47 protein-coding genes and 1 pseudogene (1 of these 48 running past the window's edge) are annotated in these 57,671 nt (G+C 70.6%); 23 read left to right on the top strand and 25 right to left on the bottom strand.

From position 1 onward, the window contains the following. Window positions 1-449: 449 nt before the first annotated feature. The 7 genes from AAFN86_RS00005 to AAFN86_RS00035 form a co-directional block, all read right to left on the bottom strand. Complete coding sequence (locus tag AAFN86_RS00005; protein ID WP_347541053.1) at window positions 450-1,367, bottom strand: IS5 family transposase; 918 nt, start codon at window positions 1,365-1,367, stop codon at window positions 450-452. A gap of 93 nt (window positions 1,368-1,460) precedes the next feature. Continuing rightward, window positions 1,461-1,871, bottom strand: a complete 411-nt coding sequence (locus AAFN86_RS00010; RefSeq protein ID WP_347541055.1) for a GtrA family protein — start codon at window positions 1,869-1,871, stop codon at window positions 1,461-1,463. Then, the gene (locus AAFN86_RS00015) at window positions 1,868-3,151 is read right to left on the bottom strand and encodes an NAD(P)/FAD-dependent oxidoreductase (RefSeq protein ID WP_347541057.1); all 1,284 of its coding nucleotides are present in this window, start codon (window positions 3,149-3,151) and stop codon (window positions 1,868-1,870) included. The genes AAFN86_RS00010 and AAFN86_RS00015 overlap by 4 nt, the downstream gene beginning before the upstream one ends. 1 nt (window position 3,152) lies before the next feature. After that, complete coding sequence (locus tag AAFN86_RS00020; protein ID WP_347541059.1) at window positions 3,153-4,082, bottom strand: NAD-dependent epimerase/dehydratase family protein; 930 nt, start codon at window positions 4,080-4,082, stop codon at window positions 3,153-3,155. Between the two features lie 2 nt (window positions 4,083-4,084). After that, window positions 4,085-4,831: an SDR family oxidoreductase gene (locus AAFN86_RS00025; protein ID WP_347541061.1), complete on the bottom strand. Its 747-nt coding sequence runs from the start codon at window positions 4,829-4,831 to the stop codon at window positions 4,085-4,087. After that, window positions 4,828-6,180, bottom strand: a complete 1,353-nt coding sequence (locus tag AAFN86_RS00030; protein WP_347541063.1) for an FAD-binding protein — start codon at window positions 6,178-6,180, stop codon at window positions 4,828-4,830. Before AAFN86_RS00030 ends, AAFN86_RS00025 begins: the two co-directional genes overlap by 4 nt. Further along, on the bottom strand, window positions 6,171-7,634 hold the full coding sequence (locus AAFN86_RS00035; protein WP_347541065.1) for a UbiA family prenyltransferase: 1,464 nt from the start codon (window positions 7,632-7,634) through the stop codon (window positions 6,171-6,173). Before AAFN86_RS00035 ends, AAFN86_RS00030 begins: the two co-directional genes overlap by 10 nt. Window positions 7,635-8,252: 618 nt before the next feature. Here AAFN86_RS00035 and AAFN86_RS00040 point away from each other — a divergent pair. The 3 genes and pseudogenes from AAFN86_RS00040 to AAFN86_RS00050 all read left to right on the top strand — a co-directional run bounded on the left by AAFN86_RS00040 (window position 8,253) and on the right by AAFN86_RS00050 (window position 11,047). Then, window positions 8,253-8,783: an IS3 family transposase gene (locus AAFN86_RS00040; protein ID WP_347541067.1), complete on the top strand. Its 531-nt coding sequence runs from the start codon at window positions 8,253-8,255 to the stop codon at window positions 8,781-8,783. A gap of 88 nt (window positions 8,784-8,871) precedes the next feature. Next, window positions 8,872-10,080, top strand: a pseudogene (locus AAFN86_RS00045) (IS3 family transposase). Window positions 10,081-10,093: 13 nt separating this feature from the next. Continuing rightward, window positions 10,094-11,047 carry an IS5 family transposase gene (locus AAFN86_RS00050; RefSeq protein WP_347541069.1) on the top strand — a complete coding sequence of 318 codons (954 nt, stop codon included), beginning with the start codon at window positions 10,094-10,096 and terminating at the stop codon, window positions 11,045-11,047. A 212-nt stretch (window positions 11,048-11,259) separates the two neighbouring features. Here AAFN86_RS00050 and AAFN86_RS00055 read toward each other — a convergent pair whose 3' ends face one another. Further along, window positions 11,260-12,852: a hypothetical protein gene (locus tag AAFN86_RS00055; protein WP_347541071.1), complete on the bottom strand. Its 1,593-nt coding sequence runs from the start codon at window positions 12,850-12,852 to the stop codon at window positions 11,260-11,262. Between the two features lie 215 nt (window positions 12,853-13,067). Here AAFN86_RS00055 and AAFN86_RS00060 point away from each other — a divergent pair, with 215 nt between their 5' ends. Then, window positions 13,068-13,424, top strand: coding sequence for a transposase (locus tag AAFN86_RS00060; protein ID WP_347541073.1), 357 nt, complete (start codon window positions 13,068-13,070; stop codon window positions 13,422-13,424). A gap of 889 nt (window positions 13,425-14,313) precedes the next feature. After that, entirely contained in the window at window positions 14,314-15,918 is a 1,605-nt protein-coding gene (locus tag AAFN86_RS00065; RefSeq protein WP_347541075.1) for a GMC family oxidoreductase N-terminal domain-containing protein, read from the top strand. A gap of 91 nt (window positions 15,919-16,009) precedes the next feature. Here AAFN86_RS00065 and AAFN86_RS00070 read toward each other — a convergent pair whose 3' ends face one another. Then, entirely contained in the window at window positions 16,010-16,963 is a 954-nt protein-coding gene (locus tag AAFN86_RS00070; protein ID WP_347541077.1) for a LysR substrate-binding domain-containing protein, read from the bottom strand. Between the two features lie 131 nt (window positions 16,964-17,094). Between AAFN86_RS00070 and AAFN86_RS00075 the strand changes: the two genes are divergently transcribed. After that, window positions 17,095-17,490, top strand: a complete 396-nt coding sequence (locus AAFN86_RS00075; RefSeq protein WP_347541079.1) for a hypothetical protein — start codon at window positions 17,095-17,097, stop codon at window positions 17,488-17,490. A 317-nt stretch (window positions 17,491-17,807) separates the two neighbouring features. Here AAFN86_RS00075 and AAFN86_RS00080 read toward each other — a convergent pair whose 3' ends face one another. The 7 genes from AAFN86_RS00080 to AAFN86_RS00110 are packed head-to-tail and all read right to left on the bottom strand — an operon-like array spanning window position 17,808 to window position 24,762. Beyond that, window positions 17,808-19,187: a bifunctional serine/threonine-protein kinase/universal stress protein gene (locus AAFN86_RS00080; protein ID WP_347541080.1), complete on the bottom strand. Its 1,380-nt coding sequence runs from the start codon at window positions 19,185-19,187 to the stop codon at window positions 17,808-17,810. Window positions 19,188-19,195: 8 nt separating this feature from the next. Beyond that, complete coding sequence (locus AAFN86_RS00085; protein WP_347541082.1) at window positions 19,196-19,939, bottom strand: metallophosphoesterase family protein; 744 nt, start codon at window positions 19,937-19,939, stop codon at window positions 19,196-19,198. 19 nt (window positions 19,940-19,958) lie between these two features. After that, window positions 19,959-21,833 (bottom strand): polysaccharide biosynthesis/export family protein, encoded by a 1,875-nt coding sequence (locus AAFN86_RS00090; RefSeq protein WP_347541084.1) that lies wholly within the window; start codon window positions 21,831-21,833, stop codon window positions 19,959-19,961. After that, the gene (locus tag AAFN86_RS00095) at window positions 21,823-23,016 is read right to left on the bottom strand and encodes a capsule biosynthesis protein (protein WP_347541086.1); all 1,194 of its coding nucleotides are present in this window, start codon (window positions 23,014-23,016) and stop codon (window positions 21,823-21,825) included. Before AAFN86_RS00095 ends, AAFN86_RS00090 begins: the two co-directional genes overlap by 11 nt. Further along, window positions 22,985-23,623, bottom strand: a complete 639-nt coding sequence (locus AAFN86_RS00100; RefSeq protein WP_347541088.1) for an ABC transporter ATP-binding protein — start codon at window positions 23,621-23,623, stop codon at window positions 22,985-22,987. Before AAFN86_RS00100 ends, AAFN86_RS00095 begins: the two co-directional genes overlap by 32 nt. 6 nt (window positions 23,624-23,629) lie before the next feature. Then, a complete protein-coding gene (locus tag AAFN86_RS00105; protein WP_347541090.1) occupies window positions 23,630-24,424 on the bottom strand; it encodes an ABC transporter permease in 795 nt (264 codons plus the stop codon). Then, window positions 24,421-24,762: a DVU3141 family protein gene (locus AAFN86_RS00110; RefSeq protein ID WP_347541091.1), complete on the bottom strand. Its 342-nt coding sequence runs from the start codon at window positions 24,760-24,762 to the stop codon at window positions 24,421-24,423. The genes AAFN86_RS00105 and AAFN86_RS00110 overlap by 4 nt, the downstream gene beginning before the upstream one ends. A gap of 220 nt (window positions 24,763-24,982) precedes the next feature. Here AAFN86_RS00110 and AAFN86_RS00115 point away from each other — a divergent pair, with 220 nt between their 5' ends. From AAFN86_RS00115 to AAFN86_RS00130, 4 genes are read left to right on the top strand one after another with little or no spacing between them, the layout of a single operon-like run. After that, the gene (locus AAFN86_RS00115) at window positions 24,983-26,851 is read left to right on the top strand and encodes a capsular biosynthesis protein (protein WP_347541093.1); all 1,869 of its coding nucleotides are present in this window, start codon (window positions 24,983-24,985) and stop codon (window positions 26,849-26,851) included. 19 nt (window positions 26,852-26,870) lie between these two features. Beyond that, complete coding sequence (locus tag AAFN86_RS00120; protein ID WP_347541095.1) at window positions 26,871-28,100, top strand: capsular biosynthesis protein; 1,230 nt, start codon at window positions 26,871-26,873, stop codon at window positions 28,098-28,100. A 3-nt stretch (window positions 28,101-28,103) separates the two neighbouring features. Next, window positions 28,104-29,063 carry an SDR family NAD(P)-dependent oxidoreductase gene (locus tag AAFN86_RS00125; protein WP_347541097.1) on the top strand — a complete coding sequence of 320 codons (960 nt, stop codon included), beginning with the start codon at window positions 28,104-28,106 and terminating at the stop codon, window positions 29,061-29,063. After that, window positions 29,060-30,472: an LTA synthase family protein gene (locus AAFN86_RS00130; protein WP_347541099.1), complete on the top strand. Its 1,413-nt coding sequence runs from the start codon at window positions 29,060-29,062 to the stop codon at window positions 30,470-30,472. Before AAFN86_RS00125 ends, AAFN86_RS00130 begins: the two co-directional genes overlap by 4 nt. A gap of 301 nt (window positions 30,473-30,773) precedes the next feature. Here AAFN86_RS00130 and AAFN86_RS00135 read toward each other — a convergent pair whose 3' ends face one another. The 4 genes from AAFN86_RS00135 to AAFN86_RS00150 all read right to left on the bottom strand — a co-directional run bounded on the left by AAFN86_RS00135 (window position 30,774) and on the right by AAFN86_RS00150 (window position 41,439). Beyond that, window positions 30,774-31,508, bottom strand: a complete 735-nt coding sequence (locus tag AAFN86_RS00135; protein WP_347541101.1) for a formyltransferase family protein — start codon at window positions 31,506-31,508, stop codon at window positions 30,774-30,776. Window positions 31,509-31,588: 80 nt separating this feature from the next. Beyond that, entirely contained in the window at window positions 31,589-32,902 is a 1,314-nt protein-coding gene (locus AAFN86_RS00140) for an aminotransferase class I/II-fold pyridoxal phosphate-dependent enzyme (RefSeq protein WP_347541103.1), read from the bottom strand. Between the two features lie 112 nt (window positions 32,903-33,014). After that, a complete protein-coding gene (locus AAFN86_RS00145) occupies window positions 33,015-40,250 on the bottom strand; it encodes an SDR family NAD(P)-dependent oxidoreductase (protein WP_347541105.1) in 7,236 nt (2,411 codons plus the stop codon). Between the two features lie 40 nt (window positions 40,251-40,290). Beyond that, the gene (locus AAFN86_RS00150) at window positions 40,291-41,439 is read right to left on the bottom strand and encodes a glycosyltransferase (RefSeq protein WP_347541107.1); all 1,149 of its coding nucleotides are present in this window, start codon (window positions 41,437-41,439) and stop codon (window positions 40,291-40,293) included. 419 nt (window positions 41,440-41,858) lie between these two features. Between AAFN86_RS00150 and AAFN86_RS00155 the strand changes: the two genes are divergently transcribed. The 12 genes from AAFN86_RS00155 to AAFN86_RS00210 all read left to right on the top strand — a co-directional run bounded on the left by AAFN86_RS00155 (window position 41,859) and on the right by AAFN86_RS00210 (window position 52,655). Then, on the top strand, window positions 41,859-42,287 hold the full coding sequence (locus AAFN86_RS00155; RefSeq protein WP_347541109.1) for a hotdog fold thioesterase: 429 nt from the start codon (window positions 41,859-41,861) through the stop codon (window positions 42,285-42,287). Between the two features lie 213 nt (window positions 42,288-42,500). Further along, complete coding sequence (locus AAFN86_RS00160) at window positions 42,501-42,659, top strand: hypothetical protein (RefSeq protein ID WP_347541110.1); 159 nt, start codon at window positions 42,501-42,503, stop codon at window positions 42,657-42,659. Window positions 42,660-42,662: 3 nt separating this feature from the next. Beyond that, window positions 42,663-43,205: an isochorismatase family protein gene (locus AAFN86_RS00165; RefSeq protein WP_347541112.1), complete on the top strand. Its 543-nt coding sequence runs from the start codon at window positions 42,663-42,665 to the stop codon at window positions 43,203-43,205. Further along, window positions 43,202-44,197: an asparaginase gene (locus tag AAFN86_RS00170; protein ID WP_347541114.1), complete on the top strand. Its 996-nt coding sequence runs from the start codon at window positions 43,202-43,204 to the stop codon at window positions 44,195-44,197. Before AAFN86_RS00165 ends, AAFN86_RS00170 begins: the two co-directional genes overlap by 4 nt. Before the next feature lie 100 nt (window positions 44,198-44,297). After that, entirely contained in the window at window positions 44,298-45,329 is a 1,032-nt protein-coding gene (locus AAFN86_RS00175; RefSeq protein WP_347541116.1) for an Ldh family oxidoreductase, read from the top strand. Next, window positions 45,329-45,946: a phosphohydrolase gene (locus AAFN86_RS00180; protein WP_347541118.1), complete on the top strand. Its 618-nt coding sequence runs from the start codon at window positions 45,329-45,331 to the stop codon at window positions 45,944-45,946. The genes AAFN86_RS00175 and AAFN86_RS00180 overlap by 1 nt, the downstream gene beginning before the upstream one ends. Window positions 45,947-46,335: 389 nt before the next feature. Continuing rightward, entirely contained in the window at window positions 46,336-47,349 is a 1,014-nt protein-coding gene (locus tag AAFN86_RS00185; protein ID WP_347541120.1) for an NAD-dependent epimerase/dehydratase family protein, read from the top strand. After that, window positions 47,346-48,314, top strand: a complete 969-nt coding sequence (locus AAFN86_RS00190; RefSeq protein WP_347541122.1) for a tripartite tricarboxylate transporter substrate binding protein — start codon at window positions 47,346-47,348, stop codon at window positions 48,312-48,314. The genes AAFN86_RS00185 and AAFN86_RS00190 overlap by 4 nt, the downstream gene beginning before the upstream one ends. Next, window positions 48,284-49,792 carry a long-chain fatty acid--CoA ligase gene (locus AAFN86_RS00195; protein ID WP_347541124.1) on the top strand — a complete coding sequence of 503 codons (1,509 nt, stop codon included), beginning with the start codon at window positions 48,284-48,286 and terminating at the stop codon, window positions 49,790-49,792. The genes AAFN86_RS00190 and AAFN86_RS00195 overlap by 31 nt, the downstream gene beginning before the upstream one ends. Window positions 49,793-50,062: 270 nt before the next feature. After that, complete coding sequence (locus AAFN86_RS00200; protein ID WP_347541126.1) at window positions 50,063-51,508, top strand: fatty acid--CoA ligase family protein; 1,446 nt, start codon at window positions 50,063-50,065, stop codon at window positions 51,506-51,508. After that, entirely contained in the window at window positions 51,505-51,774 is a 270-nt protein-coding gene (locus AAFN86_RS00205) for an acyl carrier protein (RefSeq protein ID WP_347541128.1), read from the top strand. Before AAFN86_RS00200 ends, AAFN86_RS00205 begins: the two co-directional genes overlap by 4 nt. Then, a complete protein-coding gene (locus AAFN86_RS00210; protein ID WP_347541130.1) occupies window positions 51,774-52,655 on the top strand; it encodes a hypothetical protein in 882 nt (293 codons plus the stop codon). Before AAFN86_RS00205 ends, AAFN86_RS00210 begins: the two co-directional genes overlap by 1 nt. Before the next feature lie 22 nt (window positions 52,656-52,677). Here the strand turns inward: AAFN86_RS00210 and AAFN86_RS00215 are convergent, their stop codons facing one another. From AAFN86_RS00215 to AAFN86_RS00235, 5 genes are all read right to left on the bottom strand, one after another. Then, on the bottom strand, window positions 52,678-53,535 hold the full coding sequence (locus AAFN86_RS00215) for a LysR substrate-binding domain-containing protein (RefSeq protein ID WP_347541132.1): 858 nt from the start codon (window positions 53,533-53,535) through the stop codon (window positions 52,678-52,680). Window positions 53,536-53,780: 245 nt separating this feature from the next. After that, window positions 53,781-54,563: a DUF2076 family protein gene (locus tag AAFN86_RS00220; protein WP_347541134.1), complete on the bottom strand. Its 783-nt coding sequence runs from the start codon at window positions 54,561-54,563 to the stop codon at window positions 53,781-53,783. 365 nt (window positions 54,564-54,928) lie between these two features. Beyond that, on the bottom strand, window positions 54,929-55,345 hold the full coding sequence (locus AAFN86_RS00225) for a CoA-binding protein (protein WP_347541136.1): 417 nt from the start codon (window positions 55,343-55,345) through the stop codon (window positions 54,929-54,931). Then, a complete protein-coding gene (locus tag AAFN86_RS00230; protein ID WP_347541138.1) occupies window positions 55,342-55,851 on the bottom strand; it encodes an N-acetyltransferase family protein in 510 nt (169 codons plus the stop codon). The genes AAFN86_RS00225 and AAFN86_RS00230 overlap by 4 nt, the downstream gene beginning before the upstream one ends. Next, the gene (locus AAFN86_RS00235) at window positions 55,852-56,601 is read right to left on the bottom strand and encodes an arylmalonate decarboxylase (RefSeq protein ID WP_347541140.1); all 750 of its coding nucleotides are present in this window, start codon (window positions 56,599-56,601) and stop codon (window positions 55,852-55,854) included. A 121-nt stretch (window positions 56,602-56,722) separates the two neighbouring features. Here AAFN86_RS00235 and AAFN86_RS00240 point away from each other — a divergent pair, with 121 nt between their 5' ends. Then, a protein-coding gene (locus tag AAFN86_RS00240; protein WP_347541142.1) for a tripartite tricarboxylate transporter substrate binding protein crosses the window boundary here: on the top strand, window positions 56,723-57,671 show its 5' portion. 26 nt of this gene lie beyond the right edge of the window; 949 of the gene's 975 nt are visible here — the first part of the coding sequence; the start codon lies at window positions 56,723-56,725; its stop codon lies beyond the right edge, outside the window.

A 57,671-nucleotide genomic window follows, 5' to 3' on the forward strand; every position in this document is an offset into this window, starting at 1 on the left:
GGCACGCAGCAGTTCCTCGGCGTCGGAACGCGCATCATCGGACCCGGCGCGATGCGCCTGGTCGTTCGATGAGCAGCCCCTCTCCGGCGGAGGGGTGACTCGTGGATTTTGGCGGTCGGCCATCCGCCGAATCTGCCGTCACGACCAATAGAAACGATTTCGTATCAAATAGATCTAACCAGTCGAGCTGCCGCATTCTATAGCCCCGCATCGGCGCGGGGGGCAGAATTGCTCCGGTGTCGCCATCCGGCTGGCTGCTCAAGCCGAACGGGGCCCATCTGGCGGGAATTGCCCCGCTCCCGATCGCGCTGCGGCCTTCGCCATCGGAATGACGAGTCGATCGCGCACACTTCCCTTGACAGACATCGCCGTCGTGACGGGCGAGTCGGAGCAGGCAGTCCCGGATTTGCGGGATGTTTGGCCTGCTGCCGGATCGATGGACACCGAGTTTAGCCTGCCTCGGCCAGTGCTTCGAATTCCATAGGGCTGAGATAGCCGATGGTCGAGTGTCGTCGCCTTGGGTGGTAGAAGCGCTCGATGTAGTCGAACACATCTGCGCGGGCTTGGTCGCGGGAGCGGTAGATGCGGCAGCGGACCCGCCGCACACGCGCGTTGTGGGCCTGCAGCCGCGCCAGCGCGGCCGGCCCGCCCCATGTGCCGGTTCCGACGACGGCGGGCACGCCGCCCTTGGCCTGGATCGCGTTGGCGGAGCGCGTGCCGCCGAAGGCACTGTCGCCGTACACCTCGCCCGGATCGTCGGGCAGCACCGCCGCGAGTTTGGCTGCGTCTTGGACGTTCGTCGTCGTGACCTCGACCCCGTGGACCAGCCCGGTGCCCTCGTCGGTGGCGACGTGCGCCTTGTAGTCGTGGGTGGGCTTGCGGCGGCGGTGACCGGCCCATCGCGTCTCGTCGTCGCGGCGAATGCTGGCAGACGGGATCAATGTCGCGTCCACCAGCGTGCCGCTGCGCACCGCGACGCCTTTGGCCCCGAGCTGACGCGTCACCGCCTCGAACAGCGCGCGGTCCAGCGCGTGCCGGACCAGTTCGCGCCGGAAGCGGACGAAGGCGGTGCGCTCCGGCGTCGGCTCGTGGGCGGCGAAGCCGCAGAACCGGCGGAAGCTGGCACGGTCGTCCAACGCCTCGGCCAGCCGCACGTTGGAGAGGTCGTGCCAAGTCGCCAACAGCAAGCCCCGGAACAGCGCCAGGGGCGGCCAGCCGGCCTCACCCTTCGCGGCGGCCGAGATGCCGGCCAGGTGGCGGTCGATCTCCCTCCAGTCGAGCAAGGCGGCGAGTTCGGACAGCGACGATGCCGAGCGCGGCTCCCGCCGTGCAATGAGGTCCTCCTGCCCAATCCGCCGCCGCGCCATCGCCACCTCCCGCCATGGACAGCAGGGAATCAGAGCGCATCGTGTCGCCTCAAGCACACCCGCGCACAGGTCTCATTAGACGTCTGGTCCGGGTCATTTCCTGCGGCGCGCGAAGCTGAAGCGGCGGTGGCCGATATAGCTGCTGCCGATCGGGCTCAGCACGCCGATGACATGCGCCGCAGTCTCGGCGTGGTAGGTGAAGCCGATGGCAGGAAAGATTAGCCGCGCCAAGCCCACGCTCACCAGCCAGACCTGGACCAGGGCCAAAAGGTTCACAAGCGCGAAGCGGGAGAACTCACTGGCCATGGTGCCGCCGCTGGCCGCAAAGACAAAGCGGTGGGCCAGGAAATAGGCCGTCACCATGCCGACGAGATAGGCGAACGCGATCGCGGCCTCGTAAGGCATGGCGAGCGAGAGCAGAATACGCGCGCCGATGTTCACCGCGGCGGCCGTGCCGCCCGTCAGCACGAAGCGCACGAACTCGTTGCTGAGGAGGGCCTTCACCGCGGGACAGCAGCGGCCATCATGCGCCCGAAGCGGATGCTTTCCGCCACGCCCCGGTCCTCGGGGTAGTAGTGCGAGGTATCGGCGATGAAGAGCCCCTCGATGGGCGAGCGGAAAGGCGGCAGGCGTTCGAGGAAGTTCGGCTCGCAGATCGGCTGGGCGTGGCGTAGGCGGCCCGCCTTGGAATCGATCAGGTCGCCCTCGGTGATCTCGGAGTTCACGCTGCGCACGGCTGCAAAGGCCTCGGCGATGAGCTGCTCGTCCGTCCAGGCCCATTTCGGATGGGTCACGGGCATGTAGTAGGGCACGTAGACGATGGTGTCGGCGGTCGGGCGCAGGTTGGAGAACTCGATGATCCCCGGCACCTCGATGGCGGGGTCCACGATGTTCACCCAGAAGTTCCGCGTGACAGACCGCATCAGCTTCAGGATAACGCAAACTACGCCGATGTTGCGCAGCCGCGTATAGGCCTCTCGGGTCGCCTCCGGCAGGTCAGGCACCAGGCGCGGGACCAGCGGCAGCGGCACGGTGGAGATCACCGCATCGGCGCGGAACTCCTGCCCGCCCGCGACTAGGCCGGTGACGCGGCCGTTCGCCACCGTCACGCGCTCGCCGGACATGCCCGTGTGGATGCGGCCGCCGCGCGCGCGGATGTCTCGTTCCAGCGCATCCACCAGCGTCTGCGAGCCGCCCTCGATATAGCCCAGCCGCTCCTCGAAGATGGATTTGCGCGAGCGGCCGATGCGCTTGACCCGCGTCGCGATCCAGGAGGCGGCGACCTCGTCGGCCATCTCGTGGAACTTCAGCTGCATGAGGCGCGACCACAGCTTCGCATAGACCTCGCGGCCCGAGCCGCCCTCGATCCATTGCCGCGTGGTGAGCTTCTCGATGCTCTCGAAGTTCCGCGCCCGCGTGGTCAGGAACATCTGCAGCCCGGTGCGAATCTTCGCGCTCCAGCTCAGATGCGGGAAGCGCAGCAGCGCGACGGGATCGCCCCAGGGATGGACCTTCCCGCCCATGAAATAGGCCATGCGCGTGTGGACCCAGCGCACGGAGTCGCCGATCCCCAACTCTTGCAGCAACTCGAAGGTCGCGTGATCGGAGAGGCAGCAGAAATGGTAAAAGCGCTCGATCGAGAGGCCCGAGAAATCGAAATGCGCGGCCATGCCGCCGAGCACCGAGCTCGCCTCGACGAGATCGACCTCGTGGCCAAGCCCCAGGGCGTGATGGGCGGCGGCCAGCCCCATGGGCCCGGCGCCGAGAACGAGGACACGTGTCACGTCAGAACTCCAGGACGGTGCCAGAATAGACCGGATGGGTGAAGGTCTCGCTCAGTGCCGTCTCCAGCAGAGTTTCCGTGACGCCGAACTGGTCGGGCCAGTCGGTGACCGGGAACGTCTCCGGGATCACCAGCGCCTCGAGCTGCGATGTGGTGAAGGGCGGGTTCCGGTCGAAGCGCGCATAGAGCCAGAGCAGCGCCCAGAAGGCGTGGTAGGGGATGTTCACGATCCGCGCGCGCGGCTTCACGATGCGGTGGATCATGTGGATCAGCTCGCCGTATTCCACAACCGTCCGGCCGGAGATGTCATAGGTGCCGGTCGTGTGGTTGGCGATGCAGCTGGCGATGATGGCCGCGAAGTCGCCGACATAGAGCGGCTGGCGCAGGAACTTCCCATTGCCGGGGATGGGGACGACCGGTGCGCGGTCCATGAAGCGGCGCAGCCAGCCGAGATGCTTGCGGTCGAACCAGCCGAACATCAGCGTGGGGCGCAGCGAGACGTGCGGAATCTCCACGCCGTCCATGTAGGCTTCCTGCCGGCGTTTGGTGTCGACGTAGAAATCCGAGGCCTGGCTGCGCACCACCGAGGAGGAGATCTGTACGAGGTAGCCCACGCCATGGGTCCGCGCCGCCTCCACGATGCGCATGGTGGCATCGACGTTGTTGCGCTCGAACTCCGCGCCGTCCAGGCCGCCGATCTGCGCCTGGTTGATCACCACCGTGTCGATGCCGGCGAAGGAATTGGCCCAATCCCCGGCCTCGGCGAGATCCGCCTCGATCACCTGGATCTCCGGGTGCAGTCGCCGCAGCATGGCGGTGTTGGCGGGGTGCTTGTCGATCGCGACCAACCGCAGCGAGGGATCGGCCTTCAGTCGTGCGATGAGGTTCTGACCGACGAGACCGGCCGCGCCGGTGATGAGGATTCCGTGCATGATCAGAGCTTCGACTTGTGGAAGATCGGCCGCGGCAGCGACGTCACGATGAGGAGGATGAAACGCCAGAACCAGGGCGTGTAGAGCACCGCCTTGCGGCGATCGATCGCGGCGACGACATCGCCCGCCACCTTCTCCGGCGTGGCCCAGAGCGGGCCGCCCTGCGGCAGATGCGCCGTCATGGGCGTCGAGACGAAGCCCGGGCGGATGTCGAGCACCGCCACGCCCGCCGCGTGCAGCCGGTGCCGCAGCCCTTCCAGGAAGCGCTGCAGTCCGCCCTTGGCGGCGCCGTAGACGTAGTTGCTCTGCCGCCCGCGATCGCCGGCGACGGAGGAGATGGCGGCAATCACGCCGGCGCGCTGCGCCTCGAAGTGATTGGCCAGCTCGCCCACCAGCAGGGCCGGGCTGTTGAAATTTAGCGCCAGCGCGGCGGCGGCAGTATCGGCCGAGGCTGCGCAGGCTGCCTGGTCGGGCAGCGAGCCATAGGCGACGAGCGCCACGTCCAGCCCACCGAAGGCCGACCAGGCCGCCTGCGCGACCTCCGATAGCCCGTCGAGCGCGGCGAAATCGGCCTGCTGCAGCTCCACCTGCGCCGCACCGCGGACCAGTAGGTCCGCCCGATCGCGCTCCAGCGCCGCCAAGTCGCGGCCGACGAGCACGACGCGCGCCTTGCGGTCGGCGTAGCGCCGCGCGACAGCCACGCCGATGGCGGAGTTGCCGCCCAGGATCGCGATGCGCGGGCCGCTCATCGCACCAGCCCCACGCGCCGAGCGAAGCCCGAGGAGAAGGCGGGATCGATCCATTCGGCAAAGGCGCCGGCGGCCGGGTAGCCGGCGGCGAAAGTCTCGGCGGCCATGACGCTGTCCTTGGCCGGGTAGAGTCGCCCCTGCGCCTCCACGGTGATCGCCTCCAGGCGGGCGAGGAGCCGCAGCGTGTCCAAGCCCTTGGCAGGAAAATCAAGGGCCAGAGTCGTGCCTTCCATCGGAAAGGAGAGCATTCCCGGCGAAGCAAGCCCGCCGAAGCCCTTCAGCACGACCAGCGGCGAGCCCTGCTCGCTGCGCGCGATCTCGCGCAGCAGCCCGGCCACGACGGCGGCCGCATCGGACGGGGGGACCACGCCCTGAAACTGGTGGAAACCGCGCGGCCCGTAGAGCCGGTTCCAGCCGCCGATCGCATCCAGCGGGTAGAGCACCTTCTCGTAGCCGCCGATCGTATGCGAGCGGCCGGAACTGCCCAGTCGCCGACGATACGCCGCGTTGAAGGCGCGTAGCGAGAGCCCGTTCACCATCGACAGGGGTGGTGTGAGGGCAAGGCTGCAGCGCGGCACCGTCGGAGGCGGCGCGGCCCCTTGCCCGGCCGCATGGCGCGAGCGTGAGAAGATCCCACGGCCCAGCGCCTCGCCGGTCGCCAGGCAATCCACCCAGGCGGCCGTGTAGTCCCATTCCGCCTCGGATTCGGCGGTCAGCGCGAAATAGCCCTCGAGCGAGCCGAAGGCGATGTCCTCCGCCTCCATGGCAAGGCCCTCGACGCGCATCATCGCCAGCCGCAGGCGCAGGATCAGCCCGGTCAGCCCCAGCCCGCCGATGGTGGCGGCGAATAAGTCGGCATTCTCGGTGGGCGAGCAGGTCAGTACGCGGCCGTCCGACCGCGCTAGCTCCAAGGAAAGCAAATGTCGCCCGAAGCTTCCCGTGCGGTGATGGTTCTTGCCGTGCACGTCGTTGGCGGCGGCGCCGCCCAGGGTGACGAAGCGCGTGCCCGGCGTCACCGGCAGGAACCAGCCACCGCCGCCCGCCTCGGGCCGCGCCAGCACGGCCAACACCTCGGCCAGGGTGACTCCGGCCTCGGCCTCCAGGATGCCGGTCGCGGGATCGAAGCTCACGAAGCGGTCGAGCCCGCGCGTCTCGATCAGCCCGGCACCCGGGTTCAGCGCCACGTCGCCATAGGAGCGACCGAGCCCATGGCCGAGCCGCGGGCCGCCAGGCGCGGCCGCGCAGACGGCGGCGGCGCGGACCGTGGAAGGCCGGCTCACCCGATGCTCGGCGCGCAGGTTCCGCCCCCAGCCGAGATGGTCCCGCGAGGTGACCGCGGTCACCCCCATGCAGCGACCAGCACGATCGCCGAGACGACGCCCAGCGATAGGGAGAAGCGGTCGGTCAGGGCAAAAGCCACCGGATCCTCGTTCATCTTGCCGTGCAAGGCGAGGTGCCAGACGCGCAACAGCCAGACCATGATGATCGGCACCATGATCCAAAGCAGCCCGGGCATGCTGTAGATTTCGCGCGGGTACTGATCCTGGATCAGATAGATAGTGAAGATCACAATGGCGCTGAAGCCCGCGGCCAGCCCCGCGCTCAGCAGCAACGGTAGGTCCTCCGCCGTGTAGCCGCGCGAATCGATGCCCGCCTCGCCCGCGGCCACTACTCGGTCGAGCTCGGAATAGCGCTTCACCATGGCGAGGCCCACGAAGAAGAGCATGGAGAAGGTCAGCAGCCAGAGCGAGACGCGCTCCTCCATCAGAACCGACCCCGCAAGCACACGCACGGTGAAGAGGCAGGCGAGCGTGATGATGTCCACGATCGGCATGCGCTTCAACGCTAAGCTGTAGAAGGTCGCGGTGACGAGATAGACGGCCAGCACCGCCGTCGCCAGCGGCGGCAGCAGCAGCAGCGAGAGCAGGAAGGCCGCCACCAGCATGCCAGCCGAGACAACGACGGCCTGCTGGGCCGTGATGAGCCCCGCAGCCAGCGGCCGGTTGCGCTTCACCGGATGCCGGCGGTCGGCCGAGAGGTCGAAGAGGTCGTTGGCCAGGTAGCTGGCCGAGGCGACCATGCCCATCAGCACGAAGAGCAGCACCGCCTCGAAGATGGCGGCCGGCGTGCCGTCGACCGGGAAGCCCAGCAGCGGCGCGACGAAGACTAGCAGGTTCTTGGACCAGTGGCTTAGCCGAAGCGCCCTGCGCCAGACTTCCCAGTCCACGGCCGCCGCGGGGAACTCCGCCTCAACGCGGCTGCCAGCGGGCAGCTTCGCGCGCAGCTTCGCCACATCGCCCACCAAGATCGAGGCCTCTGCACGCGCGAAGATGGGCACGTCCGCAGCCGCGTTGCCCACATAGCAGAAGCCGCCGGGAAACTCGGCGGCAATCGCATCAGCCTTGTTCGCGCCGGAGAGGTTGGTAACCCCATCCGAGCCGCGGACTACCTCGAAGAGGCCGGGCAGTTGGGCAGCGACCGCTTCGGCCACCGCTTGGTCCGCCGCAGTAAAGAGGCCAAGGCGGCGACCCCGCGCCTGCTCGGCACGCAGCCAGCCGAGCAGCGTCACATTGAAGGGTAACGTCTCGACGTCCAGTTCGGTCACCTCGGAGACTAGGCGCTTGAACGCACTCTTGCCCCGGCGGATCCCCCGCAGCGCGCTGACCATGCCCGCCGGATCACATTTCAGGAAGGAGCACAGCGACTCGTGCAGCGTGTCGATGCACAGGAGCGAACCATCGAGGTCGACGGCGATGGACAAAAGCTCTGTGTCCGTCGATAAACGCGGCAATTGGTCCACCATGGGCTCCCTGCCAGGCGAGGAGACCTCGCGTAGCATGAACAGACGACGGTGCGAGCCTGGGAGATGCAATTTAATGAATGGGATCCCATTTCACGATGATGCTCTCGGAATGGACGGAGCGGGGCGCCTTGAGCAGCCACCGCGGTGATGCCCGGTAGGGTTGAACTGAGCCCTGCAGCTCCCCAAACCCTGCATCGACCACGATGACTGACGACATGTTCATGCACCTGCCCCCAACTTTGGTCTGAAGTTGAAGTTGAAGTTGACCCGGTTTCGTGGACACCCCGAGGCTTGAGGCGGAGGTGTTCGAGATGCCGAGATTCCGAGGGCCCTACCCGCCGGAGTCCGGCGGCGGATGGTGGAATTGGTCCGATCGGGACGAACTGCGCAGGACCTTGCCCGTGAGTTCGAGCCGAATGCGCAATCCATCGCGTACTGGGTCCGATAGGCGGAGCGCCATGCTGGCCAGCGCCGCGACGGCGGTGCAACCAGCGCCGAGCGAGAAGAACTGAGCAAGCTCCGCCGTGAGAACCATCGGCTGCGCCAGGAGCGCGACATCTTGGCAAAGGCGGCGGCTTGGTTCGCGAAGGACAAGACCCCGTCCAGGTCTTCGAATGCATGAGCGCGCACCAGGCCGAAATCCCCGTCCGTGTCATGGCCCGCGTGCTGCGGGTTTCCGTTTCCGGGTTCTACGCTTGGCGCAGCCGGCCAGCCTCGGCCCATGCCCGGGCCGACGCCGTCCTACTGCGCCGGATCCGCAGGATCCACGTGGCCTCTCAGGGCACCTACGGCGCGCCGCGGGTGCATGCCCAGGAAACCGCGATCGCCCGCAAGCGCGTGGCGCGGCTGATGCGCCACGCCGGGCTGCGGGGTGTGTCGCGGCGTCGCTTCCCGACCGCGACGCGGCGCGAGCCGACGTACGCACCGGCCAACGATCTTGTCGGCCGGGTCTTCACCGTATTTGGGCCAAACCTGCTGTGGGTGGCCGACATCAACCTATGTGCCGACGGCGGCAGGCTTCCTGTTCCTCGCCGTTGTGCTCGATGCCTGGTCGCGCCGCATCGTCGGCTGGGCGATGGCCGCGGACCTGCGAACCCGCGTGACCCTCCACGCCCTCGACATGGCGATGACCACCAGGAGACCATCTGATGTCGTTCACCACTGGAGCGGCCCCTAATTCGACCGGACAGGCGGGATAGCCCCGGGGGGTCTAGGTTCAAGCCTAGGCAAACCGCCTATGTCGAAGCCCATCGAGCGCGTCGAGATCATCACCGGCATCCACCGCCGCCGGCGCTACAATGCCGAGGAGAAGGTCCGGCTGGTCGAGCAGACCATGCAGCCTGACACGACGGTCTACGCCGTCGCCCGGCTGCACGGCGTCTCGCCCAGTCTGCTGTTCCAGTGGAGGCGGCGCATGGCCGAGGGCGGGCAGGAGGCGGTCAGGGCCGACGAGGAGGTCGTGCCGATCAGCCGCGTCCGCGAGCTCGAACGCCTGCTCGGCCGCAAGACCATGGAGACCGAGATCCTGCGCGAGGCCCTGGAGCAGGCCCGCCCAAAAAATCACGCCTGGCGCTTGCCGTCGCCGCCACCGGCAGGTTCCCGGTGAAAGCCGTGGCCGACACGATCGGCGTCGCCAGGGCCAACCTGGCCGACCAGCTCCGCCGGCCCGAGCGACCGCGGCGCCGCTCCTATCGCCGCGCCGAGCACGAGGCCGTCCTGGCCGAGATCCGCGCCATCCCCGACGCCCGTCCGACCTACGGCTATCGCCACGTCACGGCGCTGCTCAACCGCGCCAGGTGCAACTCGGGCGAGCCCCCTTTCAATCACAAACGCATCTATCGCCTCATGCGCCAGGCTTCATTGCTGCTGCAGCCCCACACTGGCAGGCGCGCCATCCGCGCGCATGAGGGCACCGTCGTCGCCGCAGCCTCGAACCAGCGCTGGGCGTCGGACGGCTTCGAGATCCCCTGCTGGAACGGCGAGATCGTGCGCGTCGCCTTCGCCTTCGACCCCCACGACAGCGAGGTCATGGCCTGGGTCGGCACCTCTTGCGGCGGCATCAGCGGCGAGATGATCCCCGACATGATGCTCAACTGCGTCGGACGGCGTTTCGACGCCTTGTGGGCTCCGCAGCCCGTCCAGTGGTTCGCCGACAACGGCTCCGCCTACACCGCCGGCGAGACCATCGACATCGCCGTCGCGTTGAACCTCGTCGCCTGCTTCACACACGTCCGCAACCCCGAGACCAACGGCGTATGGGAGGCCTTCGTGAAGACCTTCAAGCGCGACGACGTCCGCGTGAACCCAAGGCCAGACGCCATCTCCGTCTTGCAGACGTTTGGCCGAATGGTTCGAGGACTACAACACCATCCATCCTCACAGGAGACCTCTGCGAAACGCCTTGCTGATGGCAGCGAGCGCTGATTCTGTTGTGCCGTTGGGGTGACGACGAGGCAGCGATGGGTCAAAGGCGGATCGGGCAGGCGAGCCTGGCGGAGGCGCTGCTGCCGGCGGGTGCTGGCTCCAATCGTCGGCTGGAGCGCATCGCCGGCCTGATGGACTGGGCGCCGATGGAGCGCGTGCTGGCGCCGCTGCGCGTGCTCACAGGCCGCCCCGGCTATCCGCCGCTGGCGCTGTTCCGCGCGCTGTTGCTGGCGCAGTGGTACCAGCTCTCCGATCCCGGTCTCGAGGAGGCGCTGGCGGACCGGCTGTCGTTCCGCCGCTTCTGCGGCTTCGGCCTGGACGACGGCACGCCTGATGAGACCACGCTGTGCCGTTTCCGCGCGGCATTGGCTGAGCGTGCCCTGGCCGAGGCGCTGTTCGCCGAGCTGAACTGCCAACTCGACGCGAAGGGTTTGGTGCTGAAGGCCGGCACGCTGATCGACGCGACATTGGTCGAGGCGGCGGTCGCCCGCCCGCCGCAGAGCGAGGGCGAGGTCTCGACCAAGGACCCGCAGGCCGGTTTCACGCGGCGCGGCCAGCGCAGCTTCTTCGGCTTCAAGGCGCATGTCGCGGTCGATCTCGGCTCGGACCTGATCCGCGATGCCGTGCTGACTGGTGCCGATGTCGGCGACAGTCTGGCCGCCGACGGGCTGGTGCAGGGCGACGAGGCGGCGGTGTTCATGGACAAGGCGTATGACAGCGCGCCGCGGCGCGAGGCGCTGGCCGAGGCCGGCATCGCAGACGGCATCATGCATCGCGGCCACGCGCGCCGCCCGCTCACCGCCTGGCAGCGCTGGATGAACCCGGCGCTGGCGCCGATCCGCGGCCAGGTCGAACGCGCCTTCGGCACGCTCAAGCGCAGCTATGGCTGGCGCCGCGTCCGCTACCGCGGCCTGCTGCGCAACGGCGCGCATCTGCACCTGCTCTGCACCGCCATGAACCTCCGTCGTGCCGAAAGGCTCCTCGCCTGACGGGCGACTTGTGCCTGCCGCACGATTGCCAGGTGCCAAAGCCGCCCGCCAGGGCCGCTTGCAGGCCTCCGCCGCGTCTCCATGAGCCCATCACGCCGGTTTCGCAGAGGTCTCCACAGCGGCTCGCGCATGCGCTCGCCGCGTGAGTTCATGGCTACGCAGTAAGCAACCCAGGCCGCATGTCCGGTCGAAATGGGGTGCACTCCAGGCGTTCAGGAAGGCAGACAATCGGCCCGATCAGTTTGGAACACACTGTAGTACTCTCCTTGCCAAAGCAGGCTGGCGCGGCCGGGCGCAACATCAGTGCCAGGCGGCAGGATAGCCAGCGTCCGACGGCATGGTGTGCCGACGGGCAATGGGGAATCACCGATAATCCAGTTCAATATCGCGTTTCGCTCTCGGTGCCGTACGTCCCAGTCCACATAGGGGTTCGAAAAAAATGTGTTGGCGACGAGCAGGGATTTGGCCGCAGCCATGACCAGAAATGGTGCAATATTAAAGTTCATTTCGGAACCTTCAAAATCGTTACCTGTAACCAATGGTGCATCCGGGAAAGCGACGTAGACAACATCCGACGGCGCGCCGACACGAATCCAGCGATAAAGATCCAGGCTGCGGCCAAAAGGATTAGCCTGACTGCCAATGGTCTCATTGCGCGCAACTACGTCGTAGGGCCTGAAAAAAAATAGCAACGCACCAAGTATAAAATAAATTGAGACAATCGTCTGCGCCCATCTACGTAATTTTCGCGCCTGAGCGAATGCTAGCGCAAGCACTAAAGGCGCCGCAATTTGAATGTACATGTGGTAATGATGCACAGGCACGCGAAGCGCCGCACAAGATCGTGCTGTAGGATTAAGGGCGGCGCATGCGTAGTGACGTACAAGTGCAAGTGCGCATATGAAAATCCAAGCGCCGAGGATGGCGGTGATTGTTCGATCAGGCCATGCCTTCCATACCCAAATCAGGAGTAGGCCAACCAGCAGGGGCATATTGAGGAGCAGCATGGGGACGAAGGCTTGGCGATTCGGACGGAGCAGGGGTTCCGTGTACTCACCAGGCGGGAAATGAATGATACCAGCGGGGTAGCTCAGGGCCAAAAGGGCAACATAGGGCGCCGCCACCACGACGAGGCAGACCCCGGCGACGGCCAGCCACGCGACCGTATTACTGTGAAGGCCGCGGGTAACGACAACCGTTATTCCGAGAATGCCTGTTAACAGCAGGCCGGGAACCGCGTGGGCCAGGAAGGTCGTGCCGATGGCGGCGCCTATTGCGCACGCAGACAACCAGCCACCCTGCGCCGCGCGCGCGTGGATGAGCCACACAGTTCCGAAGAAGAATGCCTGGGCAAGTATGGGGGTCAGCAGCCATGGCGAGTACCCGCCGCTAATCCAGGGAGGCGTGACGGCAGAGTTAAGCAAGACGAAAAGCGCGGTCCCGACAGCGGCGGGCCGCTGCCCCAGCATGGCACGCGCGAGGACGAAGAACATGACCACTGGGATTAGGCCAATCCAGACCCCAGCTCGAACCCAGAATACCAAAAGGTCATCGGGCTGGACGAGTTGGACCAGCGCCGCCAGTAGAGCCGGAACAAGGGGGGGATAATGACGCAGTTCGCCAGGATACGCTGGGTCGCCAAACCAGTTGCCATCCAAGATCGCCTGGGTCAGTCCGATGTCGCGCCAGGCATCGAGATCAGGTGGGTAGTGGACGCCACCCGTCATGATCAGGCCCTGAGCGGCGGAAAGCCCAAGAAGTAACAGCAGGAACAACCATGATCGATCGCGCATCAGGGTAGTCATGGGGGCACGAGTCCATTTCGTGTGTCGTCGAGGCGGTAAGGGAAACCGAACGTGGCACAATGCATTTTGAGCTGCATTCGGTTTCTCTGGTGACGTGAGCCCCGTTGAAGTTGAAGTTGACCCGGTTCTGTGGACACCCCGAAGCTTGAGGCGGAGATAGGGCCTGCCCCGCCTGAGTGGACACCTTTGATAGGCTGAAGAGCCAGGAGGTGACGATGGTAGAGGGCGTGAAACGGCGTCGGAGTTTTCCCGACGCGTTCAAATGGGAGGCGATTGCCGCGATGCGTGGCGGTCGTTCGCCATCGCAGGTGGCGGCCGAACTGGGCCTGCCGGATCGTCTGGTCCGCTCCTGGCTGCGTTGGGCTGAGGGGCGTTCGCCCGGAATGAGCGGCGCGCCGGCGCCGACCCTCCGACGAGAGCAGGCGGCGCCGGCGCGCCGCGTCGGGCCGAGCCCGGCCGACCAGGCCGCCGAGATCGCCCAGCTGCGCAAGGAACTCAAGCGCGTGAGGATGGGGCGCGACATCTTAAAGCGAGCTGCGCTCATCTTCGGTCAGGCGACGGGCCGGAGGTGAGCTTCATGTTCATCCGTGACCACGTCGCCAACTTTCCCATCCAGGTCATGTGCGAAGTGCTCGGCGTCAGCCGCAGCGGCTACTACGCCTGGGCAAGCCGGGACGGGAGCGCGCGGGCTGCTGCCGACCAAGTCCTGGCTGCCGAGATCCGGACCGCCCACGCGGCCAGCCGCGACCGCTATGGCAGCCCGCGCGTGCACGCCGAACTGCGCGCGCCCGCGGCCGTCGGGTTGGCCGCAAGCAGGTCGCCCGCCAGATGCGCGGCGTGGGCCTGGTGGCGCGCCGCAGGCGCCGCTTCCGGCGGACGACGGACAGAAGCCACGCCTTCCCGATCGCGCCCAACCTGCTCGGACGCAACTTCACGGCGGAGGCGCCGGATCGGGTCTGGCTCACTGAGGTGGACCCCGTATTTCGGACAGGTGGTTAAGCTCGGTTCGCCTGCGAGAAGGACGGACCCGGATGACGCGGCGTCTCAGCCCGCCGAGGAGCACAACTCCTACACCACGCCTCGGGGCACGATCCCCTCATGGCAGGCAACGCCTGCGCTTATGGCAGATCGACGTGTGTTCGGTATAAGTGGGTATGCCCCTCCAAACCACCCCACCAAGGGGCAGTGGCCCTTTGGAAACCATCACCTGGCACGGCGCATGATCGCCGGGACCAGTGCCCAAATCCTGTCTGGTGCGCGGCGCGACGAACCCGCCTGCCCGGCGCCAGGTCGAGGTTTCCAAAGGCCTTAAGCCTTTGGTGGGGGAGGTCCGGAGGGGGCAAAGCCCTCTCTGGTGCCACGGCCCCGCACATCCATCCCGGCGCCACTGACAGCGTCCTGGCCGTCTCGCCACCGCAGCCATTCGGCGCAAGACTGCGCCCTGACGCCGCGGGGGAACGCATGCAGGTCACTGACTACATCGTCATCGGCGCCGGTTCTGCCGGCGCGGTGGTGGCGAATCGGCTGTCCGCTGACCCGCGCAACACCGTCCTGCTGCTCGAAGCCGGCCCCGCCGGCCATCCCTGGACCCGCATTCCCGTCGGCTACGCGAAGATGCTGACCAATCCTGTGGTGAACTGGCTCTACAGCTCCGAACCGGAGGCCGGCACCCATGGCCGGCGCATCCCGGTGCCGCGTGGCCGCCTGCTCGGCGGGTCGAGTGCCATCAATGGCCTCGCCTTCGTCCGCGGCCAGGCACAGGACTTCGACAGTTGGGCGCAGATGGGCAACCGGGGCTGGTCCTATGCCGATGTGCTGCCCTTCTTCCGGCGCATGGAATGCTATGAAGGCGGCGGCGATGATGCCTTCCGCGGTCGCGAGGGCCCGCTGCGCGTCACCGACCCGCCGCCGACCGACCCGATCCTTGCCACCCTGATCAAGGCGGCGGGGGAGGTCGGCATCCCGCACAACCCCGACTACAACGGGGCCCGGCAGGATGGCATCGCCATGAGCCAGGCGACCATCGCGTCCCGCCGGCGGATGAGCACGGCGCATTGCTACCTGGACCCGATCCGCCGCCGGGCGAACCTGCGCATCGAGACGGGCGCGCTTGCCGAGGCGCTGCTGTTCGATGGGCGCCGCTGCACGGGCATCCGCTACACCGCATCGGGCGCGCTGCGGGAGGCACGTGCGGGCCGGGAGGTGATCGTCTGCGGCGGGTCAATCAACTCGCCGCAACTGCTGGAATTGTCGGGCATCGGCCAGCCGGACCGGCTGACCGCCCTCGGCATCGACATGCGCCACGCCTTGGCCGGTGTCGGCGAGAACCTGCGCGACCACTACGCGCCGCGCACGCGCTGGACCGTCGGCGCGAAGGGCTGGACCTTCAACGACCGCGGGCGGGGGCTTGGCCTGGTCGGCCAAGCGTTGCGCTACGCGCTGTCCGGGCGGGGCATGCTGGCGATGGTGGCCGCGCCGCTGCGCGCCTTCGTCCGGTCGCGCGAAGGGCTGGAGGCACCTGACCTGTTGCTCGGCTGGGTGCCGATGCTGACCGAGCCGGGGCCGAAGGGGCCGCGCATCGCGGCGCAATCCGGCATGACCTGCTACGCCCATCCGATGCGCCCGGAGAGCCGCGGGCACATCCATGTCACCTCGACCGATCCGCGCCGGGCGCCGGCGATCACCTTCAACTTCCTGTCCTCGCCGATCGACGCCGAGCTGACCGTGCGCGCCATCCGCATCGCCCGCACGATCATGGCCGCCCCCGCCATGGCGCCGTTGCAGGTGAGCGAGGTCGCCCCCGGCCCGGCGCGGCAATCCGATGACGAGATCATCGACTGGGTCCGCCAGGCCGGCGAAACCACGTACCACCCCGTGGGCACCTGCCGGATGGGACAGGATGCGCTGGCGGTGGTGGATGCGCGGCTGAAGGTCCATGGCATCGACGGGCTGCGCGTCGCGGATGCGTCGATCATGCCGACACTGACCTCGGGCAACACCAATGCGCCGTCGATCATGATCGGCGAGAAGGCGGCTGCGATGGTGCTGGAGGATGCCGCGGCCTGATCGCGGCCCGCCGGGCCGCGGACCAGGCACCGGGCCGCCCCGTCGTCGCGGAACCGCCCCTTCGCGGTGGGCCGACCGGGCGCGCCCCGCGCTATTTCGGGGAGGAGGCGTCCACCAGCAGCCCGGCCTCGACTGCCGCCGCCTGCATCTCCCGGTGCACCAGCGCGCGCAGCCAGGCATGGCCGGCATCGCGCCGCCGCCCTTCGTGCCAGACCAGCCAGATCGGGATGCGGATGGCCGGGCCCGGCACCTCGATGACGATCATGCGCAGATCGGTCCGGGCGATGTGCTCCATGGTCTTCGGCAGCACGCCCAGATAGTCGGTGCGCCCGACGACGAAGGGTACTTCCAGGTATTCGCTGACCGTCAGCCGGCTGTCGGCCATCAGGTCCCACAACTTGCCGCTCAGTGCCTTGGGCCGGCGTTCGAAGGCCCGGCGGTGACAGCGGACGAATTCCTCCTTGGCCAAATCCTTCCAGCCCATCCGTGGCGTGGCGCGGGGATGGTCGCCGCGGGCGACGATCACGAGGCTGTCGTCGAACAGCCGCCGATTGACGAAGCGGTCATCCTCCGCCGCTATCCAATCCACCGCGAGGTCGAGCAGCCCTTCGCGCATCAGCACCGGGGCGTCGTCGGCGAGCGTCCGGGTGTCGAAGCGCAGCCGCACGCCGGGGGCCGCCTGCAGCGCCGCGTCGCGGATGCGCAGCGCGAATTCCGGGCCGAGCGGATGCGGGATGGCGATCTCGAAGCGCCGGGTGCTGCTGGCCGGGTCGAAGCCGCGCGCCTCCTCGACCGACTGGCGCAGCGCGCCGAGCGCGACGTGGATTTCGGGGAAGATGCGGTTGGCAACCGGCGTCGGCGTCATGCCGGTCGGCGCGCGCAGGAACAATTCGTCCCGGCAGGCCTCCCGCAACCGGCCCAGCGCGTGGCTGGTCGCCGACTGGCTGAGCCCGAGCCGTGCCCCGGCGCGTGACACGGACCGGGTCTCGTACAGCGCCTCGAACACCAGCAGCAGGTTCAGGTCGATCCCGCGCATCGACGTCATCGGTCTTCCTTTGTGTCGCGACGCAGCATGAACAGCTTCGAAACCGGCAATGCAGGCCGTTCGTTCGGCTTCGCCGCGCGAGGCCGCTATTGGTCCGCACCCTTTCGGAAACGTTCTGGGACCAAACCACCGTGTTCTACAAGACCAGGATGCGCCGCCTGCTGCGCCGCATGATCGAGGACGCCGCACCGGCCGGCCTGCGCCCGGACCCGGCGACGGTCGTTGAACGCGCGCTGATGTACGAACGCGTCGCCATTGCCTTCGGCCTGACCTGGTACGGGTTGTCCGCCGCCCAGGGCGCGCTGGTCATCGTCCTGGGCGCATGCGCGCTGGGCGGGCTGGGCGTGGCCGAGGCCGAAAGGCTGGAAGCGGCCGCTCGCCGCTTCGCGCAGGACCGCGGGCTGGAGTCCTTCATGGGTGGCATTGCCAGGGACATCGCTCGGATCGAGCCCGTCGCGGCGCTGCACCGGGTGGGGCCGAGCCTCGATTCGCGCAGCGGGAGCGCGGAACTGCCGATCCCGGGGTGATGCGCCGCGCGGCGGCGGCGCCGCGACGCACAGCGGCGCTGCCCGCGAGGCAGGGCCGGCACCCTGGAGACCGCCTGGAGCACCCCGACCTGTCGCCACGCCGGTTCGAACCGGACGGGCCCGACCGAACGCAACCTGCCCGGCAGCCGATGCCGTTCGCGCAGGCTCGCGGACCCGGCACCAGCCCATTGTTCCAGCGAGCATCGTCGCCCGATCGCGATCTGCCCTGGATCAGGATCCGTTCGCCCTCGCTCACGCCCGCTGTTCTACGTCGTTGGATTCACGCCGCCGGCGATTCCCCCTGCGGCGATCACGCTTCAGCCGCCGCGGCTGACCCGCACCACGGTCACGTTGCAGGGGGCTTCCGCCGCGACCTTGCCGGACACCGAGCCGAGCAGCCGCCGCGACAGCGATCCCTCGCGGGCGCCGAGCACCACATGGTCCACCCGGTTGGCGCGTGCATAATCGATGATCGCGTCCGCGACATCGGCCGCTTCCAGCACATGGAAGGTCAGCCGCCCTTCGCCGAGGCCGATGCTCCGCGCCCAGTGCCGCAATTCAACGAGGCGCTGCACATGGCGATTGCGGCCCTGGTCGTCGAGCGTCGTATCCACTGTCAGCAAGGTCGTCTTCAGCACGTTCAGGCAGGCCACCCGCGCGCCGGGGCGGTTGCCGAGCAGGCGCATCACCTGGTCGCGCAGAGCCCCTTCCAGCAATTCGTCGCCCAGCGCGAAGTTGAGCGCGACGGCGATGATCGGGGCCGAATGGACCTGCCGGGCGGTGGCGAAGGCGCGCGGTTCGGCGGTTTCCGGCCGCAGCCGCCGACGCAGCACGGTCAGGAAGCCGTCGCGGCGCATCTTCTGCGCCCGGTCGGTCAGCGCCACCCTGTCTGGGTGGCGCAGGTCGAAGGCCAGTTGTGCTGCGGTCGGGTAGCGGCGGTCCGGCTTCACCTCCAGGCAGCGCAGGATCACCTCCTGCAGCCAGGGTGGGATCGCGGGGCGCTTTCGCCGCGGCGGCACCGGGTCGCGCCACAGCCGGCGCTTCACGCCGCGCAGATGCTGGGGTTCGCCGAAGGGCAGGTCGGCGGTGGCGTATTGGTACAGCACGGCGCCCAGGGCGAAGATGTCGCTGCGCGGGTCGTTGCGGATGCCCAGCGCCTGTTCCGGCGCCATGTAGGGCACGGTGCCGTAGGGCAGGCGGAACTCCTCCGCCATCAGGTCGGGCAGTTGTTCGTGATGGGCCAGGCCGAAATCGACCATCACCGCTTCGCCGGTCTCGCGGAACAGGATGTTGGCCGGCTTCACGTCCAGATGGACGACATGCTGGTGGTGCAGGTCGTCGAGCGCATCGGCGATCGCCGCGCCGATGCGCGCCACCTCGTCGGCCGGCATCGGCGCCTCCCGCAGCCGCGCGCTGAGCGGGGTGCCCTGGATGCGTTCCATGACGATGTAGGGATGTGCCTCGAACCCACCCATCGCGATGAAGCGCGGCACATGCGCACCGGACAGGCGCGGCATGATCATCTGCTCCATCTCGAAGGAGACGATCGCCGCAGGGTCCTCGCCCTCGCGCAGGCGGGGGACCTTCATCAGCATGGGCGGGTCATCCTCATGCCGCGTGACGCGGTAGAGCATGGCCATGCCGCCTTCATGCAGCGTTTCCGCCACCGTGAAGCCGTCGATCCCGCGCGCCAGCATGGCGGGGGCTACCGCCCGACGAACAGGCGTTCGGCGAGCCCGATGGGCAGGCCGGCCGCGCGGATCTTGTCCGCTGCGGTGACAACGTCATACGGCACGCGCAGCCAGGTTGCCTGCAGCGGCAGCGTGTCGATCATCACGTAGCAGGCCGACGGGTCGCCATCGCGCGGCTGGCCGACCGCGCCGGCCACCGCCAGCCAGGACCGCCCCCGCGCAAGCGGCACCGGCGCGCCGGCGACCGGGCCGAAGCCGGTCAGCTTGCCGGTGTCGCCCAGGCTGTACAGCGCGGGCTTGTGGACATGGCCGCAGAAGGTGGCGTGCGCGTCGGTCGCCTGCATGCTGCGCCGGGCGGCCTCGACATCGGTGACGTAGCGCCAGCGCGACGGCGCGGAGGCCTCGGCATGGACGTAGAGCCGGCCTTCCTCCTCGAAGGTCAGGGGCAGTCCGGCGATGAAGCCGCGGTGCGCCGGGGTGATCCGGCCGCGTGTCCATGTGATGGCCGCCGAGGCCATCTCGTTCATGCGCGACGGGCTATCGAGGATCACCGCCTCGTCATGGTTGCCGAGCAGGGCGATGGCGCCGCGCGCCACTTCCTCCATGGCGATGTCGAGCACGGCGACCGGATCGGCGCCGTAGCCGACCAGGTCGCCCAGCAGGACGAAGCGTTCCGCGCCGCGCGCCCGGGCGTTGTCGAGGCAGGCGCGGAACGCCTCGAGGTTGCCGTGGATGTCGGAAAGGATGGCGATCCGCATGCCCGGCCCGGTTCTTGTCCTAGTTGTTGATGAAGACGCGCGCGGCGAGGGCCACCTGGAACAGGGCGGTGATGAGGTCGCGCCCGAACAGCCAGACCTTGGGGTCGAGGTAGGGCAGCGCCACAAGTTCGTCGCCTGGCCGGGGGTCCTGGTAGGGATTGAGGATCGCCTGGCCGGAGGGCCGGCGGATCATCAGCGTGCTGCGCGATCCGCGCGGCGTCAGCCCGCCCGCGGCCTCGAGGAACTGGTCGATCGTCATGCCCGGCCGGTAGACCACGGCCTGGGGGAAGGTGACCTCGCCCTGCACCAGCACCGTGCTGGACATTTCGGGCACCACGATGATGTCGCCATTCTCGAGCCGCAGCGGCAGGCAGGACCCGTCCGCCCCCATCGCGACGACGCGGCCTTCTGGCTGCACCCGGCGCGCGCGGGAGATGTACTGGGTGATCAGGTTGGCTTCCTGGGTGCGCGCATCGGCCACCGAGGTGGTCGGTGCGGGGGCCAGGAACAGCTGCCGTTCCAGCCGGTCGAGCGCCTCGTCGATGGACCGCTTCTGCTGCAGCGCGAGGGCGGGGCGCAGCAGGAAGACGCCCTGGGTGTTGGCGAGGCCGGGTTCGACCGCGATGTGGTCGAGCATCTGGCAGAAGGTGATGTCGCGGTCGGCCACCAGCACCGACGGATACAGCCGGCTGCCTTCCACCGTGACGCGGATGGTGCGCGCGGCGACGTCGGCGACGAAGGTGACGGTGTCCTGGTCCTGCAGCGTCTGCTGCGCCAGTTCCGCGATCGGCATGTAGCGGGAGAAGGGCTGTGCGTTGCGTACGCCGCGCAGCACCGCATTGGTCGCCGCCGGCAGCGGGCGCGACAATTCGATCAGTTCGCGTCCGGTCAGGGCCGAGCGGCTCGTGCTCTCGAACAGGTAGTTGTTCCGCACCGCGCCATCCGCGCCGATCATCGCGCGCTGGCGGCCGACCACCAGCGTGTCGCCTTCCTGCAAACGCACATCGGGCAGGGTGCCCTGCAGCAGGAAGCGATACAGGTCGATGGTGACCACCGTGCGGCCGCCGCGGATCAACCCGATCTCGCGGAACGACCCGCGCCCCGGATCGATGCCGTTGGCCCGCACCAGGAAGTCGAGGATGCTGTCCGAGGCGGTACCGGCATAGCGGCCCGGCGAGCGCACGGGCCCGGTGACGAAGACGCCGATGCGCTGCGTCGAAAGCACCGAGGCATAGACCTGCACCTGGGAGGTGTAGACCTTGCGGACCTCGCCCTCGACCACCTGCTGCAGGTCGCCCACGCGCACGCCGGCTACGCGGATCGGCCCGATATTGGGCAGGAACAGGTTGCCCGCGGGATCGATCTGCCCGACCAGTTCGGAATCGACCGCGCCCCAGGCGCGGATCGAGACGCGGTCGCCCGGTGCGAGGATGTAGTTCGGGTTCGGCGCGTCGGAGGAGCTCTGCTGCTGCCCGGTGAACAGCGCGGCGCCGAACACCGTCGCGGCGGGGCCGGCCATGCGGTTCTGTTCGCCCAGGGGGGCGACCAGCGACGGTCCGCCTTCCGCCTGGGTGGGGCTGCCGATGCGTTCGGTGCCGCGCGTCTGGCCGGGAATGTCGGCCAGGCTGCGCTGGTCGAAGATCGGCGGCGGCTGGGCAGCCGGCGCGCCCGAGGGCGTGAGCACCGGATTCTGCGGCAGGGCACCCTGGCTTTGGCCCTGGCCCTGGGTCAGCAGCGGAAAGCCGGGCAATTGGCCCGGCATGCCGGGGACCACGCCCTGCGCGAGCGGCGTCCGCGACCCCAGGCTCTGCGCTGCCGCGGCACCGTCGGGGATCCCGCCTGCGACGATGGCCAGAACCAGCAGCGCGAGGACGCGCACCCGGTCAGACCGCATGTTCACGCATGCCCGCGACAAGAAGCCAGCCGATGCCGAAGGCCACCGAGAGGCCGAGGAAGACGCTGCCCACACTGATCAATTTCCGAGGATAAAGGGGATAGACGGCAAGGTTCGGCTCGACGACGCGGGAGAGGTACATCTGTTGGCGCTGCGCTTCCATCCGCGCCGTCTCCAGGCTGGCGGTGGCGGAGGCGAGCTGGCGGTCGGCGAATTCGCGTTCCAGCATCAGGCGCTCGAAGCCGGCCAGTTGCTGGGACAGCGCGCCGTCGCCCTGGGTGCGGCGGATCCGCTCGGCCGCGATCTGGCGCTCCAGCGCCTCGATCCGGTTGCGCGTGGTCTGCAGGGTGACGTTGTCGGGAAGCATGAAGGCCTGGCGTTCGCGCAGCTCGGCGCGGGCGGCGATCAGCGCGCTTTCCAGCTGACCCATGGTGGTGACGGCGGCCTGGACGGCGCCGGCGCTGTCCAGTTCCTGCTGCTGTTCGCGGAAGCTGGTCAGAGCGGCGCGGCTGTCGAGCACCCGGCGCTCGGCGATCGCCACCTCGCCGCGCGCGATGCGCAGCGCATCCTCGCGGGCGCGTTCGGACAGGCTGTTGATCAGCTGCTCGGACAGCGTCAGCAGCGTGTCGGCGATCGCCTTCGAATCCTCGGGCGTGAAACTGCGCACCCGCAGCGTGATGACGCCGGTGGAACTGTCGAAGGCGACCGAGACCATGCTGTTGAAGTATTTCGTCAGTCGTTCCGGGTCGTCGTTCCACAGCCGCGCGATCAGGTCGGCATCCTCGCGCGCCCAGATCCGCGACAAGTCCAGCCGTTGATGCGTGCGCGCCACCGCGTCGTGGGAGGTGAGGAAGTCACGCACGCTGTAGGCATCGCTCGACGGCGCCGTGCTGCCGGCGCCCACCGCGGCCGAGATCATGGTGCCGAGCGAGAGTTGCGGCGCATCGGCGCGGGAGCGGATGACGAAGCGCGCCTCGCTGACGTATTGCGAGCTGGCGTAGCCGTAGAAATAGGCGATCGCCAGCAGCGTCGGCGCCAGCACCCACCAGGTGAAGGGGTGGCGCAGGAAGCGCTTCAGCCGCGACTGGGGCCTCGGCAGCGGAACCGGTGCCGCCTCGCTCCATGTCGGCTCGACCTCGGGGGCCGGTGCCTCAAAGGCTGTTGTATGTGGCGAGAGCTTCATCGAGATCTTCGTAGGATGTGAGGGTGCCCTGATCCAGCACTGCCGCACGCGTGCAGAGCTGGCGGACAAGGGATGGCGAATGCGTCACGAGGATCAGACCCGACTGCTGCAGTCGGGCGCCGAAGGCACGGCCGAACTTGGTGTCGCCGACGGCCAGCGCCTCATCGACCAGCAGGCAGTCGAAGTCGACGGCGAGCGAAATCGCGAGGCCGAGCCGCGAGCGCATGCCGGCCGAATAGGTGTGGACCGGCATGTTCAGGTACTCGCCGAGTTCGGCGAAGGATTCGACGTAGTCCACCGTTTCCTGCACGGGGCGGTCGTAGATGCGCGCGATGAAGCGGGTGTTGTCCGCCCCCGACAGCGCCGACTGGAACCCCGCCGCCATCCCGATCGGCCAGGAGATCGACATGGAGGAGCGGATGGTGCCGCGCGTCGGGGCCTCCACCCGGCCCAGGATGCGCACCAGGGTCGACTTGCCGGTGCCGTTGCGGCCCAGGATGCCGGTGCGCTCGCCCTTGCGGAAGATGGCGTTCACGCCGCGCAGCACGTGCTTGCGGCCGACATTCATCGCATAGGATTTGTGGACGTCGATGAGTTCGAGCGCCATCGCGGCCTACTCCAGCCCGATCCGCTGGCGCGCTAGGCGCAATCCGGACAGGCCGAGGATGTGCGGCACCAGGATCCATCCGGCCACATAGGTCAGGTCGTAGGTGGCGCGGAACCGGTCGCCGAACTGGCCGTCGCGCAGCAGTTCGAACAGGTGGACCGTGGGCACCCACAGCACGATCTCCTGCATCCACTCCGGCAGCCATTCCACCATGAAGAACAGGCCGCTGAAGGGCAGCATGAGGTACGACATGGCGTGTACCAGACGGTCGATCCCCTCCCATTCGCTGGTCAGGGCGCCGACCACCAGGGCGACGCCCTGCGCCACCAGCACCATCAGCCCCAGGGCGCACAGCATCTTCATGGGCGAATCCGGCACTTCGCCATCCATGACGATGCCGACCAGGGTGAAGATCGTCATCACGCCGGTGCAGGCGATCCCCTCGATGATGTGGCGCGCATAGAACAGGTCGGGCAGCGTCACCTGCCGGTGGTACAGCAGCCCGCGATTGGCCGAGATCGTCGCGGAGGACCGGTTGATGATGCCGCGGAACGCGAAAAACATCACGTAGCCGATGGAGAAGAACTCGAAGGTGTTGCGCGCGCCGTCGCCGCTGCCGCGGAAGCTGTGGATCACCGCGATCATGCCGCCGAGCAGCAACGGCTCGAAGAACACCCACAGGTAGCCCAGCCGATGGCGCCCGAAGCGCGTGTGCATTTCGCGGATGATCAGCGCCCCGATGACGCGCAGCTGCTGCCTGGCGCAGTCGATCAGCAGCGGCCGGGGCGCGGATTCGCTCACGGCGTGCCTGTGCCACCGCGGATCAGGGGCCGCGCCTCGCGCCAGCCTGTCCCGGCGCTGCACAGCAGGCGGGAGGCCGAGCCGGTCCCTGTGCCCATCTGCACTTCCCGGCATTCGCGACCGCTGGCGGCGGCATAGGCGCGCACCAAGCGCAGCCGCACCGTCTGTCCGGTCGAAGGTAGCGTCACGGTCTCCTCGGCTCCCGGCCCGGCGCTGGCGGCGAAGGCGACCACCGGGTCCGAGATGGGCGCGGGCGGCCCCTCGGCACCCTGGGTCGCGGTCTGGCCCGTCTCGGCGCAACCTGCCAGCAGCAGGGCGGCACCGAGCAGGCCCGCCATCCAAACACGCCTGCCGCCATTCCAACCCAGGATCATTCGACAGGCACCTCGTCATTCGCCGCTGCAGCAATCTAGCGTTTTCCGTCGATCTACGCAAAAACAAGACTCTGCGGGGTATCTTACAGATACGAAGGACGAATCTCGTTAACGACGGGGTCCGATGGCGCGTAGGGTCACACAGACCTGCAACCGGAGAGTGTGGACTCTGCTCGCTGATCCGATGAACGCTAGCCCACGCCTGCGGGTGCCTGCCAGCCTCATTCGGCAATGGCCGCACCTGCCGGCCTTCTGGCCCTGCGAGGTGCTGGGGCCCGTTGCCGGAGATGGCGATCGGCTGTTGCTGCCTTGCCACATCCCGGTCCCGGCGGCCTGGGGTGGCGGGGTTTTCCGCGTCACCGCGGGGCCTTTCGCACCGCCCAGCCTCGCCGGCCGCACGCTGCCCGCCATCCTGTTCGGCGCCGAGGCGGCCGACCCGGTCGCCGAGGCGCTGGCGACGCCCGCCATCGATGCGCAACGCGCCGCCGGCCTGCGGGCGCTGTTGCGGCAGGCCCGCATCGGCAGCCCGCCGGGCCTGCCGGATCCCGGCCCTGCTGCCCTCGGCGTCGCGGCCGGGGAGGCAGTGATCGTGCTCGATCCCTGCGACCCCGACGCCACTGTCACGGCCCGCGCATTGTGGGCGGCTGCGCTGGCCGCCGCCGACCGGCGCCCCGTCATCGCCTGCCGCGCGCCCGAGGCGCCGGCGGCTGCCCGCCCTGTCCTGGCAGACACCAGGCCGGGCCGGTTCGACCCCTGGACCCTGATCGACGCAGCCGCCGTGCTGCATGCGATGCCGGGCCCGACAGCCCTGCTTGCCACCCTGGCCGGGGTGTCCGTGGTCACGCCCGGCGGGCCGGCGCCGGATGGCCTGGCGGCGTTGTCGTCCCTGGCCGCCGCGGCGCGCTGCGCCGACCCCGTTCGCGTCCGGCCCATCGCCATCGAGGAGGCAATCCCGCTGCTCGGCAGCTGGCGTGCGCAGGAGGTCGCCAATCGCCGCATCGCCGTCTGCCTCGGCATGTCCTTCTGGAAGCGGCGGCGGATGGGGGCTGCCCTGTCCAGCGCCGCCGGGCCCCCGGCCTTCGCCCGCACCACCCGTGCCGCGATCGCCGAGGCGAGCCGCCGCGACGGCGCCATCGCCGTCTGGTCCAGCCGTGCCCCGCCCGGGCTTGAAGCCGCCGCCCGCGCCGCCGGCGTGCCGCTGCTGTGGGTCGAGGACGGCTTCATCCGCTCGGCTGGGCTCGGCGCCGGATTTCTGCCGGCGGCCTCGCTGACCCTCGACAGTCGCCGGCCCTACTACGATCCGGCCGGGCCGAGCGATCTGGAGATCCTGCTGGCGACAACGGAGTTCCCGCCGCTGCTGCTCGATCGGGCGGCGGCGCTGCGCGCCGCGCTCGTCGCCCGTGGTGTCACCAAATACAACCTCGGCGGGGTTGCGCCGATCCTGCCGGCCACGCCGGGCCGCCGCCGCATCCTGGTGCCCGGCCAGGTCGAGGACGACCTTTCGGTGCTGCGCGGCGGGGCAGGGGCGGTGCGCAGCAATCTCGGCCTGCTGCAGGCGGTGCGCGCCGCGCATCCTGCCGCCTTCATCGCCTTCAAGCCGCATCCGGATGTCGAGGCCGGGTACCGGCGCGGCCGCGTGCCGCCGGACCAGGCCATGGCGCTCGCCGACCAGGTGCTGGACCACGCGCCCATGGCGCCGCTGCTGACCCAGGTGGATGAAGTCCACACCCTCACCTCCCTGACCGGGTTCGAGGCACTGTTGCGGGGCGTGCCGGTGACCTGCTGGGGCCAGCCCTTCTATGCGGGATGGGGCCTGACCGAGGACCACGCGCCGGTCGCGCGACGCGTGCGCCGGCTCACCCTCGATCAACTCGTGGCTGGTGCGCTGCTGGTCTATCCCCGCTATCAGGATCCGGTGAGCGCATGGCCGACCACGCCGGAGTCCCTGCTCGACCGCCTGTCGGATCCCGCCCCTTGGCGCGGCGGCATGTTGGCGCGGCTGCGCCGCTGGCAGGGTGCGGGCATGGCGCGGCTGATGCGGGGGCGCGGATGAGGCGGAGGTGCGGCGATTGATGGGCCGGCGCTCCTTCCTGTTCCTCCAGGGGCTGGCGACGCACCTGTTCGTTCGCTTGGGCGATGCGCTGGCAGCGCGCGGCCACGCCGTGCACCGCGTCAACTTCAACCCGGGCGACCGGCTGTTCTGGAAGCGCCCCACCGCCACCGATTTCACCGGCACCGACGACGAATGGCCGGGTGCGCTCGAAGTGCTGATTGCCATTCATGGCGTGACCGACATCGTCATGTTCAGCGACTGTCGCCCGCGCCACATCGCCGCCGTCTCGGTGGCCAGGCGGCTTGGCCTGCGGCCCTGGATCTTCGAGGAAGCCTATCTCCGGCCGGGCTACATCACGCTGGAACAGGATGGCGTGAACGCGCTGTCGCCGCTGCCGCGCGACCCGGCCCGCATCCGCACCATGGCGCAGGGCCTGCCGCCGGCGGCGCCCGAGACCTTGTCGGGCGGCTCGTTCCTCCGCCGCGCCAGCGACGACGTCCGCTACAATGTCCAGAATCTGCTGCTGCGCCATCGCTTCCCGCATTGGCGCACCCACAGGTCGTGGAACCCGTTCCATGAATATGCCGGCTGGCTGCTGCGCGGCGCGATGCGCCCGGCCCGCAGTAGGCGCGCGCGCCGACGCCTCGCGCGGCTGCAGGGCTGGCCGGGGCCGGTCTTCGTTCTGCCGCTTCAACTGGAGGGCGACTACCAGTTGCGGCTGCATTCGCCCTTCGCCAGCCTGGGCGATGCGATCACCACCGTCGTCGCTTCCTTCGCCGCCCATGCGCCGGGCGACGCGCTGCTGGCGGTGAAGGGCCACCCGCTCGACAACGGGCTGATCGGCTGGGGGCGTTTCGCGATGCGCCGCGCGGCCGAAGCCGGCGTGCCCGACCGGCTGTTGTGGCTGCCCGAACTGCCCTTCGGCCCGGTGCTCGCATCGGCGACCGGCGTGGTCACGGTCAACAGCACCGCCGGGCTGCAATCCCTGCGGGAGGGCAAGCCGGTCGTCGCCCTGGGTGCGGCGATCTACGACCTGCCGGGGTTGACCTTCCAGCACGGGCTCGACCGCTTCTGGACCGAGGCGAGCCCACCCGACCCCGCCCTGGTGGATGCGCTGCGCCGCGTGCTCGCCGCCCATTGCCTGATCCGCGGTGGTTTCTTCAGCGAGGACGGCATTTCCGAAGCGGTAGGGCACGCCGTCGCACGGCTTGAAGGCGCCGCCACAGCCAGCCGCATCGCGGCGGAATAGGGGATGGACGCGCCGGCCTGCGTGGTGATCTCGGGGGCGTCGCGCGGGCTTGGCGCGGCATTGGCCGAACGCTTCGCGGCGCCGGGCGTGGCGCTGCGGCTGCTTGCGCGCAGCGCCACGGGCCTCGCTGGCACCGCGGCGCGCTGCACCGCCCGGGGTGCCAGCGTCGAGACCGCGACGATCGATGTGCGCGACGGCGCGGCCATCGCCGGGCAACTGTGTGCGTGGGACGCGGTGCGGCCGGTCGATTGCGTCATCGCCAATGCCGGGATCGCCCGCGGCACCGCCCCCGATGGCAGCTGGGAAGGGCTGCTGGGTGCGACCGACCAGGTCGCAGTCAACCTGCTCGGCGCGATGCATCTGGTCGAGCCGCTGCTGCCCATGATGCGCGATCGCCGCGCCGGGCGGATCGCGCTGATTGCCTCCGTCGCTGCCTATCGCGGCCTTCCGGATGCGCCCGGCTATGCCGCCTTCAAGGCCGGGCTGCGCGCCTATGGCGAAGGGCTGCGCGCGGCCTTGGGCTCGCGTGGCGTGCGCGTGACGGTGGTGATGCCCGGCTTCTTCGACAGCGACATGGGGTCGCGCTGGAAAGGCCCGCGCCCCCTGGCCATCGGGCTGGAGGCGGCGGCGGATCGCACGCATCGCGCCATCCTGCGCGGTGCGCGGCGCGCTGCCTTCCCGTTGCCGCTCGCTGCCGTGCTGCGTGTGGTGGATGCGCTGCCGGCGGGCGTGTCGGACTGGGCGGTGCGGCGGATGAGGTTTCGCGTCGCGCCGGAAGGCGCGCCCGAAAGGACGCCGGAAGGCGCGCCCGAAAGGACGCCGGAAGGCGCGCCCGAAAGGACGCCGGAAGGCGCGCCCGAAAGGACGCTGGAAGGCGCGCCCGAAAGGATGCCGGAAGGCGCGCCCGAAAGGCCGCCCGAAGGCGCGCCGCGACTTGCACCCCGGGATGCGCCCGGCGCGTGACCGAAGCCCTGCATCTGTTCGCCGGCCTGGCGTTGCCTCTGCCCTTCTGGTTCTGGTTGCGCCGCGGTGCCGGGGCGCGACTGTCGGCCTGGGCGCTGCTCGACGCCGCGCCGCATAGCGCACTGTTCCTGCTGCTGCTGGCGCTGACGGCACGGCCGGTCATGGCCGGCGGCTTCGCGGCGGGGTTGTGCCTGTTCCTCGGCGTCGCAGACCGCGCCAAGCGCGCCGCCCTGGGGGAGCCGCTGGCCTTCACCGATGGCGGGCTGCTGTGGCAGGTGGTGGCGCATCCTCGTTTCTACCTGCCCTTCGTGCCGAAGGCTGTGATGCTGGGCGGGCTTGGTGCGGGCCTGCTGGCCTTTGTCCTGGTGCTGGCACTCGAACCACCGATCCCGTTGGGGCCGGCGAGCCGGGCGGCGCTGGTACTGGCCGCCGCCGCGCTGGCCGCGCTGCTGCTGCGACCACTGGCGCTGCTGCCCGGCACCGCCCCGGCGCGCGACCCATCGCGCGACGCCGCCCGCTTCGGGCCAGTCGCGACCTTTGCTCTGCACGCCCGCCTGGCGGCGACCGAGCGCCCCGCCCGCCGCGCCGCCCATCCCCCCATGCCCGCCACCGTGAAGCCCGATGCCACCCTGCCGCACCTGCTTCTGCTGCAACTCGAATCCTTCTGCGAACTTCGACGCCTCGGCATCCCCGCCGCCCTGCCGCAATGGGACGCACTCGGCGCGCAGTCCCTCGCGCGCGGGCCGCTCGCCGTGCCGGGCTTCGGCGCCAACACCATGCGCACCGAATTCGTCGTCCTCACCGGGCTCGCCGACGAGGCGCTCGGCCTTGACCGGCTCAATCCCTATTTCCGCTTCGCCCGCGCGCCGGTCGCCTCGCTGGCCTGGACGCTGCGCGGCGCGGGCTACAGCACGGCCTGCCTGCATCCCTTCGATGCGCGCTTCTTCGGCCGCGACCGCGTGCTGCCCGCCCTCGGCTTCCAGCGCTTCGACGCCGCGCCGGCCTTCGCCGAGGCGCCGCGCGAGGCTGGCCTGGTGACCGACGCGGCGATCGGCGACCGGCTTGCCGCCGAACTCGCGGCGGCGCACGGGCCGGCCTTTCTCTACGCCATCACCGTCGCGGGGCACGGCCCCTGGCCAGGACCCGACCCGGCTGCGACCTGGGCGGCACGGATGGTCGCGACGGACGCCATGCTCGGCACCCTTTTCGAGGCTGCGCGTCGCAGTCCGCGCCCGGTGGTCCTCGTCGCCTTCGGCGACCACCGGCCGGCGCTGCCCGCGGCGCGCGGCGGGACGGATACGGACTACCTCGTCTGGCGCAGCGACGCCGTCGGGCCGGGCACGGTGCAGGCGCTGGACGCGGCGGCGCTGCACCGGGTGGTCGGCAGGACGGTCCTGCGGGACGTGTGACGCTGCGCCATGCGCAGGCAGGACGGCGCGGTGGTGGGGCAGAGGTGCATGGCACCGCCCGGAACCTCGCCTTGCCCGTGGGCCATCGCTCCTGGGACTGCGCCGGAACAGCTGGCCCGCATGCCTGCGACGCGGACAAGGTCGGGGCACCGAGCACAGCCTCGGTCGCCGGGCAGCGCTGTGAATGTTCAACGCCAGGCGACACCCTGCAAACGCGGAGCGGCCTTCGGCGCGTTCGGCGACACCAACGCCAAGGTCGCGCGAGAGGGCCACGGCGTCATGCTGGTCCGGGCGAGGCCCGCTACAGCACCGTCCCGCCCAATCGCCGGGCCGCCCGGAAATCCGCCCACCCGCACAGCCTGATGCCGCGCTTGCCCGCCTTGGCCAGATCCTCGCGCCCCGGAAAGCCGCGATAGGGCAGCAGCGGCACTTCCACCCCCCGGTCGCGCCCGCCGGCGATCTCGTCGATCACCTGCAGCACCAGTTCTGCTCCTGCCAGGTGCAGCGCGCGCGCCGTGCCGGACACGGTCGAGCCGTCCGGCGGCGATATCGCCCGCTGCGCCAGGATTGCCCCGGCATCGATGCGCGGGGCCAGGCGATGCACCGTTACGCCGAATTCGTTGTTGCCATCCGCTGCGGCCCAGAAGCAGGGCATCGGCCCGCGATGCAGCGGCAGCAGGGACGGGTGCAGGTTGATCCCCCCCAGCCGGGCGATCGCGATCGTCTCGGGGGCCAGGATCTGGTCGAAATGGCAGGTGACGATCAGGTCGGGCCGCAGGGCTTCAAGCATGCCCTGCGTCGCCGCGCTGTTGACCGACCCGACGGTCGTCGCCGGCACGCCGCGTGCGAAGGCTGCCGCGCCCAGCGGGCCGACGGCGCCGCGTCGCCCCAGTCGCGGGGCGGCGAATTCCACGAACAGCCAGGGCAGGATGCGTGCGCCGGACCGCGCATGGTGTTGCCGCGTGCTGGCCCGCCTGCGGCGCCATGCATCCGACAGGCCCAGGAAGACGACATCGTGCCGCGTGCCGCGCAGCACGCGCGCGGCGGCCTCGCTGCTGGCGGTGCTTTCCAGCGTCAGCAGCGCGATGCGCAGCGGCGGGGGCGGCGCGACCTCGGTCAGCCTGCGATCTCCGCTGGCCGTGCGCCGGCCATGGCGGCGGCGACGGCGTCGATGGTGCTGCGGATCTGCGCCTCCGTGTGTTCGCAGGACAGGAAGAAGCGCAGTCTGGCCGAACTGTCCGGCACCGCCGGGAACAGGATCGGCTGGACGTTGATGCCGCGGTCGAACAGCGCCTGGGACAGCCGCGCGGCGCCGACCGACGATCCCACGATCACCGGCACGATGGCGAGCCCCGCCGAGGTGCCGGTATCGAGCCCAGCCTGCTTCGCGAGCCGTAGGAACAGCGTGGCGTTGGCCTGCAGCCGCGCGACGCGGTCCGGCTCATCGCGCAGGATTCGCAGTGAGGCCAACGCCGCGGCGGCCAGCGCGGGGGCCATGCCGACCGAATAGACGAAGCCGGGTGCGGAATGCTTCAGCCAGGCGACCAGGTCCGCATTGCCGGCGATGTACCCGCCGCAGCCCGACAGCGTCTTGGACAGCGTGCCCATCCAGATGTCGACCTCGCGTGCATCGACATTCCAGTGTTCGTGGATGCCGTGGCCGGTGGCGCCGACCACGCCCATGCCATGGGCCTCGTCCACCATCAACCAGGCATCGTGGCGGCGGGCCATCTCGATGAAGCGGGGCAGGTCGGGGATGTCGCCATCCATCGAGTAGTGGCCCTCGACGACGATCAGCGCGCGCCGCGCCCCGCGCCGGTTGGCGGCGAGCTCGCGCTCGGCCGCGCGCCAGTCGTTATGCGCGAAGGCGATGCGCTTCGCCCCCGACAACCGCGCGCCCTCGGCACAGGAATTGTGGATGGCAGCATCGTGCAGGATCAGGTCGCGAGGCCCCATCAGATGCCCCAGCACGGTGACATTGGTGGCATGCCCCGACACGAAGGCGAGCGCGGCATCGACGCCGTAATGGGTGGCGATCGCTTCCTCCAGCGCCGCATGAACCGGCCGTTCGCCCGAGACCATGCGCGATGCCGAGGCCGAGACGCCATGCCGGTCGATCGCTGCCTGGGCCGCGCGCATCACCCGTGGATCGCCGTTCAGGCCAAGGTAGTTGTAGGAGCCGTAGTTGATGACCTCGCGATTGCCGATGACGGTGGTCGCCGCGGCGATCCCTTCATGCGGGCGGAAGAACGGGTTTTCCAGCCCGAGCGCCCCGGCCGCCTCGCGGATCAGTTCCATGTCGCGCTGGCCGGGCAGTTCGCGGAAGGCGCGCGCCGCGCCGGGGGCGGGGCCCTTCTCCTCGCGCCGCTTCGACAGGCGCTGCAGCAGCGCAAGGCGCGCCGTGGCGGACAGGCCGAAGCCCTGGGTCATCGCCGCGCTGCCCCCGGCCGCCCCGTGGCCGGCGCCGCCGGCCGAGGCCCGTCCCCGGCAGCGCGGCATCCCTGGGTGGGCGGGATGCCGCGCCCGCGGTCATTCGCAGGCGTCACTTCACGCTCTCCGCCGCCGCGGGGGCGGGGGCGGGCTCATAGGCATCCATCAGCGACTGCACCGTCTGCTCATTCCTGTCCTCGAGCACCACGCCTGCGATGCGGCCTGCGAGAATCGCGATGGTAAGATCCTCGGTCACGGCGGCGAGTGGCACCTGTACGCCAAGCCGTCGCTCCAGCGCCATGCGCAACTCAAGGCCGCCCAGGCTGTCGAGACCGAGGCCGGCGACGGGCGCATCCGCTCCCACCGCCTCGATCGGCAGGCGCAGGATGCGGGCGATCTCCTCCTGCGCCAGGGCGACCAGGCGGCCGCGTGCCTGTTCGGGGGGCAGGGTGCGCAGTTCGGCGCGCAGGTCGGCCCCGTCGGCGCCGCCCTCACGCGCGCTGCGCACGGCGGCATAGCCGGGCTCCGCCAGGATCGGCAGCCCGGCGGACAGGGCGGCCCAGGTGACGCGGGCCAGATGCGCGACGGCGACGCCCGAGCCCAGCAGCACCGGCAGCGCGGCCAGCGCCTCCTGCGCGGGCATCGGCGCGACGCCGGTGCGCCGTTCCAGCGTCTCGGCGGTGGCGGCATCGCGCGCCAGCACGCCGGCATCGGCGATCGGTCCCCAGCCGACGGCCAGCGCCGGCCGCCCCGCCGCCACGCGGCGCCGCGCGATCGCCTCCAGCGCCAGGTTGGCCGCGACGTAGTTGGCCTGGCCCGGATTGCCGAAGGCGGTGGTCGCCGAGGAGAACAGCAGGAACAGGTGCAGCGGATCCTCGGCGGTCAGCCGGTCGAGATGTTCCGCCGCGATCATCTTGGGGGCCAGTGCGGCGGCGAAGCGGGCGGCATCCATCGTTGCCGCGGCGCCGTCGGCGAAGGCGGCCGCCGCATGCACCACGCCACGCAGCGGCGGACCGTCGCGCCGCAGCCGCGCCAGCAGCGCGCCGAGCGCGGCCGCATCGGAGGCGTCGCAGGCTTCGATCCGAGCCCGTGCACCAAGGGCGGCGAGCGTCCGCAGCGCGGCCTCGGCGCCCGGCGTGGTGCCGCCGCGGCGCGACACCAGCACCAGATGCGCCGCACCACCGGCCGCCAGCCATTTCGCGCATTCCAGCCCGAAGCCCTGCACGCCGCCGATGACCAGGTAGGTGCCATCGGCATCCGGCCGCCACGCCTCCGATGCGGCATCCCCATCATCGGCCGGCGGGCGGATCACCAGCTTGCCGATATGGGTCGAGGCCTGCAGCGTGCGGAAGGCGGTCTCGGTCTCCTCGGCTGCGAAGACGGCGTGCGGCAGCGCCAGCAGCGTGCCATCCGCGAGCCGTGCCGCGATGTCGGCGAGCAGCGCGGCGGCGAGGTCCGGCCTGGCGCGCGGCAGCGCATCCGCATCCACGGCGAAATACGACACGTTGCGCCGGAACGGGCGCAGCGGCGCACGGCGGTTCTCGACGAAGTCGCGCTTGCCGAGTTCGATGAACCGGCCGAACGGCGCGACCAGGCCGAGGCTGCGTTCCATGGCCTCGCCAGCCAGGGAATTCAGCACGACATCGACGCCATCCGGCCAGACCGCGCGCAGCCGGTCGGCGAAGCCCGCATCGCGGCTGTCGAGCACGAGGTCGGCGCCGGCCATGCGCAGGAAGGCGCGCTTTTCCTCGGACCCGGCGGTCGCCGCCACCAGCGCGCCGGCCGCCTGCGCGATCTGGATGGCGGCGAGCCCGACGCCGCCCGCCCCGCCATGGATCAGCACACGCTCGCCCGGGCGGATGCGCGCCAGGGTTTCCAGCGCGTAGGCCGCGGTGATGAAGGCGACCGGCACCGTCGCGGCGGCTTCGGGCGACAGGCCGGCGGGCAGGGGGGCCAGGGCTTCCGCCCGGGTGAGCGCCCACGTGCCGAAGGCGGACGGTGCGAAGCCGAACACCGCCTGGCCCGGCTTCAACGCGACGCCAGGGCCTGCCGCCTCGACCACGCCGGCGCATTCCATGCCGAGCGTCGGGCCGGCGAAGCCGTCCATCAGCGCGTCCTCGGGCAGCAGCCCCTGCGCCCACATCAGGTCGCGGAAGTTCAGCCCCGCCGCCCGGACCGACAACACCACCTCGCCAGGGCCGGGTGCCCCCAGCGGGGGCAAGGCCGCCCAGGCGAGGCTGCCGATCTGCCCCGGCTGGCCGATCATCAGCCGCCGCGCCCCGCCGCCTTGCGCCACCGGAAGGCCGGCGGACAGCACCGGCACCAGCCTGCCCTGCGCGGTCAGCGTCGCCTCCGGCGCATCGCCGGCCAGTTCGGCGGCGAGCCGTCGCGCCGCGGCATCGACCGGCAACCCGGCATCGAGGGTGATGCGGCGCGGCTTGAGGTCGGGCATCTCATTCGCCAGCACTCGGCCGAGCCCGGCCAGCGCCGCCGCCCGTGCCGCATCCCCGGCACCGACCAGCACGAAGCCGGCCGCGCTGCCCTGGGCGGCCTCGGCGAGCCGTGTCGCCGCGGCCAGTGTCCCCGCCGCATCGGTCTCCACCTTCGCCAGCGCCACCACCAGCGCGCCGTGCATCTCGCGTGGGCCGGGCGGCGCGGCCAGCGGGTGCTGCGCGACGTGATGGCCTTCCGTGCGCAGCGCCGCCTCCAGCGCGCAGGCCAGCGCCTCGCTGCCGGCCTCGGCGCAGACCAGCACGCGACGGGATGCCGGCGGGGTGGCAACGATGACCGACGGCGCGCGGGCCGCGATCAGCAAGGCCGGCCAGGGCGCCGCAGCCAGGCGCAGCGCGTCCGGTGCCTCGAACCCGGCCTGGGACAGCGCGGCGTGCCAGGCATCGGCATCCGGCAGCGCGCCATCGCCGCCATCCCACCAGGCCGTATCCTGGCCACAGGCGAAATCCCACAGCCTTCCGGGTGCGGGTTCGGCCAGCAGCAGCATCGCACCGGGCGCGCAGGCGGCCCGCAGCGCGCCGGCGAGCCTGGTGCCCGACCTTCCGCGCGCCGCGGCGGCCAGGCCGATGACGAGGTCCGCAGGGGCCACGGCGCCGGTTCCGACCAGCGGGTCCCAGCCGGACCAGGCGAAGGCGACGCCCTCGGCTTCGGGCGGAGCGGCCCCGGCGCGGGCTTCGCCAGCGGCATGGTATTCGACGCGCCGGCCGCTCGCCGCGAGGGCTGCCACCGCCCGTCGCGTCAGCGGCCCGCCGGCGCCAAGGTCGAGCACCCGCAGCGCCCGTTCCGCCGGCCATCCTGCCGCGAGGCTGGCGATTGCCGCTTCCATCACTGCCGCGATCTGGGCGAAGGCGCCGGCCTCGGCGGGCGGCGGCGCGGCGGGACGCGCTTCCCCGGCCAACGCCGAAGGCAGCGCTTCCGCCGCGCGCGCCAGCCAGGCCATGTCGAGGGCGAGGCGCGGCTGTTCCGCCAGCACCGCCCGCCAGATCTCCTGCGCCGGCGGCAGCGTCTGGTCCTCGGCGATCCGCCAGCCGCCGGGGGCTTCCTCGGCGATGCCGGCTTCCGCCAATGCCTGCCACAGCGCTCGGCGATAGGGCGTGGCGAGCGGCGACGCGCCGCGCAGCGCAGCGAGGGTCGCCGACGCCGCGAAGCCTTCCAGCAGCAGCGCGGCTTCCGTCATGTCGGCGGCCGCATCGGCGGCGCGCGCGGCTTCCAGCGCGGCCTCGGAATTGAAGCCCGCCGGGGCCGGCGGCCAGGGTGCGGCCGGCAGCGCATCCAGCCGGAAGGCGTGTTCGCCCGGTGCCGTCCGGCCGGGCAGGCGGATGCGTTGCAGCCAGATATCCTGGCCGGTCGCAACGATCGCCCCGGCCGCATCGCGCAGCACGAGATCGGCGGCGACGAAGCGTTCGCCGCGGCGGGTCAGCGCCACCTCGGCGGTCACCGGCACGGCGGCGCCGCGGCGGGCGGCGAGCCGGCCGATGCGCACCGGCACCAGCGACTGCCCCTCCGGCCGCACCAGCGCCGACAGCAACGCGATCAGCCCCTGCAACGCACCGTCGAGCAGCACCGGATGCAGGATGAAGCCCTCGGCCGGCGGCGCCGCCTCGGGCAGGGTCAGCGTGACGCGGGCACGGCCTTCGGCGTCATCGGCCAGCACCTCCGTCACCGGGCGGAAGGCCGGGCCATAGTCGAGGCCGCAGCGCGCGGCGAGCGACACGACCTTCGCGCCGGCGACGCTGCGCTGGCCAGGTGCGGGCGGTTCGTCGGCCGCAGGCAGGCGCGGCAGCGCGGCGATGCGCGCGCGGGCGGACACGCTCCAGGGTTCATCGGCGAGGCGCCGGCGGCTTTCCAGGACGAAGCCGCCTTCCTCCTCGGCGATGACACGGACTTCGCGGGTCCGGTCGGGCTCCAGCGACAGCGGGCGCAGGATGGCGAGGTCGGAGACCTCCAGCACCTCGGCGTCCGGGAAGCGCTGGGTGGCGGCGGCGAGCGCCATCTCGGCCATGCCGGCGGCCGGCAGCACCGCTTCCCCGAGCAGCCGATGATCGGCCAGCCAGGGTTGCAATTCGGTGTCGAGCCAGGCGGTCCAGGCGCGTGCATCCTCGCCTTGGCGGATGCCGAGCAGCGGATGGTCGCGCTGCGGCAGCACCAGCGCGGCGGTCTCGGTCGTGCGGGGGAACCAGGTGTGGCTGCGGGCGAAGGGCGTGCGCGGCAGGCCGGCGCGCTCGGCCGGTCCGGCGAAGGCGGCGCCGCCGCGCGGGTCGGCGCCGCGCGCTATGGCGCGGTCGGCGATGGTGGGGAAGGGGTCGCCCGGCGGGTCGCGCCGCGTCAGGCTGGCGAGCACGGCGGCGCCGTCAGTGTCCTCCCGCAAGCTTTCGCGCAGATAGGATTGCAGCACGGCGGTCGGGCCGATCTCGACGAACAGCCGCGCGCCGATCGCCGCGGCACCGCGCGCCGCGTCGCGGAAGCGCACCGGCTCGCGCAGGTTGCGCCACCAGTAGGACGCGCCGGCTTCATGCCCCGGCAGCACCGCGCCGGTCACCGAGGAGACCATCGGTATCGCACCCGCCTGCGGCGACAGCGTCGCGAGATCGGCCAGCAGCCCATCCCGCACCGGGTCCATCCCCGCGGCGTGGAAGGCGTAGTCGAGGTCGAGCGGGATGGCCGAGATCCGCGCCGGTTCGGCCGCCGCGCACAGCCGCGCGATGGCCTCGGCCGGGCCGGCCACGGTGATCGCCGCCGGGCCGTTGATCGCAGCGATCTCCAAGCCGGGACCGCAGGATTCCAGCAGCGACGCGGCGGCTTCCGCCGACGTGCCGATCGCCGCCATGCGCCCCATGCCGCGCGTCGCGTGCTGGTGGCGGCTGCGCGCCACGATCAGGCGTGCCGCCTGGTCGAGCGGCAGGATGCCGGCGCACCAGGCCGCCGCCACCTCGCCGACCGAATGGCCGAGCGCCACGGCGGGTCGGATGCCCTGCGCAGCCAGCGCGCCGACGACGGCGACCTGCACGGCGAACAGCAGCGGCTGTGCCACATCGGTGCCCGCCAGCATCGCCCCCGGCACGCCTCGGCGCAGCAGCGTCATCGGCGACCAGCCGAGCAGTGGGGCGAGCGCCGCATCGGTGTTCTTCATCGCGCTTCGGAAGGCGGCGCTGGTCCGCAGCGCCTCGCGCGCCATGGCTTCATGCTGCGCGCCATTGCCGGAGAAGACGAAGGCGAGGCTGCCGCGCACCGCCTGGCCCTGTTCGGCATCGCCGCGCTCGCCGGCCTGCCAGGCGGCGAGCGCCGCGCGCATCGCATCGCCATTGGCGCCACGCAGCACCAGCCGGTGCGGGCCGAGGTCGCGATGCCGCCCGGCGCCGCGGGCCAGCGCGGCCACGCGATCGGCATCGGCGCCGGCCAGGGTGGCATCCCACCGTGTGGCCAGCAGGCCGAGCGCGGCCTCCGATCGTGCGGACAGCACCAGCGGCGGCACCCCGCGCGGCGGCGCGGTCACCTTCCGGCGCGGCACTGGCGGGCGGCCCAGCAGCACGGTCGCGTTGGTGCCGCCAAAGCCGAAGGAATTGACGCCGACCACCGCATCGGTGCGCGGTGATGCGGGCGCCAGCGCGGTCGGCACGGTCAGGTTCAGGCCGTCGAAGTCGATTTCGGGATTGGGGTCGGTGAAGTGCAGGGAGGGCGGGACCGCGCCGTTCTCCAGCATCAGCATCGCCTTGAGCAGCCCGGCCATGCCGGAACCGGCTTCCAGATGCCCCATGTTGGTCTTCACCGAGCCCACCGGCAGCGGCGCCGAGCGATGCTGCGCGATGGTCGTGCCGATGGCCCAGGTCTCGGCCGGGTCGCCGACGCGGGTGCCGGTGCCATGCGCCTCGAAGGCCAGGAAGCGGTCGGGGGCGATGGCCGCACGCGCCAGCACGCGGGTCATCAGCACGGCCTGTGCAGCACGGTTCGGCAGCGACAACCCGATCGTGCGGCCCGCCGCATTGGTCCCGCTGCCCAGTAGCACGGCGCGGATGGGATCGCCGGCCGCGATCGCGTCCTCGATGCGCTTCAGCACCACCACGCCGGCACCCTCGGCGCGGACATAGCCATCGGCGGCAGCGTCGAAGGCACGGCAGCGCCCGGTCGGCGAGAGCATCCCCGCACGCGAGAAGCCGATGAAGGAATAGGGCGAGAGCAGCATGTTCACGCCGCCCACCACCGCTGCTTCCAACTCGGGATCGTCGGCCAGCGCCTGGCTGGCGAAGTGCAGCGCGACCAGGGAGGAGGAACAGGCGGTATCGACCGTCTGCGCCGGCCCCCGCAGGTCGAACACGTTGCCGATCCGGTTGGCCAGGATGGACAGCGCATTGCCGGTCATGAAGAAACGGTCGCCGGCGGACGGGTCTTCCAGCCGCAATTCGGCGTAGTCGGTCGAGGAGCCGCCAGCAAAGACGCCTATATTGCGCCCGGCGAGCGTCTCGGCCGGCCAGCCGGCATCCTCGAAGGCCTCGGCGGCGACCTCCAGCAGCAGGCGCTGCTGGGGGTCCATCTCGGCGGCTTCGCGGGGAGACAGGCCGAAGGCCGGCGCATCGAAGCCTGCCGCATCGCCGATGGTCCCGGCGGCGAAGGTATAGGACCGCCCGGCTTCGGATTTGCGTGGATGGCCCCAGCGCGCCTGGTCGAAGCGGTCCGCCGGCACCGTGGTGACGGCATCGCGCCCTTCGGCCAGCAGCGTCCAGAAGGCGTCGAGATCCGGCGCCCCGGGCAGCCGGCAGGCGGCGCCGACGATAGCGATCCCGCCCATCGGGCGGGCTGGCAGGCCCTTGCTTGTGCGGCGCGTGCGGTCGCGGGCGGTCATCCGCGCGGCCGGCCTGGCCGGTCAGCCCAGCACTGGCCCGTCATCGCAGGGCGGCCGGTTCGGCCGTCAGGGGTTCCGACACCGGGGCCGGCACGCCACCGCGCCGCGTGGCCGCTCCGGAAGCCAGGCCGCCATGGCGCGCCGCGACGCGGGCGAGCATGCCGTCCACGGCGTCGAAATGGTCATCCCAGGAGGGTGGCGACCAGCGGCGCATGCGCGCCAACTGCGCCGACCGCGCCCGGCTGTCCGGCGCGGCGTAGTCGAGCACCATGCGCCGCCAGCCCGACCCATCCAGCGGGTCGAGGTATTCCGGCACGTCGCCGCCGACCTCGCGCAGCGCCGGCAGGTCCGAACAGATCGCCGGCGCGCCGGCCGCCAGCGCCTCGGCCAGCGGCAGGCCGTAGCCCTCGGCGAAGGATGGGAACAGCAAGGCCCGGCTGCCCGCCAGCAGCGCCCCGACTGCCGGGTCGGACAGCGACCCGGCCTCGGTCACCAGCCCCTTCAGCAACGCGCAGCGTTCGAGCAGGTCGAGGACATTCTCGTTCTCCCATCCCCGGCGGCCGACCAGGACGAGGCGCGGCGCGGCCGGGCCCCATTTGGCGGCGAAGTCGCGCCACAGATGCAGCAGCAGGAGGTGGTTCTTGCGGGGCTCGATGGTGCCGATCGACACGAAATAGGGCTCGGTCGGCATCGCCGGCGCCGTCGCGGCGGGGGTGAACGCCTCGATGCCGAGCGGGGCGACGACGACATCCGGCGGATCGGCCTGACGGACCAGATGCGGCTGCAGCACGGTATCCGTCGCCGCCGAATTGACGATGATGCCGGTGGCCAGGGAGGCCACCGTCTCGAGCCGCCGCAGATGCTGCATGGCGACACCCGGGCGGGCGTATTCCGGATGCGTCGCGGGGATCAGGTCGTGCACCAGCGGGATGAAGGCCGCCCCGGCATCGCGCAGTTCGGCGATCGGCTCGGGCTTTTCCATCAGCCGGTGCGAGACGAGGAGGAACAGGCAGCGCCGCTCGCGCGCCATGACCTCGGACAGGCGGGCGCGCCCGCGCGAGACAAGAAGGCGCAGCAGGGCGATGCGGCCGAGTCGCAGGGCCGACTGGCGTGCCGATTCGGCCCCCGCGGCACCCGACCAGGCAATGGTCAGGGCGGCGGCGTAGTCGGTGACGAGGGAGCGTGGCACGGCCGCATAGCCGCCCCAGGGACCCCGCGCGCAAAAGGTAACCTCGGCCGGCGACGCTGCCAGCCATCTCGCCGCATAGGCGGCTTCGACACGGTCGATCCCCGATGGCGCCCGGCGGCGACCACAGGCGAGAAACCGGGACACGTCCAGAATTACGTGCACGGCACCACCATTCCCTGCCGGCCAAGGCTGCCGGCGCCCGATCTGCCCCACCATGGACGGGCATAGTGCCCGAAGACTCCACGGCACCCTTCTTGAGCGGAATGCGCGCGGCGACGAGACGTTTCGCCCACTGTAAATATTACCGCAACCTTAGTCCTTCCGTAAGGCGCAGCGTCAACTCCGAAAGCCGCAGACTGGCGGGTCGGGCGGCTTCGCGCCAGACTCGCCCCGAACATCTGTTGGAAGTGTGAAGGCCCATGAGCATTTGGCGCCGCGCGCCCGAACCCGCCGAGATGGAGGCGCGGTTCAAGGACAGCCTGCCCGGCCTGTTCGGCATCCGCATCATCGAGGTGGGCGCGGATTACATCCGTGCCGAGATGCCGGTCGATCAGCGCCACGCCCAGCCCTTCGGCATCCTGCATGGCGGCGCCTCGGTCGTGCTGGCCGAAACCATCGGTTCCATCGCCAGCAGCCTGACCCTGCCGGATGATCGCCGGGCCGTCGGGCTTGAAGTGAACGCCAACCACCTGCTCGGCGTGCCGGTCGGCCAGGTGGTGAGCGCGGTGTGCCGGCCGCTGCATCTCGGCCGCACCACCCAGGTCTGGCAGACCGAGATCCGCCGTGCCGACGGCCGGCTGGCCTGCGTGTCTCGCCTGACCACCGCGGTGATCGAGCGGCGCGACTGAAGACCGGTGGCCTTCGCGCCATGCGCTGCTGCGCTGGGCGTGGCTGCCGTCACATCCGCAGTTCGAGGCGTGGCCACGACCGAATCGGGCTGCGGCGGCCGCGCGGCGCGCACCGGCAGGGTGCGGTTGCCGTGCCCTTGCGGCACCGATAGCCTGCCGCGTGGAAACCCCAATCGTCGCCGGCCCTCCGCCTGACCCGAGGAGATCGCCCGCATGCATTCGCCTGCCATCCCGCCCGAGATCGTCGCGCGGGCGGTGGCCCGGCGCAGACGCACCCGCGCCGTCGAGGACCTGGATGCGCGCCGCACTGCCTTCTTGGTCGCCTACATGCGGAGGGGCTTCGTGGATCGGCCGACGAGCCATGCCTGCTGACCGATGACCGAACGCATCGTACCGGCCATCAACCACCACGCTGCAGCGCTGCGCGACGCGCGCGGTGGCGTGTTCCGGGGCCGGGACGCCCAGCACCAGCCCCGCAAGACGGATTCGATGGTGATGCAGCGGATCTCGACACCTGCCGCCCCCGCAACGCGCAATGCCGCGATGATCCAAGGCGCGCCCGGTCACGCCTCGTGGCCGGCGCTCGATGTGCGGGAGGCCGACGAGACGGTCCTCAAGCGCCGCTTCAGCGCCTTCATGCAAGGCTCCTCCCATCTGCCGCAGCGGCCATGCGCGCGGGGCCTCGATACGGTGCGGGTCGGCGGTACGGCGACCAGCCCGTGCTGCGAGAACAGCGCGCGCGACGCCATGATGCCCGACCTCCGCACCATCATCGTGGCGGAGTGCAACGCCGCGAACAGCGACGCGGCGCACAATGCGTCGCTCGCTTCCTCCTGGAACAACTTTGGAGACGTCATGACCACGGACCATGTGATCGACCGGTTGCGCGGCGGTGCCTTCGGAAAGGCCGCAGCGTGAGCAGCAAACCGAAAGTCGCCGTCATTGGCACGGGCGGCACCATCTCCTCGGTCGGGCGCGGGCCGCTCGACCTGATCGACTACTCCGCCGCCGGCCAGGTGCTCGACGTGAACGGGGTAATCGCGCGGGTGCCGGAGCTGGCGCTGGTCGCCGACATCATCCCGGTACCGTTCAAGGCGATTCCCTCCACCGCCATCGCCTGGGCGGAATGGAAGGAACTGCTGCTGATCTGCGACCGGCTGGTGGCCGAACACCCCGACCTCGCCGGCATCGCGGTGACGCATGGCACCGCCTCGCTCGAGGAGACGGCCTATTTCCTGTCGCTGACGCTCAAGATCCCGGTGCCGGTGGTGCTGGTGGGCGCGCAGCGGCCGGCCTCGGCCCTGGCCGGCGATGGGCCGATGAACCTGGTGAATGCTGTGCGCGTCGCCGCCGACCCGCGCGCGCGTGGCCTCGGCGCGCTGGTGCTGCTGAACGACGAGATCCAGGCGGCGCGGGAAGTGACCAAGACCTCCACCCTGCGGATGCAGACCTTCCGCACGCCCGATTTCGGCGTGCTCGGCCATGCCGATGCCGATGAGATCTGCTGGTACCGCCGCCCGCTGCGGCGGATGGCGCCAGACACAGAATTCGACGTGCGCGGGCTGGATGCGCTGCCGCGGGTGGACATCGCCTATACCTATGCCGGCGCCGATGGTGCGGCGATCGACGCCTTCGTCGCCGCCGGCGCGAAGGGCATCGTGACCGCCGGCTTCGCGCCCGGGTTCGTGACGCCGGCCATGGCCACGGCGATGGAAGCCGCGGTCGCCAAGGGTGTCGTGGTGGTGCTGTCGACCCGTGCAGGATCAGGCCGCGCCGGCAAGACCACACGCGGGCGCAATTCCGGCTTCATCACCGCCGACAATCTGACGCCGCAGAAGGCCCGCATCCTGCTGTCGCTGTCGCTCGCTTCGGGTGTGACGGATCACGAGCGCGTCTTCGCAATGTATTGACCGGACCTGTCGCGGCAGGCGAGTCTTCGCCAAGACGTGCACGCAAGGGTGGCAATATCATCATAGGCTCCGACCCTTCGCGCATGCCGGGAGACTTGGCGTGACCACCGCCGACGCCGTCCTACCAGCCACGGAACTTGAGGCGCTCGCCGTGCGGGCGCTCGTGGCCGGAGGCATGCGCCGCGACGACGCAGCGGAGGCGGCGCGCATCCTGGTCCTGGCCGACCTGTTCGGCATCCGCACCCATGGCGTGCAGCGCATCCCGGAATATCTCGGGCGCGTGAAGGCAGGCGGCATCGATCCGTTGGCGCGGCCGCGCATCGAACGGGTGGGCGGGGCGCTGATGCGCGTCGATGGCGCGAACGGGCTTGGCCCGCTGGTCGCATCGCGGGCCCTGCATGCGGCGATGCAGGCCGCGCACGGGTCGGGCATCGCGGCGGCCTTCGTGCGCGGGTCAAACCATCTCGGCGCGGTGATGCCGTATTGCTACATCGCCGCGCGACACGGCTTCGCCAGCATCATCGCGTCCAATGCCGCGGCCTCCATCGCGCCCATGGGCGGGCGCGGCGCGCGGGTCGGCAACAACCCGCTCGGCCTCGGCGTGCCGCGGCCAGGCGGCGATCCGGTCATCCTCGACATGGCCATGAGCGTCGCCGCGCGGGCGAAGATCCGGGCTGCGGCCAAGGCCGGCGCGCCGATCCCCGCGGGCTGGGCGACCGATGCGCAAGGCCTGCCCACCACCGACCCTGCCGCCGCGATGGCGGGCTTCCTGCTCGCGATGGGCGGGCACAAGGGCTATGGCCTCGCGCTGATGATCGACATGCTGGCGGGGTTGCTGTCGGGCGCGGGCTTCCTGACGCGCGTCGAGGCCTGGGACAAGGCGCCCGGCAAGCCACAGGACCTCGGCCATGTGCTGATCCTGATCGACACCACGCGGCTGGGCCTGGCGGAGACGCTGGCCGGGCGGATCGATGATTTCCGCACCATCCTGCACGAGACGCCCGCCGCCGACCCCGTGACGCCGGTGCGTCTGCCGGGGGAAGCGTCGATGGCGCGGCATCGCCAGCGTCTGGAACAGGGCGTGCCGGTGGCGGCGGAGGATCTGGCGCGGCTGCGCGAGATCGCCGGCTGATGGCGGATCGCGCCTGGGTGCGGCTGCCCTCGGGGCGCCGGCTCGACCTGCTGTCCCCCACGCCTTTCGACTGGACGGATGCGGACCTGGCCGCGGGCCTTGCGCGCACCTTCCGCTGGGGCGGGCATTCAACCTGGCCCGAGCCGCTGTCGGTCGCGCAGCATTCGCTGACGGTGCTCGCGCTGCGCCGCAACCGCACGCGCCATCGCCTCACGCCCGCGCAGGAATTGCGCGAATTGCTGCACGACGCGGATGAGGGGCTGATCAATTTCGACTGCATCTCGCCGCTGAAGCCTTTCCTCGGGCCTGGCTTCGCGGAGTTGCAGGCGCGGCTGCTCGGCGTGATCGCCGCGCGCTATCGCCTGCCGGCCTGGCTGGTTGAGGAGAAGCGCGCCCACAAGGCTGTCGATATCGCGGTGGCCGCCGCCGAGGCGGTGCATGTCGTCGGCTGGACCGCGCAGGAGGTGCGCGAGACGCTGGGCATCCGCGCCGCGCCGATGGCGCTGGACCCGCTCGCGGTGCGCTATGGCGATCCGCCATGGCGGCCCTGGGCGCCCGATATAGCGGCGGTGCGCTTCCTGGAGGAACTGACGGCTTTGCAGGCACGGGCGGCATAGGCTTGCTGGAGGATGTCCGGAGACGGGCTTCGCCGTTCTTCGGATCAAGGCCGCGGGACACCGTTTCCTCGTGCTGCGCGCCTGATCGGCACCCTTTCCCCCCCTGGCGTCCCGGAGCCGCGGCTTTCCAGATGTCTCCTGCCATTGGGCGGGATGGTCCGGAGGGGCGGAGCCCGCCCGCGGTTCCGTCGGTCCTGTCGCGCGTCCGCGGCTGCCCACGAAGCAGATCCTGATCAGGTGCACTCATCTGATCGGGCGAAGATGCTCCCGACAACACACGGCCCGGGTCGTTCCCGCGCGCCAGGATGAGCGGAAACGGCTCTAGCCGCCGCGCTGTGGCCGCGCGATCATCCCCACCAGGAAATCGTTCAAGAGGGATTGGAACGCGCATGACTGCCGCCGTGCCGGTTGCCGGCCACAAGTTCATCATCGTCGGAGGCGCGAGCCTCGTCGGTTCCGCCACCGCCGCCGAATTGCTCGATGCCGGCGCCTCCGAGGTGGTGCTGTTCGACAATTTCTCGATGGGGTCCGAACAGGCCATCGCGCATATCCGCGACAATCCCCGCCTGAAACTGGTGCGCGGCGACGTGATGCGGCTGCCCGACCTGCTGCGTGCGATGGAAGGCTGCGACGGCGCGCTGCTGCTGGCCGCCTACATGACGCTGAACATGAACACCGACCCCTGGGGCGGCTTGGACGTCAATATCCGCGGCGTGCAGAACGCGCTGGAAGCGGCCCGCGTGAACAAGGTGAAGAAGGTCGTCTTCGCGTCGTCCAACGCCGTCTATGGCTATGGCCCCGGCGTGAAGGGCGACCTGGTGGAGGACACGCCGTTCCATTCCGTCGGCGCACCGCCGGCCGCCATCCTGTACGGCGCGACCAAGATCATCGGCGAGCAGCTCTGCCGCGATGCCAAGCGCCGCTACGGGCTCGACTACGTCGTGCTGCGCTACTCGACCGTCTATGGCGAACGCCAGCACTACCGCGCGGCGAACGCGCTCTACATCATTGAGACATGGGACAAGGTGAAGAAGGGCGAACGCCCGCAGGTCTTCGGCGATGGGTCCGAGACCAAGCACTTCGTCTATGTCGGCGACCTCGCGCGGGCCAACCGCATGGCCTTCGAGGCCGATGCGACCGACGTCGCGGTGAACACCTCCGGCCCGAAGCCGGTCACCACGCTGGAACTGGTGCGTATGGTCACCAAGCTGGCCGGGTCGGACATCCAGCCGGAATTCGTCGGCGACACGCCGGGCAAGGTACGGCTGACCTCCGGCGGCGCCTTCCGCATCGCCCATGAGGAAGCGCACCGCGCCATCGGCTGGAAGCCGCAGGTGGAGATGGAGGAAGGCCTCCGCCGCCTGATGGCCTGGATCGACAGCAACGAGGGGAAGACGTCATGACGACGACGAGAAGGACGCTGCTGGGCGTCGGTGCGGGCCTTGCGGCACCTGGTATCGCGCCCGCCCTGGCACAGGCGAATCGCTGGCCCGACAAGCCGGTCGAGATCGTCGTCGGCTTCGTCGCCGGCGGTGCGACGGACCTCGACGCGCGCGCGGTGGCACCCATGCTGGAACGGCGCATCGGCGGATCGGTCGTGGTGGTGAACCGTGCCGGCGCGGGCGGCGAGGTGGCGCTCGCCGCCGTGGCCCGTGCGCGGCCGGATGGGCATGTGCTCGGCACCACCAACATGCCGGGACTGCTGACCATCCCGATCGAGCGCACCGCGCAGTTCAAGCTGGATGACTTCGCCGGCATCGCCAACATGGTCACCGACCCGACGGCGATCACGGTGCATGAGGACAGCGCCTACCGGTCCATGCAGGACTTCATCGCGGCGGCGCGCGCGCGGCCGGATGCGATCACCTACGCCTCGCCGGGTGTCGGCACCGACGACCATCTGCAACTCGTGTTGCTGCAGGCGATGACCGGCACGAGCTTCACCCATGTGGTGTTCCAGGGTGATCCGCAGCTGATGGCCGCCGTGCTGGGCAAGCAGGTCGATTCGATGGGGCTGAACCTTGGCCCGGTCTCGGCCAACCGCGACAAGCTGCGCACCCTGGCGATGGCCGGTGCCGCGCGCAGTTCCTTCCGCCCGGACGTGCCGACGCTGAAGGAACTCGGCTTCGATATCGAGATGGCCTCGGAGCGCGGCCTGGTGGCACCCGCCGGCACGCCGCCCGCGGTGCTCGCGAAGCTGCGAGAGGCGATGGCCGACGTGGTGAAGGACCCGGCCTTCGTCAGCGCCTTCCGCGCCCGCTTCACCGAACCGCGCTACGAGGATGGCGAGGCCTGGTTCACCCGGCTGCGCGGCTTGCAGGAAGGCTATCGCACACTGTGGCAGCGCACGCCCTGGGCGCAGCGCTGACCCGCGGCGTGGCAGGAACGGTCGTCGCCGCGATCGGGGCCGTCGCGGCGCGCGATCCGTCGCGGACCGCGGTCATCGATCGCGGCGAACGGCGAAGCTACGCCGCGCTCGACCTTGCGCTGCGGCGGGCGGCCGCCTGGCTCCACCTGCAGGGCATCGCCCCGGGTGCGACGGTGGGGCTGACGCTGCGCGCGGAATGGCCGCATCTCGTGGCGTCCCTGGCGCTGTTCCACCTCGGTTGCCGTCAGGTCACGCTGTCGAGCCGCGATGCGCCCGCGATGCGCGCCGCACTCGCCGCGCGGCTCGGCGTGTCGGCGGTGATCGCCGATGGCGTGGCGGATGCGATGCCGGGCGCGCTGCTGCTGCCGCTGCCCGACATTGCCGTGATCGCGGCCGATGCCGCGCTCGATGCCCATGTGCCGCGGGCCGTCGGGGGCGGCGGCACATTGGTCATCACCAGTTCCGGCACCACCGGCCGGCCGAAGCTGATCGCGGTGGCGGAACCCTTGCTGGCCCTGCAGGGCAGGTTGACCGCGCCGCTCGGCGTGGTGCGGCTGCGCACCGTCGGCAATGAATTCAGCACCGCGAAGCGGCTGCAATTGCACACCCTCTCCGCGGGCGGCACCGACCTGCTGGCCAACAACCTGGATGGCACCGGCCTGCCCGAGTTCTGTGCCGCCTTTGGCGTGCAGCGGCTCAATATCGCGACGCTCCGCGCCGAGGCGCTGCTGGCCGAGGCGGCGCGGCCCGGTGCGACGCGCTGGCCGGCCGCGACCGCCATCACCCTGGCCGGCGGGCCGGTCCCGGCCGCGCTGCGCCAGCGCCTGATGGCGGAACTGACGCCGGAGGTGCATGTGCTCTATGCCACCTCCGAGACTGGTCCGGTCTCGATCGCCGGCCCGGCCGACCACGGGCTCGACCCCGCGACGGTCGGCCGGCCATTCGCCGGCGTCGCCATCGAGGTCGTGGACGATGCCGGCCGGCCCCTGCCGCCTGGCGAACGCGGCATGGTCCGCATCCGCAGCCCGGCCGCCGTCGCAGGCTATCTCGACGACCCGGAGGCGACGGGGCGCGCCTTCCGCGATGGCTGGTTTCTCCCCGGCGATGTCGGGTCGATGCTGCCGGGCGGGGCGCTGTCGCTCGCCGGGCGCGGCGACGACATGATGAACCTCGGCACCATCAAGATCTTCCCCGCGGAGATCGAGGCGGCGGCGGAAGGCTTCGCCGGTGTGCTGGATTGCGCGGCCTTTCCCATGCGCGCCGCCGGGCTGGGCGACATTCCGATGCTCGCGGTGGTCGGCGCCGAGGGCTTCGATGCGGCGGCGCTGCTGGCGCATTGCCGTGCGCGGCTCAGCCTGCGGGCGCCACGCAAGGTCATCGTGCTGCCGGCGCTGCCGCGCAATGCGGCCGGCAAGGTATTGCGGCGCGACCTGCCGGGGCTGGCGGCGCAGCAGCCGGGCCCGCGCGACGGCGGCTGAGATGGCACGCGTGCCCGCGCCCGCTTCACCGAACCGCGCTACAAGGATCGCGGGGCCTGGTTCACCCGGCTGCGCGGCTTGCCGGAAAGCCATCGCTCCCCACGGCAGCGCGCCCCGGATCCAGCGATGAAGGCAGGCGCATCGGCCAAAAATTCGCCCGGTCGATGCGTCCCCGTGCGCGCGACGCCTTGCCAATGCCTTGCCGATTGATGCGGTCTTGTTAATACCGCATCAATGAGAGCGATACGCAGTCACAGGATCCAGGGTCGCTTGAACGCAACCACCGCACAGGCGCCGCTCATCTCGGCAGCGATCGAGGCGACGGCGCTCCATGCACCGGACCTGTCCGCCTGCATCATCGATGGCGCGCCGCTGAGCTATGCCGCGCTGGTACGGCAGGTGCGGGCGCTGGCCGGGCAATTCTCCCGCGCCGGGCTCGCGCCGTGCGATGCGGTCGGCATCACCCTCGCCGATGACCGGGCCAATATCCTCACCTCGCTGGCGCTGATCCGCCTCGGCTGCCGGCAGGTGGCGCTGCCGCCGCGCGACCCGGTGCCGCTGCGGGAGGACCTCGCCCGGCGCCTCGGCCTCGTCGCGGTGGTCGGCACCGCCGCCGGTGATGCGCTCGGGGATGCGGCGCTGATCCTGCCCGATTTCGAGGCTGCCGCCGCCGCGCCCGATGTCCCGGCGCCGCCGCCGGCTGGCGGGGCGGAACTGGTGGTCGGCACCTCGGGCACCACCGGCCGCCCCAAGCTGATGGTCGCGACCGAGCCGATGATGGTCGACAAGGCCGAAATCCTGGCGGGGTATGGCCGCGTCTTGCTCCATCGCCTCGGCTTTGATGGCAATCACGGCAAGCGGCTGACGCTGCGCAGCCTGGTCACCGGCGGTACCGAGATCGTCGGCGGCGGCGCGACGCCCGAGGAGATCGCGGAACTCGTCGCGCGCTTCGGCGTCGGCCGCCTGCATTTGCAGCCGCAGGCCGCCGCCGCGCTGCTCAAGCTCGAAGGTGGGCAGGCCGGCCGCTGGCCGCGCGCGGCGCGCATCTTCACCACCGGCACCCGCATCCCGCAGCCCTTCCGCCTGCAACTCCAGGCAGCGCTGGGCTGCGAGCTTCATGTCCAATACGGCACCACCGAGGTCGGCATGGTCAGCATTGCCGGGCCCGGCGACCATGCCGCGCATCCCGACGCGGTCGGCCGCCTGCTGCCCGGCGTGACGGTGGAGGCATTGGATGATGGCGGCCGCACCCTGCCAATCGGCGAGGAAGGTCTGCTGCGCTTCCGCTCCGCCGGCGCGGTGCGCAGCTATCTCGACGATGACGCGGCGAATGCGCGCCATTTCGGCGATGGCTGGTTCCGCCCGGGCGATGTCGGGCGCGTCACCCCGGCGGGCGACCTGCTGGTGTCCGGGCGGCGCGACGACATGATGACGCTTGGCATCATCAAGATCTTCCCCGCCGAGATCGAGGCGGTGGCGGAAGGCTTTCCCGGCCTCGCGGACTGCGCCGCCTTTGCGGTGCATTCGGAGCGCTTCGGCGATATTCCCGTGCTGGCGGTGGTGGGCGGGCTGGGCTTCGACGCGGCGGCGCTGCTCGCGCATTGCCGCGCACGGCTTGGCGTTCGCGCCCCGCGCCGCGTGCTGGAACTGGCGGCGCTGCCGCGCAATGCCCAGGGCAAGGTGCTGCGGCGCGACCTGGCGGCGCGCCTCGCATGACGCGTGACGCCGCTGCACTTCGCGCCCTGGTGGTTGCCGCCGTGCGCCAGAATCCGCTGACCCTTCCGGACGATCCGTCGCTGCTCGACCGGCTCGACGATCCGGCGGTGGATGCCTCTTTCGACGCGTTCGGCTTCGATTCCCTGGCGCGCATGGAAATGTGCATCTGGATGCAGTTGGAAGCGGCGATCGAACTGCGCGAGAGCGACCTGATCGACCATCCGACCATCGCCGCACTCACCGCGCATCTGGTGATGCTCGGCTGATGGACCTGCCGGCCGCCTTCGCCGCCTGCCGCACCGAAGCCGATTTCTACCGTGTCCAGGTTCCGGCCGAGAATGTGATGACGCCGTGCGAGGTGGAAACCCTCGCTGCGCAGGCCGGCGGGCTGCCGGAACCGGCGCAGGGATGGATCCGCCGCCTGCGCTTCCAGATGCGGCGCGTGCATCCGGCGCCGGAGCCGTATCGCCGCCGCCCCCTGGCCGACCATGTCATCCTGTATGAAGGCGAGGGCCCGGCGGATGCGCCGCGCGACCTCGTGCTTGCCATGGCCGGGATCGGCATGCGGCTGATGATGCCGGTTGCGACCGTGCTGCAGGCGCTGCCCGCGGACCGCTGCGACATCATTCTGATGAGCGATCCCGGCATGGCCGGCTTCCTCCGCGGCGTGCCGGGCTATGCCGAGGATCCCGTCGCGCTCGTGGCGCGCCTGGCGCAGGACGTGCCCCTGGCGCGGTACCGCGCGGTGCGCGCCTTCGGCACCAGCGTGGGCGGTGCGGCGGCGCTCTGCTACGGCGCGCTGCTTGGCGGGACCGTCGCGCTCAGCCTTGGCGGCGCCCATCCCCCCGCGCTGCCCCTGCGCCGCGCCGTGGGCGAGCTCGACCGCCGCATCTTCGACCGGCTGCATGCGGGGCTGGTCGAAAACAGGACACGGATGATCTGCGCCTTCGGGGCGGAGAATCCGCTCGATGCCCTGCGCTCCCGCCTGCTGCGGTTCACCCGGCCGGGCAGCCGCGCCCTCGCGGTGGCGGGGCTCGAGGAGCACGGGGTGCTGCTGGGCCTGCTGCGCAAGAATGCGATGCGCCGCTTCTTCGCCGAGTTGTTGCTGTCCGACACGGCCTGGCCGAATGAGGTCTGGCAGCCGTGACGCTGCGCGGCCGCGGGGCGGATCAGCCCGCGGCCAGGACGACACTGTCGCGAATGAAGCCAATCAGCGGTTCGACCAGCGCCGATCGACCCTCCGCATCGCCGAACAGGCACATCTCCGCCGTGCCGCAGCGTGGCAGGTCGGCCAGTTCCACCAGCCCCGGCGGCAGCCCCGCGCGGCCCAGCACCGTTGTCGCGAAACCTGCCTGCGCGGCGGCCGCGACGCCGGGCAGGGAGGCGGAGGTGAAAACCACCTCGAAGGCCATGCCCGCACGGGCGAGCGCGGCCAGCGCCCTGTCGCGAAACATGCAGCCCTGCGGCAGCATCGCGATCGGCAATGGGCGTTCGGCGGGTGGCGTCCAATCGGGGGCGGCGACCCAGACGATGGTCTCGGTGAAGATCGGCCGGCCTTCCGTCTCCCCGTCGCGACGCTTGCCGAGCACGAGGTCGAGCGCCCCATCGGCCATGGCGGCGCGCAGTTCGTGACTGCGGCCGACTTCGACTTCCAGCCCGACCTGCGGATAGGTGCGCGTGAAACTGGCCAGCACCGGCGCCAGGTTGCGCGGGATGAAATGGTCGGCCACGCCCAGGCGCAGCCGGCCTTCCACCGGTGGCGCGATCATCCGCCGCACCGCCTCGTCGTTCAGCGCCAGGATGCGCCGCGCATAGGCGAGCAGTGTCTCGCCCTCGCGTGTCAGCGCCACGCCGCGCCCGCCGCGGTCGAGCACGCGTTTGCCCAGGATGTCCTCGAGCCGCTTCACCTTGAGGCTGATCGCCGATTGCGTCAGGCCAAGCGCGGTGCCGGCGGCGGTGAAGCCGCCCCGCTCGGCCACGGTGACGAAGCCGCGCAGCAGGTCGAGATCAAGGTCGGGAACGCGCATGACATGAGGAACCATCATGCGCGCCGGCGCGTCAATGACATCCGCAAATGAAAAGGCCGGACCCCGAGGGGCCCGGCCCGATGTGCCGAGGGATCAGGCTGGTGGCGCTTGCGCCCCAAGGTCGGGTCCGGCTGGTCGCATTGGGCCTGGAACGCCCGCGCCTACACCGCGCCAAGCCACCGGGTGGCGGCACTGGCGCCCGGGGCCAACCCGGATTCCCACGGCCCCGGCATGGGCCGTCGGTATCAAACCTCCTCGTCGCTGCCCCAGTCGCCGCCGCCACCATCCGCGCCGGCATCCTGCTGCGACCAGGCGTCGTCCACCGGCGTCGCATCCTGCTGGCCCCACCCGCTGCTGTCGGCCGGCGCCTTGGCGCCGCCATCGAAGCCCGCGACCTGCCCGGGATCCGTCCAGGGCGAAGAGACCGGGGACGCATCCGCCCCGCCAGTGGCGAATGGGCTGGCCGCCTGCGCGGCGCCGCCATGCCCGCCAAAGGCGCTCGACAGCATGTTGCCGAGCATCATGCCGCCGGCCACGCCCGCCGCCGCGGCAACCGCGGTGCCGAGAAAGCCCATCCCGCCACGGCCCTGCTGCTGCATGGCCTGCGGATTGTAGCCGGCCGGATACTGCGGCTGCGGCGGGGGCGGCATCGGCGGCGGCATGTTGGCCGCCGGCCGGCCGCCGAACATGCCGCCGAACAGGCCACCGCCGCCGGCCTGCGCAGCCTGGGCCTGGCCCTGGCGGCGGGCGTTCTCCACCTCCCATTCCAGCCGCTGGATGCGGTTGTTCGCCTCGACCAGCGCCGCCTCCTGCACGAAGGCGGTCTGGGTGATGCGGTACCGCGCCTCGGGGTAGCGGGCGAACAGGTCGGCGATGAAGGCATCCGCCTCCGGGTCCACCGGCGGAAGTGCCGGGCGCTGCGGCGCGGGTGCGGCGCCCCATGGGCCGCTCGGTGGCTGCGCCACCGCGGCATTGCCGCTGATCCGTTCCACGAAGGCGGAGATGATCCGCCGTTCCTCATCCGTCATCAGACTTCATCCTCACCCGGCTGGACGGCGGCGCGCCTCGATTCGACGCGCTCTGACCGTCGCGCAGCGAATTGGCCCGGCAAGTGGCGGGATTCAAGGCTTGGCGATGTTACGGAACATGGGCGCGTGATTGGAGGGGCGCCGCCCCTCCAAACCTCCCCGCCAGGGGGCAACGGCCCCCTGGACCGCGGGGACCTGGCGCCCCGTGCCGCGGTGAGGCGCCAACGATGGGGTGAGTGCCGTGGGGTGTGCCGGCGAACGCGCACCAGGGGTCCTGACGACGGCCGCCTTGCTTGGTGCTCGATCCAACGGTGAAGGCTCTCTGTGGGGCCAGGACCGGGGAGGCGTCCTTCTCGGTCCTGCCGTCAGACCTTCGCCGGAAGCGCCAGCCGCCGCCATTCGATCGCCGGGCAGCGGTCCATCACCACGACCAGCCCGGCCGCTCGCGCCCGCGCCGCCGCGGCTTCATCCACCACGCCAAGCTGCATCCAGACCGAACGTGCGCCGAGTGCGATCGCTTCGTCCACCACCGCGCCGGCCTCGGCCGATCGGCGGAAGATGTCCACCATGTCGAGGGGAGCCGCCTGGGCCAGCATGGCGACGGAGGGCACGCCATGCACCGTACGCCCCGCCAGCGCCGGGTTCACCGGAACCGCGTCGTAGCCGCGGGCAAGCAAGAAGCCGAAGACGCCATGGCTCGGCCGGTCCGCACGGTCGGAGGCACCGACCACGGCGATGCGCCGGGTCGTCAGCAGCAGGTCGCGGATCTCGGCATCGGTCATCGCGGCGCCCCCGGCGCATCGAGGAACTTCTGCATCAGCTCCACATCGAGCCAGCGGCTAAATTTCCACCCGACCTCGCGCAGCACCGCGCCGCGGGCGAAGCCCAGACGTTCATGCATGCGGATCGACCCGGCATTGGTCGCATCCACCGCGGCGATCATCACATGCTTGCCCAAGCGCCGCGCCGGGTCGAACAGGGCGGCGACCAGCGTGGACCCCAGGCCGCGCCCGCGCGCATCGGCGCGCACATGCACCGAATGCTCGACGGTGTGGCGATACCCGGGATAGGCGCGGAAATCCCCGAAGGTGGCGAGGCCGAGCACGCCATCCCCATCATCGGCGACCAGCACCGGATACCCCGCCACGCGACGCCCGGCGAACCAGGCGGCGCGATCCTCGGTGCTGAACGGCTCGTCCACGTAGATCGCCGTCGAAGTCGCGATCACATCGTTGTAGATGGCGGTGATCGCCGGCAGGTCCGCTTCGGTGGCGGCGCGGATAGGCATTCAGAATTCCTCGAGCAGGCGGCCGCAGCCTTCGACCCTGTCCATCACCCCGTTGGCGCGCAGCGCGTGCCAGTAGGTCGCGGTATTGATGGCGATCACCGGCTTGCCCAGCCACAGCTCCGCCATCGCCGCGAGCCGCACCATCGACAGGTTGGTGCCGACCTGGACGATGGCATCCACGTCGTCGCCGTCGATCTGCTTGATGGCGGACACGCATTGCTGCGGCGTGACCTGCGCGATGCCCGTCCAGGACCGGCATTGAAGTGCCAGGTCGCGCACCACGCTGAATCCCATGTCGCCGAAATACCGCGCGACCTCGGTATTCATCGACGGCCAGTACGGCGACAGCACGGCCAGTCGCTTCACCCCGCCATGGGCGTTCAGTGCCGCGGTGCAGGCATGCGAGCCCACCGAGATGTCGAGCCCCGACACATCCTTCACCTGCGCGATGAAGCGATCCGCCCCCTTCGATCCGTCGAAGAACGTGACCGCCGACATCCCCATCACCAGGTAGTCGGGCGAACAGGTCATCACCGAGCGCACCGCATCCAGCGTATTCGCGCCGATCAGTTCCGCCCCGGCGCGGAAGGTCTCGTTCGACACCGCATCGGCATTCGGCGTGTAGATGCGCGAATAGTGATTGGTCACGCCCGCCGGGCGCATCATGTCGAAATCCGGCTGCACGACGGTGTTGGTGGATGGACCCATCACGCCGAACAGTTTGCGCCAGCCAAGGATGTCGCGACCCATCACCATCTCCCGCATGCACCTGCGGCGCGCAGCCTGCCACAGCCCGCGCGCCGCGCCAGCCCTTGCCGGCACGCCGCATGCAAGGCCACTGTCGAATGCTTCACGCCGGAGAACCATGCCGATGACCGGGACATCCCGCCGCGACCTGCTGCTCGCAGCCCCCGCCCTTGCGCTGCCGGCCGCCGCGCGCGCCCAGGGGGCCTGGCCGGATCGCCCCGTGCGCTGGATCAACCCGGGGCCGGCCGGCGGCGCCGGCGACGTGCTGTCGCGCCTGGTCGGCGACCGCATCTCCGCGCGCATCGGCCAGCCCGTGGTGGTCGAGAGTCGCCCGGGTGCCGGGACGAATATCGGCATGACCGCCGTCGCGCGCAGCGCGCCGGACGGCTACACGCTCGGCCTCGCCTCCATCGCGTCCAACGCGGCGAACAAGTGGCTCTACCCGAACATGCCCTTCGATCCGGCGAAGGATTTCGAGGCGGTCGGCATGATCGCGCTGGTGCCCAACATCGTCGTCATCCCGCCCACCATCCCGCCGCGCAACCTGGCGGAATTCGTCGCATGGGCGAAGGCGCTCGGCCGGCCGCTGAATTTCGGCTCGGTCGGCATCGGCTCCTCGCAGCACCTCGCCGCCGCGCAGTTCGGCCAGATCACCGGCATCGAGATCATCCACGCGCCCTACAACCAGGCCGGGCAGATGAACACCGACCTGATCGAGGCGCGCCTCGACGTGCTGTTCCAGTCGATCTCGGCGGTTGCCGCCATGGCGCAGGCCGGGCGGATGCGACCGATCGCGGTCAGCGGACCCGAGCGCGTGCCCGCCTTCCCCGACCTGCCGACGATGCGCGAGCAGGGCGTGGACGTGACCACCACGGGGTGGTTCGGCCTCGCCACGCCCGCCGGCGTGCCGGAGCCGATCCTCGCGCGGCTGGACGAGATGCTGGCGGCGTCGCTGGAGGAACCGGGGCTGCGCGAACGCATCATCACCGGCGGGTCGATCCCGCGCGTGATGCGTCGGGCGGAATTCGCGCGGTTCATGGCGAGCGAGAGCGAACGGGTGGGGGCGATCATTC

Origin of the sequence: Roseomonas sp. CAU 1739 (assembly GCF_039839775.1) — a bacterium.
Classification (GTDB): Bacteria; Pseudomonadota; Alphaproteobacteria; order Acetobacterales; family Acetobacteraceae; genus Neoroseomonas.

Bases quoted from the DNA above. Each gene is read 5' to 3' on its own strand.
- AAFN86_RS00005 (WP_347541053.1), bottom strand. From the start codon at position 1,367: ATGGCGCGGCGGCGGATTGGGCAGGAGGACCTCATTGCACGGCGGGAG.
- AAFN86_RS00020 (WP_347541059.1), bottom strand. From the start codon at position 4,082: ATGCACGGAATCCTCATCACCGGCGCGGCCGGTCTCGTCGGTCAGAAC.
- AAFN86_RS00025 (WP_347541061.1), bottom strand. From the start codon at position 4,831: ATGAGCGGCCCGCGCATCGCGATCCTGGGCGGCAACTCCGCCATCGGC.
- AAFN86_RS00030 (WP_347541063.1), bottom strand. From the start codon at position 6,180: ATGGGGGTGACCGCGGTCACCTCGCGGGACCATCTCGGCTGGGGGCGG.
- AAFN86_RS00035 (WP_347541065.1), bottom strand. From the start codon at position 7,634: ATGGTGGACCAATTGCCGCGTTTATCGACGGACACAGAGCTTTTGTCC.
- AAFN86_RS00040 (WP_347541067.1), top strand. From the start codon at position 8,253: ATGAGCGCGCACCAGGCCGAAATCCCCGTCCGTGTCATGGCCCGCGTG.
- AAFN86_RS00050 (WP_347541069.1), top strand. From the start codon at position 10,094: ATGGGTCAAAGGCGGATCGGGCAGGCGAGCCTGGCGGAGGCGCTGCTG.
- AAFN86_RS00055 (WP_347541071.1), bottom strand. From the start codon at position 12,852: ATGACTACCCTGATGCGCGATCGATCATGGTTGTTCCTGCTGTTACTT.
- AAFN86_RS00060 (WP_347541073.1), top strand. From the start codon at position 13,068: ATGGTAGAGGGCGTGAAACGGCGTCGGAGTTTTCCCGACGCGTTCAAA.
- AAFN86_RS00065 (WP_347541075.1), top strand. From the start codon at position 14,314: ATGCAGGTCACTGACTACATCGTCATCGGCGCCGGTTCTGCCGGCGCG.
- AAFN86_RS00070 (WP_347541077.1), bottom strand. From the start codon at position 16,963: ATGACGTCGATGCGCGGGATCGACCTGAACCTGCTGCTGGTGTTCGAG.
- AAFN86_RS00080 (WP_347541080.1), bottom strand. From the start codon at position 19,187: ATGCTGGCGCGCGGGATCGACGGCTTCACGGTGGCGGAAACGCTGCAT.
- AAFN86_RS00085 (WP_347541082.1), bottom strand. From the start codon at position 19,939: ATGCGGATCGCCATCCTTTCCGACATCCACGGCAACCTCGAGGCGTTC.
- AAFN86_RS00090 (WP_347541084.1), bottom strand. From the start codon at position 21,833: ATGCGGTCTGACCGGGTGCGCGTCCTCGCGCTGCTGGTTCTGGCCATC.
- AAFN86_RS00095 (WP_347541086.1), bottom strand. From the start codon at position 23,016: ATGAAGCTCTCGCCACATACAACAGCCTTTGAGGCACCGGCCCCCGAG.
- AAFN86_RS00100 (WP_347541088.1), bottom strand. From the start codon at position 23,623: ATGGCGCTCGAACTCATCGACGTCCACAAATCCTATGCGATGAATGTC.
- AAFN86_RS00110 (WP_347541091.1), bottom strand. From the start codon at position 24,762: ATGGCGGGCCTGCTCGGTGCCGCCCTGCTGCTGGCAGGTTGCGCCGAG.
- AAFN86_RS00115 (WP_347541093.1), top strand. From the start codon at position 24,983: ATGAACGCTAGCCCACGCCTGCGGGTGCCTGCCAGCCTCATTCGGCAA.
- AAFN86_RS00120 (WP_347541095.1), top strand. From the start codon at position 26,871: ATGGGCCGGCGCTCCTTCCTGTTCCTCCAGGGGCTGGCGACGCACCTG.
- AAFN86_RS00125 (WP_347541097.1), top strand. From the start codon at position 28,104: ATGGACGCGCCGGCCTGCGTGGTGATCTCGGGGGCGTCGCGCGGGCTT.
- AAFN86_RS00140 (WP_347541103.1), bottom strand. From the start codon at position 32,902: ATGACCCAGGGCTTCGGCCTGTCCGCCACGGCGCGCCTTGCGCTGCTG.
- AAFN86_RS00145 (WP_347541105.1), bottom strand. From the start codon at position 40,250: ATGACCGCCCGCGACCGCACGCGCCGCACAAGCAAGGGCCTGCCAGCC.
- AAFN86_RS00155 (WP_347541109.1), top strand. From the start codon at position 41,859: ATGAGCATTTGGCGCCGCGCGCCCGAACCCGCCGAGATGGAGGCGCGG.
- AAFN86_RS00160 (WP_347541110.1), top strand. From the start codon at position 42,501: ATGCATTCGCCTGCCATCCCGCCCGAGATCGTCGCGCGGGCGGTGGCC.
- AAFN86_RS00165 (WP_347541112.1), top strand. From the start codon at position 42,663: ATGACCGAACGCATCGTACCGGCCATCAACCACCACGCTGCAGCGCTG.
- AAFN86_RS00180 (WP_347541118.1), top strand. From the start codon at position 45,329: ATGGCGGATCGCGCCTGGGTGCGGCTGCCCTCGGGGCGCCGGCTCGAC.
- AAFN86_RS00185 (WP_347541120.1), top strand. From the start codon at position 46,336: ATGACTGCCGCCGTGCCGGTTGCCGGCCACAAGTTCATCATCGTCGGA.
- AAFN86_RS00190 (WP_347541122.1), top strand. From the start codon at position 47,346: ATGACGACGACGAGAAGGACGCTGCTGGGCGTCGGTGCGGGCCTTGCG.
- AAFN86_RS00205 (WP_347541128.1), top strand. From the start codon at position 51,505: ATGACGCGTGACGCCGCTGCACTTCGCGCCCTGGTGGTTGCCGCCGTG.
- AAFN86_RS00210 (WP_347541130.1), top strand. From the start codon at position 51,774: ATGGACCTGCCGGCCGCCTTCGCCGCCTGCCGCACCGAAGCCGATTTC.
- AAFN86_RS00215 (WP_347541132.1), bottom strand. From the start codon at position 53,535: ATGCGCGTTCCCGACCTTGATCTCGACCTGCTGCGCGGCTTCGTCACC.
- AAFN86_RS00220 (WP_347541134.1), bottom strand. From the start codon at position 54,563: ATGACGGATGAGGAACGGCGGATCATCTCCGCCTTCGTGGAACGGATC.
- AAFN86_RS00225 (WP_347541136.1), bottom strand. From the start codon at position 55,345: ATGACCGATGCCGAGATCCGCGACCTGCTGCTGACGACCCGGCGCATC.
- AAFN86_RS00230 (WP_347541138.1), bottom strand. From the start codon at position 55,851: ATGCCTATCCGCGCCGCCACCGAAGCGGACCTGCCGGCGATCACCGCC.
- AAFN86_RS00235 (WP_347541140.1), bottom strand. From the start codon at position 56,601: ATGGGTCGCGACATCCTTGGCTGGCGCAAACTGTTCGGCGTGATGGGT.